The following is a 55,808-nucleotide window of genomic DNA, read 5'->3' on the forward strand; positions in this document are numbered from 1 at the left end:
TTTACCCCTTCATACACTACTAAGACTGTACCTCATTTACCTGCAATCTGCTGTATTACTTTGCCCTCATGCTTCACCTGCGTACATTTTAGCTGTGATTCTAAAGCATCAATCTTTCTTAAAAGTGATACTCCCCACAATATAGAAATCACCAACTTAATTGTCATACCCGCTAGCAAAAGTGTCACGATTGTAGCAGCTCTCTTTTGTTGAGCCAGTCTTTTTTGTTGTTCTGCAAGTCGCGCTTCGACTTCTTGGGCACGTTCAGCTTCCAATGCCTGCTGCACTTCTCGCCGATCTAATTCTTCACTAGCAGCTAAAAATAGATAATCTAAATTGCTCAAGCTTTTACCATTTGCCCAAGTTTGGGCATCAATCAAGGCTTGTCCGCGCAACAGGCGAGATTTATCCTTTTCCTTTGAGGCTACCCAGGCATTGAAGGCTTCATAGTAGGGACGCAAATAAGCTAATTTTTTTCCAACCCATTCTAAATTGAAAACTTCTTGATAAATGCGGTTTTTGATTTGGAGAAAACCTTGTTTTTTAACCACCAAACCAGAGAGCAACAATTCTACCTGTTCTCGACTGTCGTCGGCTGCTACTTTTGCTCCTTGGAGAATTTGCTGATAAATTCCTAGCAATCTGGCGGCAATTTGTTCGTTTCTGAGGATGCGATCGCGAATTGTCCGCAAATGCTCCGGTTCGTCTTGTGATTCCCATTTCTCGATCATGTATGATCGCACCACATTTTCTATCCAAAATTCTTCTGTGCCAGGGGGAATTTTCAGCTTTCTACCAACATCATCTTGAGATAAATTTACCAGTAACCGACACAGCTTTTGAGTAAGAAATGGTTGCCCTTCTGTCCATGCTAATACTTCTTTCAAAACTTTCTGGGGATGATTGTCTTTTATATCCAGCCCTAAAGATAGTGGTTGAGCTTCTTCAAAAGTGAAACCATTTACTTGGATAGTTTTACCAAGATTAAATGGAGTAGTATGATTTCTATTTAGAATTAAGTCTGAAGGTGTCGCAACCCCAAAAATTGCAAATGTAATCCGATGATATTCTGGATCAATTGCTCTTTGGTTATAACAGAACCGAATCAAGTTAAAAAAGTCATCGACAGAAAAATCAAGGCTTAGAATACTATCAATTTCATCAATAAAAATAAATAATCTTTCGTTAGGAAACTGAGCTAAGAGATTTTCTGCAATAAACCGACTAAGTTTCTGAACCAAAGAAATATCATTTTTTTCTTGCCACCAGGTTTTTAAATTGACTTTTCCTAATAGTTTAAAACTTAACCAGATATCACCAACAACTCCCTTATACCACTGTTCTGGAGTTATATTTTCACAACCAATATTAGTCATATCAACGGTGGCACATCTAAAGCCCTCTTGTTGCAAGCGGTGCTTTGTTTTTACCATCAGCGAAGATTTACCCATTTGCCTACAGCTGAGAATGTAGCAAAATTCACCCTGTTTCAATGCTTCATAAAGCTCTACATCTGCTCTGCGCTCGACATAGCTAGGAGCATCACTGGTGAGCGTACCACCAACTTGATATCGATAATTATTCATTTAATTAATTTTAAATTTGTTTTATATCTATTGGGACATCCGAGAAAATTTATATAATTATTGATGGGTAAGCTAGTCTTTACTAACAACTCTCAAAACTAGCTTAAGAACTTCCTAAAAGCATGAGCATCATTTTGCTTTCCCAACTGTTGGCTAAAATAAAGTCGGTATAACTCACACATGGCGCTAGCTTGATTGCCGTTTAATTGAACCAAACCCATACTTTCTAGTTTATAAGCTGCGATCGCGTCTAACTCCACTTTTTCATCTGTTGCAATTACTTGTTGCATAGCTGACATTAATTCTGGTTCTCTTTGCAGTAGTGTTAACAGTTCTCGTAAATGCTGACCGTAAATTCCTACTTGTGTAGATGCATTTTCTAATAACACCTCCAGCGTCATTTCTCCCTGAGAGAGATGATAAAACGCAAGGCTCACCAGATAGGGATGTCCTCCTACCATTGTTTGTAGGGATGCAAGACTTTTTGCCCCTTCTGACTCTCCTGCATAATCTAGTCCGTAACGTAATGCTAAATTCTGTACCTGCTTGAGAGTAAATGGTGGCAGTGTAATTGTTAGCCCTACATTGAAAGGCGATTGGTTGAGCTTCAGCGGAATATAAATTTCTGTAGTGTGAACCACTACCATCCGCAGTTTTTGCCAAGTATCATCTTGCTTTGCTTGTTCATGCCAAAATCGCAGCATTGGCAGAAAGTCTTGGGCAATATTGGGATGTTCAAAAACCCGATGGACTTCATTTAAAGCCAAAACTACAGGATGATCGTGAATGTACTGTAACAGATATGCTTCAAAATAGATTTTGCAGCTTACCTTGCTACCCATTTCTATATCCCAAAAATCATCAAGACAGGGAAGAAGATTTAACTGCCTGCTGACATTTACACAAAACCAACGCAAAAATTTATCCAGGGAAGCAAAAACGTCTTGGTCAGCTTCTTGGAAGTCTAAATAGACAATTTGATAATCTCGCTCTCTAGCGTAAGCAATCATCCGATTCAGTAGAGAACTTTTTCCCATCTTTCTAGATGCTTTGATGCGGATTAAGCAACCAGGATGCAAAATCTCATTACAGACAAGTTCTTCCAGAGAAGGGCGATTGATGTAAAGAGGAGAACCCAGGGCAACAGGGCCGCTAGGAAATTCTATTTTGCTTGCTGAAAAAAAGTCTGAAGAAACCATTTCTAAGCTAGATTCTTCGCCGAACTTTGGTTGGATCTGATTTTCTTGATTAATGATGTCGTCTTGTAGGTGATTCTTCAAGGCTAAATGCAGATTTTTTTTCGTTACTCTTTTTCCAAGTGCGATGGAAAGGTCTTGCCATAACTCAGAGCCAACCTCTTTGATGTAATTATTGCCGTAGCCTGATACCTCTGCCATTTCACTGTAAGTTTTGCCCAACCATGATTGATATAGCACAAACCACTGAATTGAATCGAGAGGCTTGTCTTGCAGAATTTTTTTTACAGATTGTAGAAACTTATCCACAGCGTATAAATTGTTAAGCAGCTAGGAAATTTACTTATACTTTTTAGAGGATGTTTGAAAAGCATTAGGCAATAGAATTCGCTACTACACAAAACTTAGTCCACCTTTCCTGCGGAACGCTACGCGAACGTGGACTAAGAGGATGTCTGAGAAGTATCAAATATTTCTTGATACCCCCTTAAAGAAAGGGGGGAATAAGAGTCTTAAAGTCCCCCTTTTTAAGGGGGATTTAGGGGGATCTCCAAGGGTTTATATGTATACAAAAAAACTTTTCAGACATCCTCTAAGAGAAAATCAAGACTTTTTAACCCACAGAGGTAGGTTTAGTTTATGTAGCTGCGACTTCCAGTCGCCCGATGAATAATAAATTAGACTTTTCAAACAACCTCTTAGACTATTTAATAATATACATCTGAATACGTCTGAAAAAATACTTAAACACGCAAAAATCCCAGATTGCATTGATAGAGTTGAAAACTGTGTAAATACATCACAATGATTATTTTATTTATATATTTTTGAATATTCTTTGTATAAATATATATTTTTATCTTAAAGATTAGTCCCTGTTACTTGGAGTAAGAGGTGAGTTCAGCCGAATACAACTTTGAAAAGCTGGTGATAACGATGGTTCACTGGTGTGAGATCCTAGAAAGAGTCAATGGAGTGCGAACAAAATGGAACAACATCAGAAGCCAACGGTTGTAATTACGGGTGCCTCTTCGGGGGTGGGTTTATATGCTGCAAAAGCTCTTGCTGACAAGGGATGGTATGTAGTACTCGCATGTCGGGATTTAGCGAAGGCACAAAAAGCAGCCCAAGCTGTGGATATCCCCTACAACAGTTATACCAGCATACATATTGACCTTGGCTCCTTGGAAAGTGTTCGACAATTTGTGAAGAACTTCCGAGCTAGTGGAAAGTCTCTAGACGCTTTGGTGTGTAACGCTGCAATTTATATGCCCTTAATCAAAGAGCCGTTACGCAGTCCAGAAGGCTACGAGTTAACTGTCACCACCAATCATCTAGGTCATTTCCTATTGTGCAACCTGATGCTAGAGGATCTGAAGAAGTCATCTTTAGAGCCAAGGCTCGTAATTTTAGGAACCGTCACTCATAATCCAGACGAACTGGGTGGGAAAATTCCACCGCGTCCTGATTTGGGCGATTTGCAGGGCTTTGCAGAAGGGTTTAAAGAGCCGATCGCAATGATTGATGGCAAGAAATTTGAGCCAGTCAAAGCTTACAAAGATAGCAAGGTTTGTAATGTACTAACTATGCGAGAACTGCATGAACGCTATCACGAGTCAACTGGTATCGTCTTCAATTCTCTCTATCCGGGATGTGTTGCTGAAACACCGCTATTTAGAAACCACTATCCCCTGTTTCAGAAAATCTTCCCATTATTCCAGAAGTACATCACTGGGGGATATGTGTCTCAGGAGTTGGCGGGGGAAAGGGTTGCTGCCGTGGTTGCCGATCCTGAGTATAGTCAATCCGGTGTCTATTGGAGTTGGGGAAATCGCCAGAAGAAAGATGGTAAGTCCTTTGTACAAAAGGTTTCTCCTCAAGCCCGTGATGACGACAAAGGCGATCGCGTATGGGAACTCAGTGCCAAATTAGTTGGACTTGCCTGATGATACAAGACTTGGCATTACCCTTGTGTATAATTCATCTTTTTGGAATTGGCATCATGCAGAGGTAAAGAATGCTTGAGGTGATTATTTAAGTCACCTCTGACTTTATTGATAGATTTATTTAACTGGTTGCCAGAAAATATAAAATATTTGGGATTTCCTAGAAAGTAGAAAATATTATTTTATTTATTGAATTTGTAATTAATTTATATTTAACAACAACTAATGAGAGCGAGAAAATACATTTTTTGCTATAGAAAATAATTCATATATTAGGTAATCACGAATGATGCTCATGCTAGCCTGCCCCTTTTAAACGTAGTATTTTATGGTGCTAACACTGATGTTTAATATTTAAAAATTCTGCTACTTTCTAATTGTTCATCATAAATACAGCCAGTTGATGGTAGCGATCGCCTGATTGGTGGTTCTGGCAATGACACCTTGTTTGGCGGTTCCGGTGATGACACCTTGGATGGAGGTGTAGGAATTGCCAATCTCGATGGTGGAGTCGGCAATGATACTTACACCGTAGACAACCTCTGAATAGTACACTAGATTCTGGCTTGTTCCGACTTGGTACTAGTGCCACAACAGGCGATCGCTTTATCTACAATCAAACTACTGGTAATTTGTCCTTTGATAAAGATGGGGTTGGTGGTACAGCACAAGTTAAAATCGCCCAGTTATTGAATCAGGCAATGCTTACTAATGCAAATATTACTGTCATTGCCTAACGAAAGCTAACTATAGCAAGCATTGGTTGATGACCCAGCAATAGACAGATAATACAAATCGTATGTGAGCTTAAAACACTTTAAAATTCAGATGCTCTCTATTCCCTACTCTCTTGACTTATACATGGAAAAGTATGTAAAATGTTAGACGCATAGAAGGGGAGTAGCTGCTGGCAAAAAAACTTGAAAGCCAGTACATCTGAATCAACATACTGGCGATGAGCCTGGTTCAGGTGGCAAATAATAAATATTTGATAGCGAGACCTTCACTAAGTTCACACCGAAAAGTGTAAACTTGGTGAGGTCTTTTGGCTCTCATCAAGCTTCACATCGGTAAACGATTCTTGAGGAGCTTGAGAGAGTGTTAACAGCTTTTACCGCAGCTTTATTACTAATTACAGTTTCCGAATTAGGCGATAAAACATTTTTTATTGCTGTAATTTTGGCAATGCACCACCCGCGGCGGCTGGTATTTATAGGTGTGACATTTGCTTTGGCAGCGATGACAATCCTTTCGGTGATATTTGGGCAAGCGGTATCTCTGTTACCAAAAGTTTATATTCATTATGCCGAAATAGCATTATTTATTGCCTTTGGGATCAAGCTGCTATACGACGCTAGTAAGATGTCCTCAGCTGCTTGTGATACCGAAGTTGTAGAAGAAGCCGAAGCAGCGGTGAAACAAGCAGATTTGCAGCTACCAAAGCATAAGACATCGTTAGCAATTATCACAGAAGCCTTTGTGTTGACATTTATGGCAGAGTGGGGCGATCGCACCCAAATTGCCACCATTGCCCTAGCCGCAGGCAATAATCCTGTTGGAGTGACAATAGGTGCAATTTTAGGACATGCCATTTGTGCTGCGATCGCTGTTATCGGTGGCAAAATGATTGCCGGACGCATTTCTGAACGTCAACTCACCCTGATTGGCGGATTCCTGTTTTTAGTCTTTGGCGTTGTTGCCGCCATTGAGGGAGCGTAAGGGTAAGAATGGGGAGCAGAGGGGCAGGGAGCAGGGGGAAAATTCTTCTCCTCTGCACCCTTCCCCCTGCACCTTTGCCTCTTGTGCCCAATCCCCATCATTTAGGCTTACTTTCCAATGAAGGCGCGGAAGATGGAGCAGATTTAGGAATAGAAGGAAGCGTTGCTGCCTTTTTAATTTCGTCTCTGTACTGAGCAGGTGCTAAAGCTGCGGCACTATCAAACAAAGGTTTTGCCTCTGCGTCTTTGCCTTGTTGTTTCAGAAGCATCGCTTTTGCCACAACGGGGCGAAAATCCTTGGGATCTTTCTTAATTGCCTGGTCATAAGCAGAGCTAGCTTGAGCATAGCGTTTCTGAGAAGCATGAACAGAACCTAATAGCACCTGCACGGCTACCGTATCTACACTTCCAGGCAGAATTGTATTTGCCTGGGCTGCATTAGAAAGGGTTTCTTGTAACAAACCAATGGCCGCTTCAGGGCGTTGTTGACTTATCAACAGAGCCACCATTCCTTGTAAAGCCTTCAAATCACCTGGTTTTGTAGACAAAATCGAGCGATAAGCTTGAGCGGCTCCTTCGCGATCGCCAATTTGCTGTTTGGCTTGAGCTAGTAGCACTGAATACTCAGACTGTTCGGGATTTAGCTTGGCCAGCTTTTCTAGTGGTTCAATGACTACTTGGATATCAGCAGGTTTTACCTCACTTTTTTCTTTTTGACTTAATAGTTGCAGCCGCGCCTGTAATAGGCCCTTAAGCGCAGTCTGATTTTCTGGTTCCCTTTGCAAAACCTGTTCATAACCCCGTGCTTCGTCTTCCAGTTTTGATTTTTGGTCAGCGGAGGACAAACTGCCTTTGGTGCTAGCAGTATTTTGACTTGAGGGTGGCGTATTATTAAATGCTCCAATTATGGGAATCACCGAAACACCCACAAAAGCAAGAATTGCCAGCGCCAAGATGACTTGAACTATCCAGCGATTGCGTGTTTGAGACACAGTTTTGTCTTTCTCCTAAATTTTAATGACATGAGCATTTACACAAATCGTAAAGTTAAAAATTTCCAAAACTTTGCGGAATACTGCCAATTGCCTGTGAATTTTATAACAATTAACTATCTACACTGCTAAAGTAAGTGATGACTTTAGGAGGAGCCGTCAGAATTGTAGCTATGATATGCTTCCGAAACTAGTGTAAAGCCGCTAAATTAGACATTTAGTGTATAAACACTAAATTTAGCGCCTTTAGGATTGTCTAGAGTACCTAGTGTGACTTTGTGAAAAGTCAATATGCTTTCAATCAGTCGCACAAATGCTCTTTCCAGCTGCCTTTGTAAAATCCCACAATGGGATGTGTCTCCGCCGCAAGGAGTTTTTATGAATTCCGACCTGATGCCGTTGCCTGAATCTTCCAATTCTTCTGCCTCTAACCAGGGCCCAATTAAAATAGAGGCTGCCGCTAATGTTCACATAGCAGCCCACTCCTCTAAACCTGAAAATTCGCCTGTCAAACCCAGCGAGACTGACTCAAACGGGAACTCGATCAATCGACAGCAACCGATTCCGCCTCCCAGTGAACCGATGCAGTATCGAGCGATCGGATTAGTCCGGGGTCGCTATCATGCTAGCAGCGAACAATTTACTCAAGGTACTCTGCTGACCGCAGATGGTGTAGAACTCAATGCCGTCCTCCTAGGCCGGATTATGAGCTTGGTCAAGAATCACCTAGACTTAGAAAAAGAACACCTGTGGGTAGTATATCCACGTACAAGACAAGAAAATGATACCTTGCACATCCAAATCGTCGGAGTCTGGGAGCCAGAAAATCTGGCTAAAAACTCAACAGATGAGGACGAGTTAGATTTGGAATTGCAAGAGTTACAGACACCCGATGATGGCTTATCGGAAAATTCTGAACTAAACACAACCGTAATACCCTCATCAGAAGTTGCAGATGGTGGTTTTTCTGTTCGTGGTGAAGTAGTATACCAGTCTTTTGATGCTAAAAGTTTGGTAGTCAAAATTAGGCAAGCTCCACGCAAATCAACTGATAAACCCAAATATTTTAAGTTGAAATTGAGGGGTGTGCTGACCACTAAAGCAGTAGGAAAATTCTGGGACTTCCAAGCCAAGCGAGAAGCTGACGTTTTGATCGTAGAAAAAGCTGAGGCGATCGCTGATTTGCCCAAAAAACGCAAACCACCATTCAAAGGTGCGCCTCGTGCTGGTAGTGGTGGTGGTGGTTTTGGTGGAAGAAAACCATTCCCCCCTAGACGCAGTGGCGAAACCCCTCGTCCTATCAAGAAAACAGGCGTAAGCAGCGACCCCTCTGTGGTGTCAAAGCCTATACCAAAAACACCCACTCCAAAACCGATCAAGCGACCGAAACCGACTCAAGAGTAGGGAACGGGGCAATTCAATTTTGGATTTTGGATTTTAGATTTTGGATTAAATTCCAATCCAAAATCCAAAATCTAAAATTCTTACTCCCCACTCCCCACTCTCAAAAATCCGTCCGCCGGTCTTGGGGTAGAAAAGATCGCTCCATCGGAATTGGAGAAACTGGTTCTGTAAGGGTAAACGTACCTGCTTCGATCCACTTTTTCAACTCTAGGGCGACTTGCCTAGAAAAAAATAAACTCGCTAAGGGGGCAGAGCGTATAGCTTTGCCCTCTATGGTGATTCGCCCAGATTTGAGTTGAGCGTAACTCACCAAACCAAAGGTGGGACGGACGCGCCGGGGAATGGAAAAATCCACTATTGGCGCGACTAAATCTTGATCTTGCACAGCACAGTGTTCAACTACTTGTTCATTTAATACAGGCAGGGGTACACCAACACCTAACATTAATGAGGGGCCGTAACTTTTGAAGTAACACCCCCGCACCCAATGAGCATCCATTTGCTTGGCATCACCAATTAAAGCTAAAGTCGCAGAAGGCCCAATCGGTGTACGATTAGGTAAACGCTTTTGTAATGGGAAATGCTGAGTGCCTTCCCAGGCTACATAGCCAATACCACCGCCTAAAAAAATTCGAGTACCTATACCAACGAGTTGCAAATCGGGATCGTTGAGTAAAGGAGAAATAGCACCAGGGTTAGAATAAACAGCATTCCCAAGACGTGGTTGTAATGGGCCGAGATACGTGAAGAGAGGGCGATCGCCACCATTTACACCAACAATAAAATTTTGATAAAGATTGCGCGGATTAAATAAATAAAACTGATTAATTGTTTCACTGGTAATTGTAGTTTCAAAATTTGCTCTGGGGTAACAATCTGTGACTTGTCCTTGCGCTTTTACGTGTATAGATTTACCAGCGATCAAATCTTCGATTACATGACCGCCACCACGTTCTCGGACTTCTTCACCGTCCATCGCTTCCATAGCACAACTCGCACCCAAATATAAATCTACTGCCCCAAAACCAGAGTATGCTGGCACGCCATCCAACCAGCAGCGACGAATTTTGATTGGGGGATCAGTGTGTCCCAAATTAATAATTGCACCACTTGACTCCATCGGCTCAAAAGTGCCAGTGGTAATTACATCAACTTCTTTAGCAGCTTTAGTAACACCGATTTCGACAACTCGTGCTTTTAACTCTTCAGTTGTCAACACTACTGCACGTTGGCGGCTGATTTTCTCGTTAATTTCTGCAATTGTTCGCATCTTATCAGTGCTAGCGCTTCCTGGTGAATGGGGAAAAGAAATTCTCATTGCTCATTGTGAGCGCAGATTATGGAGACCCTTGTATTGTTTCATCTTGAAATAGTTGTCGCCAATCTCTGCGCGAAAGATTAACACTCTAGATGAGGTTAAAATCCCTAAAAAATAATTCAACTATTGCAAAGTCCAAATCATATATTTTTTTGGGGGAAGCACACTAATTATGTTAAAAAATATTTTTGCCTAAGTAAAATTACTATACAAAAGCCTTGCATTATCAATCAAATATATGTATAATTAAGATTAATTAAATTTTCTATACTTAAATAATTTTACGTAAACAGAAAGAGATATTCTGGCTTTGGTAAAGCACCTAGTAATCTTAGTCAAAAGCAGGCGGGCAGGGCGGCGAGTGATAATGCACAAATCTCAATTATTCTGAATAAGCCTTCGACTAATAATTGATTTTTAGCAGCCTTGTTTGGGTGAACATACCTGCCCGCTCCAAAGTCTTCTTTGACAGATGGTTGTAATACCAGCACCCAGCAATTGGGTGTAGTTTCCGTCGCCGACATTCCTCTATTAATAGCGTGATTGTGGCAGTTGCGATACCAGTGCGCCGAAAGTGTTCGATCGTGTACATGCCGATACTGGCGACATTACCATAAAGGCTACTCAATTCGATCAACCCAAATCCGACATACTCATCGCTAGATCGTACTAGAAACAATGCCTGTGCTGCGATATGCTTCTCAACAGGCGTGAAAAACTCACCCGCGTGCTGTTGAATGAAGGGAATATCTTCGGGGTTAGCCAAGCGCAACGAAAATGATTGAGTTGCTGTATGGTCTTGTGCATGTGGAACGACATTGAAAAAGTATGCTTGTTTTGTAAGTTGGCGGTAATCATCAAGCGCATGAGCGAGAAAAAACTCGTCGCACGTTGGAACGAACGCCGATTCGACGTGTTCTAGCTTGCGTAGTTGCTGAAACACGGCTTGTCCATAGCGCTTATGTTGGTCAGTCAGGCTAAATTGGGTAAGCAAACTTTCACCATGAATTGACGCAAAGCCGGCAGATTGGCGAGCAATGAAGATGTGATAATGGTGCGACGCAAGGATATGTGCCTCCAGGAACGAATCAATGCGTGCGGGGAGTGCCGCAAGGTGGCTTTGCACCGCTCCACGAATGTCAGAAAATGAGACAGGGCTAAATTGTATGTCCATATTTACCCCTATCAAGTTGTTGCAATAGGTACAAGTAAGTCGTGGAGAAAATTTATAAGCATGTAATAAACAATTAAGCAAAAGAACTAGAGTTAAATTTTACACGTTGCGTACTATAATTTCCCTTTTCTCCTCTTATTTGAACGTATTTGAACCCCATCAATGACAGCATGAGGCTTGCGTCTAACTCGTCATCAAAGGTTTTCGAGGCTAATTCATCTTTTTTGAGGTGTTGCCACTCTAATTCAATCGGGTTCATAGTTTGGTTTTTTACCTCGTTCTACTTAAGGGCAATTCATGTAGACGCAAAACGGCTTCCCGCAGGATATTGCCCCTACGGATGTAGCGTGAACGAGAACCGCTGTAAAGCTTTAAATAAAGTAAGAATGTTGGAATTTATTTTCGCCCACGTTCGCGTAGTGTCTCGTAGCTATAGCGGGATGTTGGCGATCGCGTCTCTAAGAGTTGTACGGTTTTAACCTATACTTAGAGGCCTGTGGACTCGCTGGCAGAGACTCTCCTAGAGAAGAGACTGCGAAGCACCACCACTTGTACAGAATACCTAACTGAATTCTGACTTCTTCTTGAAAAAATTGATATCATGTGGTATTTACCTATCTTCCAGCGCTTTCGGCAACTGCTACAACCACGGCGTCGTTTAGCAATTTTTGAAGCTTGTCTGATTGGTTTGGTTTCTGCTCTTGGAGCAGTCTTACTGAAATCGGGGGTAGGATTGCTAGGTGCTTGGCGAGTGCAGACATCGCTGCTGCTACCAGCTTGGTTAGTGCTACCAGGTATCGGACTAGCTTGTGGATTCCTTGCAGGATGGCTAGTTGAGCGCGTAGCACCAGAAACTTCTGGGAGCGGCATTCCTCAAGTGAAAGCAGTGTTAGCGCGTATACCAATTGCTCTAGATTTGCGGGTTGCTGTGGTCAAGCTAGTGGGTGGTATTCTGGCACTAGGTTCGGGGCTAGCTTTAGGGCGGGAAGGGCCAACAGTTCAACTTAGCGCAGCTTTAGCAGCTCAACTTAGTCGGTGGTTTCCGACTTCACCAGACCACCGCCGCCAGTTGATTGCTGCTGGTGCAGGAGCCGGGTTAGCGGCTGCCTTCAATACACCGATCGCAGGTGTATTATTTGTAGTAGAAGAACTGTTACAGGATTTTTCTGAATTTACCTTGGGTACTGCGATTCTGGCTTCTTTTATTGGTGCCGTCGTCTCGCGTGTATTGGGTGGTCGCAGCCTTGATCTCAATCTAGCATTAACTGCTTCCAAGACAGATTTTTTTGTTCAAGATATTCCCTTCTATTTGGTATTGGGGGTTGTGGCTGGGTTAATGGGAGCGTTATTCAATCGCGGGATTATTGCTAGCTTAACTGTTTACCGCCGTTCTCTACGCTTTGGATTACCTGCTCGTGTGGCTTTAGCTGGGTTAGTGTCTGGGGTAATTGTGGCATTACTACCGCTAGCGTTTCGAGATAACACAGGACTGCGGGAAATTTTAATTACAGGTGAGGCTAGCTGGTCAATAGCTGCGATCGCCTTTGTCTCCCAGTTTATCTTAACTCTCGTAGCTTATGGCTCTGGTGTCCCAGGTGGATTATTTGCTCCGGCTTTGACCCTTGGGGCTGCTCTTGGCTACTTGGTAGGTATGGGAGAACACGCTCTACTGCTTCCTTTCGGGATAGCGACTGGATTACCAATTACATACGCCTTGGCAGGAATGGGCGCTTTTTTTACTGCGGTGGCCAGAGTGCCAATGACGGGAATAGTCATTGTGTTTGAAATGACTACAGATTTCAACTTAGTACTGCCCTTAATGATTGGCTCTGTAACGTCGTATCTAGTTGCTGAAAAGTTAGCGCCAGGCTCGCTATACGACAAACTTTTGGCGTGGAATGGCATCATTATCCAAAAAGCAGCACCTGCGGGGGGGATAATGACAAGTTTGACAGCCAAAGATGTCATGCAGCAACAGGTAGAAACTCTGGATACAGAGATGCCTTTAGATGAAGTAATCCAAGCATTCGCCCGTTCTCATCATCGTGGCTTTCCAGTGGTAGAGGAGAGCAAGCTTGTAGGGATTGTGACGCAATCAGATTTACTCAATATTCGCGATCGCAACTTAGCAAATGATACTCCCTTAGGGGAAATTATGACCACCACTCCGGTGACAGTAACACCGATCCACACCCTAAGCAATGTACTGTATTTACTCGATCGCTATCAAATCAGTCGCTTGCCAGTGGTAAACGGACGAAAACTGATTGGTATTATTACCCGTGGAGATATTATTAGAGCAGAAGCAGATCATCTTAATGGTGCAGATGCGACCCCCAGACTGCGACCAGTTCCTTCATACGTAGTTTACCAAACGCGATCGCCCAGCACTGGTAGAGGTAGATTATTAGTGCCTGTAGCTAACCCCGAAACTGCGGGTATTTTATTACAAATGGCAGCAGCTATTGCTCGCGATCGCCATTATGAAATAGATTGCGTGCAAGTGATCCTAATACCTCGCCACAGTTCCCCATCGGAAACACAGGTAAGAACGGCAAAAAGTCGCCGCTTGCTACGACAAGCAGAAGTGTTAGCAAAAAAGTGGAAAATTCCCCTACATACGCAGATTCGAGTTACCCATGATGTGGCGCAGGCAATTTTAGAGACAATTAACGAACAACACATCGACCTAATTTTAATGGGATGGAAAGGAAACACATCTACCCCTGGTCGGATTTTTGGCAACGTTGTTGACACCATAATTCGCCAAGCCACCTGCGAAGTAGTGTTAGTAAAATTAGGCGAAACCCCCCAATCCCTAGTCCCCAATCCCCATTACCCCTTATCCACAGACGGGGCCCCACCTTCCCCAATCTCCAGTCCCCTCTTCAACAGCTGGCTAGTTCCAATGGCTGGAGGCCCCAATTCCCAACTGGCGATTAAATTGCTACCGGCTTTAATTACATTGGGAAATGAACCACAAATTCGTCTGACACAGGTGTTTAAACCATCTGAACTCAAGCCAGATATGTCAATTTCAGAACAAGCCATTCGCCATTTGATGCGTCGCCGCAAATTGTCCAGCAGTGTAGTTGCTCTCCCAGTCCAAGCTAATTCAGTTGCAGAAGGTGTGATTAACCTAGTAAAAACCGAAGGTTACGATGTTGTAGTGTTGGGAGCTTCACGCGAGGGATTGTTGCAGCAGGCGATTCAAGGTAATATTCCAGAAGCGATCGCCTCTGGTGTAGAAAGTACAGTGATTTTGGTTAGGGGTGCAATTAAGACTTAAAAAATCCAAAGCTAATTGAACAGCCAAACCAATGTTTTAGAGGTGAGGGGTCAAATCCACCGTGAATTAACCAACAGTCTCATGTAATTCGCTACTACACAAACCAAGCCCACCTCCGTGGAAAGCATGAAAAATCAAGGTTTTTTAACCCACGGAGGTGGGTTAATTGTCGTGTAGCCGCGATTTCTAATCGCCACGGCTAGTAATAATTTAGACTTTTCAAACACCCTCTAAGAATAGATTCTCATCTTACTATAGCGGTTCCCATTCAGATGAGGTATAATATTACATCGCAAGGTGTAGGGGCACGGCATGCCGTGCCCCTACGGCTGTACCTTACTAGGTCGGGAAACGCTATAACATTTTATTTTTAATAATAAAATATTCCAATAATCAGAGAAACAATTATTGGTATTAGGATTGGGATAGCAACAATCAGTCCCCACTTACCAAACTTAATTTCCTCACCCTCAGATTTTAAAAATGCAATCCAACCGACAACGCCCATTAATATCCAAATAAACCCAAAGGCAAGAAATATAATAAATACTGAATCTTCCATTTTCAAAAAATTTAATTTATATAGAAAACCTGGAAAATGAATTTTGATCCATCCCCCATTTTACTAAGATTTCAGATGTTAACTGCTATTAGTTCACCGTTCCTATGGCTACATTTAATTCATCTCCCAAATCTTGAGAATGTTCTCACCACTCCCACCACCGGCAATAGTTTGTCCATCTGGGCTGATGGCAACAGCATAAATATATCCAGAACCCGTCTCTAAAGTGCGGATTTGTTTTCCTATAACTGGATTCCAAAGTTTGATTGTCTTGTCACTACTACCACTGACAAGGGTAACACCACTTGGATTTTTACTTGGCAAAAAGGCGACAGAATTAACCTTATCCTTATGTCCCTTTAAAGTATGAATTAACTTTCCTGTTTTCAGATTCCACAATTTGATTGTCTTGTCACTACTCCCACTGGCAAGGGTAACACCATCGGGAGCAAAAGCGACTGAAAGAATCGAATCTGCATTTCCCTCCAAAGTGCGGATTAACTTTCCTGTTTTCAGATTCCACAATTTAATTGTCTTGTCCCAGCTGCCGCTAGCAAGGGTTTTGCCATCAGGACTGAAGACTACAGATGAAATACCATTAGTATGTCCCTCTAAGGTGCGAATTAACTTTCCTGTCTCCAGATTCCACAGTTTGATTTTCATATCCTTACTAGCACTACCACTAGCAAGGATTTTGCCATCAGGGCTGAAAGCTACCGAAGTAACTCCGTCGCTATGTCCCTGTAAGGTGCGGATTAACCTTCCTGTCTGCAAATTCCACAGCTTAATTGTTTTGTCCGCACTACCACTGGCAAGAGTCTTGCTATCAGGACTAAAGGCGATAGTCCAAATCCAATTGGCATGTCCTTCTAGAGTACGGATTGCTTCTCCATCTGCTATATTCCATAGCTTGATTGTCTTATCATCACTAGCACTGCCAAGGGTTGTGCCATCAGGACTGAAAGCTACGGAATTCACATCGCTGGAATGCCCCTTGAGAGATTTGGGTAGAAAAGAAGTTTCCGAGACGCTTTTTGGAGACGGAATCGGCGGAGAAAATTCGCTCATTGTATGGGGGCGAGTCTGAAAATACCAAATTCCCCCTAATCCCAACACTAAAATGCTAGAACCTAAGAGCAGTTGACTTTTCAGATTGTTATTTAATTTTGATGAAACTGGCTCCTTGTTGACTGGGGTAGCTGTAAATGTTGGTGTAATGATAGTCGGGGGTATTGATGACGATAGTGGTAGCCGAGTTGTCAATTCAGTGATGACTTCATCAGCCGATTGGTAACGCTTTTGGATATCTTGTTGCAACAGCTTATCCAAAACTTCACCCAACTCTATAGACACAGAAATCCCATCCTTACCTGGACTGGTCAAATATTGTCGCCAAGATGAAACCCAACCATAACCTTGCTGTATCCACAATTGAGATGGGCGAACCCCAGTGAGTAAATGAAAACAAGTCGCCCCCAAACTGAATAAATCACTGGCTGGGTAAGCTTTTCCATCTTGCATCTGTTCCAGTGCAGTGTAACCATGTGAGCCAATAACAGTGCCCATTTTAGTATGCACTGTTGCCGTCAGCTGCTTAGAGGCTCCAAAATCAATTAGCACTAATCGCCCATCACTTCGACGGCGAATAATATTCTGTGGTTTGATATCCCGGTGAATCACTCCCCGCACATGGATAAACTTCAGCACAGGTAATAAATCTAGCAAAAATTCGCGAGTCTCTATTTCGCTATAGTTTCCCCGCATCTGCCATTCCTTAAGCAAATTTTGCCCATCGATAAACTGCTGTACCAAAAACAGATAATGATTTTGCTCAAAATAAGCCAATAAAGTTGGAATTTGCGGATGTTCTGCGAGTTCTTGTAGCCGGCTTGCTTCTTGTTTAAATAGCTGAGTAGCCTTTGTTAGTGGCCCAGTTCCCTGAAGTTTTGGTGCGAACTGCTTCACAACACAGCATTCATTAAGTTTGTGTACATCTTCTGCCAGATAGGTTCTACCAAATCCGCCCTCATCTGACAATACCTCAATGGGACGATAGCGACCTCCCAGTAGGGGTATCAATTCCGCTGTACAACTGTGGCAATAGTTGTTTTTATCAGAATTTCGGGGGTTTTGGCAATCGGGATTCACACAACAGAGCATACTGGGAATCCATTTCAATTGGGGTATATATTCATCTTAAGTCATGCAGTATAATCTCTCTTGTTAGTAAATATCACTGAGATACCATACAAATCCCTAATTTCCTTACCTCATCAGGTATTGAACAATTTAGATAACTTGGAAGAATTTTTGCTTGAGCGATGCCTATTGACGAATTAATCAGCGTAAGCTCTGCCTGGGCATTACATCTACAGTTTGCTATTCAGTCAATCTTACAAAAATATCTGGGCAATAATCCGAAAAGCAGCATTTTAAGTTTGTACTTCAGTATATACTTACAAGATTGGATTTTACTCTAATAATATAAATTGAGAATATAATTTTTCTGATCTAATGATTGCAAATATTTGAGGTATATATAATATATGAATTTAGTTAGATTATAGACAATTCATTTGGCAACCCTCTAAGTGTATACGTTAAATTTACCTTTCCCTTTAAATAATAACTAAAATTTATCTACTATATAAAAAGCAACGAATAATAAATCAAATTTATCCTATCCATGCAAAACAAAATTATCAGCAAAACTAGGAGTGTAATTATGCTACTAAAAACCAAAAACTATCACCGCAAATTAAGTCAGCTTTTAATTTTTTGCGTAAGTAGTAGTTTGTTAATTACAAGTAATGTGCTGCCTATAAATGCTTTGGGAAAACCTCAAAATTTTCAAGGCTTTATAATTGCCAAGTCACCCGATGAGAGACAACCAGAAGCAGTAAAAAAAGGAATTGAGCAAATTCCTGCTTCTCAAGCCTCAGTATCTCCAAGACGGAAGATATCTGTTGATTCACCAATACAGCAGACTCCTCGTGCATCATCTAGCACAGAAGATTCTCAGCCAACTTCTAGCGTTTCAAATGATAGCTCTAATTCTAGATCGTCTGGACGCAGGATTTCTAACTCAAACTCTAATCGTTCCAATGGTGGTACATCTAGATCGTCTGGAGGTAGAACTGCTAACTCAAACGCAAATCGTTCTAATGGTAGCTCTGAAAGAGTTCGCAAGCCAAGTTCTAATGTAACGACAGGGAACCAAAATCTCAATAATTCAGCCCTTTCTTCTGCTACACCTACTTATAAAGAGATTAACTTTGTAGATGTTGCATTGGGCATTCTGAGTAAAGGTGACTTTAAATCTGAAGGTAGATATTTCCATTTCTACGAGTTTGAAGGGAGAGAAAATCAATTAATCCAAATTAGGCTTGTTGGTAGTAATGATACACGCAGATCAAATAACTTGAGTTTAAAACCCTTGTTGTTTCTGCACGATCCTGATAATAATATCATCGTCAAAAAAGGTGCTTTGGATAAAAGCAGTGGTGGCGATGATGCATTTATTTTTGCACGGCTGCCGAAAAATGGCATTTACAAGATTGCAGTTACTAGCCAAGCTCCCGGAGAGATAGGTCGCTATAGTTTGGCTTTGAGGAATGACAGAGCTAGCTATACTTTAGATGAATCAGATCAATTAACTGCCAAAAGCTCAATCCTGAAACAAAATGGCGGCGCTTACAATGTTTCTAATTTTCAAGGCAAAAAAAATCAGCTTGTAAGTATTCGTGTAGATAGTGTTGATGAAGAGTTTTCGCCTTATGTAGCTCTGCTAAATTCTCAAGGACAGGCGATCGCTATCGATAAAGACAAAGATAAAAATGGTGTGTACAGTGCTTTAATTGACCGAGCTAGGCTGCCTGAAGATGACACTTATTATATAGTTGTTACTTCCAAGAATCCACAGGAACGCGGTAGATACAGATTAACTATATTTTAAGCTCGATATCCATTGTTCTCGCAACGCGATCGCTATAGCTGAAAACAATGTGAGACTATAGCAATGCTAAGTTGGGAAAGTCCATCATCAAAAACTCGATATATGGAAATTGAAGGAAAGCAAAATCCATTAGATGGCGAACCTAATGAATACAAAAATCGGCGTGTTTTACCAATTCCTTTAGACGTAATCAGTTTTAACTGATTTTTATAGCTGATGCCACAATATCCTTTGAATTTGAACAAAAAGAGACAAAAAGTAAACTTGTTCAATAATTCTCTGTCATCCACCAGTCAGCACTTACTGAGACAACCGCCAAATCTTAATAGTATTGTCTTCACTAGCACTGACAAGGGTTTTGTCATCAGGACTGAAGGTAACGGATGTCACGGTGTTGGTGTGCCCTGCCAATGTGAGAATTTCCTCACCTGTGGCTGGATTCCACAGTTTGATGGTGCGATCGCGGCTACCACTAGCAAGAATTTTACCGTTGGCGCTGAAGGCTACGGATGTGACAGTGTTGCTATGTCCCGCCAGTGTGCGAATTTCTCTACCAGTATGTAGATCCCAAAGTTTGATGGTGCGATCGCGGCTACCACTAGCTAAAATTTTACCATCTGGGCTAATAGCTACGGTTGTGACTGTTTGAAAATTTCCTTCTAGCGTGCGAATTGGGTATCCCTTTGTTAAATTCCAGATTTTGATCGTCTTGTCAAAACTGCCACTAGCCAGGATCACGCTGTCGGGGCTGATGGCTACTGAACGCACCCAAAATGTATGCCCTGCTAGTGTCCGAATTTGCTCTCCTGTTGCTAAATCCCAAATTTTGATCGTGTTGTCATCACTACCAGTAACCAGAGTCTCGCTATCAGCACTGATGGCTAGGGCATGAACTGAATCAGAATGCCCCATGAGAGTGCGAATTTGTTTTCGTGTTGTCAGATTCCAGATTTTAATGGTGTTGTCATCGCTGGCACTAACCAGAATTTTGCCATCTGGGCTAATTACTACGACATTCACCGGCTGAAAATGCCCGTTGAGTGAAGAGATTTGTTTTCCAGTTGCGAGATTCCAAAGTTTGATTGTGCTATTGTCGCCACTGCTGGCAATGGTTTTGCCATCGGGGCTGATGGCGACAGATAAAACTGAGTTTTCGTGTGCTTTGAGGGTGTTAATTAGGGAAACCCTATCCAAAGTAATCTTTAGTGGTTGACCTAAAAGCGCTTCATCTTTGCCAGAATTATTATGGTGAATCAACCTAGAAACCAAAGTGGTCTGAATCTGGCGAAAATGTTTATACCAAGATTCTCCAAAGCCGAACAACATAATCAAAGCACTTACCAAGATTAGAATTCTCAGTAAGGGATAACTTTTTGGTAAAGATGGTGCCCTAGTTGGTGGTATTTTCCCAGATGATTTACCCGCTGGTGGTAAGGCGAGGAGTTGTTTTGGGGTCAAGTCTCTAAGGACTTCATCGGCTGACTGGTAACGTTCATGAATATCTTTTTTCAAAAGCTTGTCGATGACAAAATCCAACTCAGGATTTAATGGACTCCGTAAATATGCCCGCCAATTACTCACCCAGGCGTACCCAGATTCCATCCACAACTGAAAGGGCGAATTTCCTGTTAGCAGATGAAAGCAGGTAGCCCCCACACCAAACAAGTCGCTGGCGGGGAAAGCTTTACCATCTCGAATCTGTTCTAGGGGAGAATAACCATGTGAACCAATGGATGTGCCAGATTTTTGCTGAACTTTGGCGGTGAATTGCTTTGAGGAACCAAAATCAATCAGGCTTAATCGCCCATCGCTTTTATGGCGGATAATATTTTCTGGCTTGATGTCCCGATGAATGACTTTGCGATCGTGGATAAATTTTAGAATGGGTAATAAATCTAGCAAAATAGATTGAATTTCCCTAGCGTTATAAGACTTGCGCTGTTGCAACTCCTTTAACAAATTCTCCCCATTGATAAACTGCTGCACCAAGTATAGGCAGCCATCTTGCTCAAAGTAAGCTATTAAAGTTGGAATTTGGGGATGTTCCCCAAGGTCTTGTAGACGCTGGGCTTCTTCAGCAAACAACTCCATCGCCTTTTTTTGCGACCAAGTTCCTTGAAATTTTGGAGCTAACTGCTTGATAACACAACGTTCATTGAGTTTATCTACATCTTCTGATAGATAGGTTCTGCCAAATCCCCCCTCATCTGAAAGGACTCGGATCACACGGAAGCGATTTCTTAAAAGTGACACCAGCGGGGTGCTACAACTTTGGCAAAACTTCTTTCCATTAGAATTCAGGGGATTTGAGCAATCGGGATTTAAGCAGCAGATCATGATCTGACAGGCGCGACTGCATGACAACTTAGGCTAAGTTTGCCCCGAACTTTCCCTTAATAAAATTGACTCTCGGTTACTGGTGGTAGAAACCCCTGTTCTGGGGATTGGGGAATTACTTATATAGTTAGCGTTTGTAAATAGTAGTCAGTCTTCCTCTTCTGTGGAAAACTACGAGAGCCATAAGATTAATTATTCTATCGATTATATAATAATTTGAATATAAATAATTTTCTGAAATATTAAACCTAGTAAATTTGCTTGTATATTGACAAGCAATAACAAACTAAGTATTGAAGATAAACCCTGATTAATTAATCATCACTGAATATCAAGTATAGTTAAAATAATTACTAAATTTGTTTTGGCTATTTTAAATCGCAGATGATTAGTTATTCATTTGATACTTAAGATCAAAAATGCTTCTAGCTGTGCTACCTTGTTTCCTTGAGCCTTGCTCTCAATTTCCGAATGGCATTAGCAGTTCTGGCTACAGGTGGCATGTATACATCATAATTTTCGTATTGTATAATTTCGTGTTTTGTAATTTCATATTTGGTAATTTCGTGTTGCGTAATACTTCTATTATTCAATTTTTGGGTAGTTAAACAGTTCGCCAAATTAGGTGAATAGCGATCATTACCTAAAGCTTTGATCACTTCATCAGCAGTCTTAAATCGATCCTCTAAGGTAATTTTCACCATCTTTCCTAAAATCTGGGCGAAACTGTTACTGATATTTACGTGTTTTTGCCAAGATATTTCACCAGTGTTATGGTCGTAATCCAGTTCTAAAGGGCTTTTTGCTGTCAACATATAAATACAAGTTATACCCAGTGCATAAATATCACTGGCATAAACTGGACGCAGAGAAAACTGTTCAGGTGGTGCAAATCCCCTAGTCCCGATAAAGTTGGTATTTGCGTGATTAATTGAGTTTTCACAAGCATCAGCTAATTGCTCTTTCACCGCACCAAAATCAATCAGCACTACCCGCCTATCATACTCACACCGCAATAAATTCTGGGGCTTAATATCCCGATGAATCACATGATGTTTATGAAGATACTGTAATACAGGTAATAATTCCTGTAGAAATTGCTTAACTGAGGCTTCACTTTTGGGCCCAGTTTGCCGCACTTCTCGCGCTAAAGTTAAACCCGGCACGTATTCTTGAATTAAAAAGAACTCTCCATTCGTCTGAAAGTAGTCTAATAGCATGGGAATTTGCGAATGACTACCGAGTTGACCCAAAGTTCTTGCTTCTTTTTCAAAGCGCATACATGCTCTTTGCCAACTTTGGGGGCTAGTTACTTTCGGACAAAGTTGTTTAATGACACACAGCGGATTCCCAGGTAATACGGCATTTTTGGCTAAAAAAGTGACGCCAAAACCACCTCGACCTAAAATTTGTAGTATTTCATAGCGATCGCGAAATAACCGTTTAGAACCACACATCTGACCAAGCTGAGTTTGCTGTGAAATAATCTGTTGAGAATTCGTTATTTTCTGAGAAAAGCGATTCATTAGTATAAAATATCTGCTCTGAAATGTCTCTAATTCTACGACAATTTTTTATTGGCAACAGTAAAATTACTGGGTCTTTGCCAAATCCTTATTAGTCTTCTATTAAAAATTTAAAAAGTAAAAATAAATTTTTGTAGAACTAAGTAAGTCGGCAATGATAAATCAAACTATGTTAACACCATTTTTTTGTGAAGCTGCATACAGCACTTACGGCAGCTATGAGGTACATTCTCAAAGCTGAAAGCTATGCTAAGAGAGGGACAAGGAGAAAATTGTATTGCATAATAGCGGGAAGCGCTGTATAATTCACCCCCGATGCCTTGGGGAGACTACAGGGGGTTATTATTATGTGCATTGTGCATCTTCATACAGAATTGGTATAAGTAATATAAAAATCTTAGAACATACTTGTAGTATATCGCCAAGTGTAATACAAACCTTTAATTCAGGGTACTTCTAGGTATTTTTGTGTGGCTGTCTTTAAATCTATTCTTGGGCAAGGTATATTTACTAATATTTCATACTTATAAAAATACAGCAGATTTCAAGTTAGTGGGGGACATGAGCTAAGTCTTAAAACCAGGTATAAAGCCATTTTGCTTCTGTTAGCGCAGCAGGGCGTAGCTCATTCTGACCGGAGCTTTCGGAGTCTCTGGCTCCGCTCCTAAATTCTGAATTCTGCTGTATATTCATTTAGCTTATATTCTCTAAAAGAAATATAAAATGCCGTTTTTAAGCAATTTTACTGATTTTGCTTCAAACTAAGAATATAGTCAACACCAATTTTCAAACGGAGAAGGTTAATATATGAGTTTGATAGATGGTATATTCCTGACACTGTTAAATACTGTTGCCTGCCTAGCACTGCCTAAGCTGCTATCTCTAATTCTGCATGGCAAAAGTCAATACACTGAACCATTGCCATCTGCTTCACAAGATTAAAACTGTGAAATTACCAGTTTTTCTTAGTGTTCACTGAGCTTATCTATAGCGGTTCCCATTCAGATGAGGTGCAACATTATATTGCAAGGTGTAGTAGCACCGCACATTGGTGTCAACTTAGGTGAAAACAAGTCTAGAACTAGCTTTTAGATTGCCTCGTTCCCAGTCTGAGACTGGGAACGAGGTTTTAAATAAATGATAGAATTGCACTTTATTTCCTTCTAAACACTTGTATTTTTTTATCATTTAAATATTACTAAAAATTAGTATAGTTGGCGCGATCGCTAATCAGTAATATAATATCTTTTTACTTGTTGTATAAGAATAAACTAACTTTAGAAAAATGTCTGCGATCGCACATCTGGAGTTCATATTGTAACCTAGCAGTATCTAACAATTGACGTAGACAATATTTGATGTACAGATTATTAAAAAATCCCATCTGGTTAAAAGCTTTAGTGATTTTTATATTAACATTGGGAATATTTTTTCGCTTTACTAATTTAGATAAAAAGATTTATTGGGGAGATGAAACTTTCACATCACTAAGACTTTCAGGCTACACAATAAAAGAGGTAAATAGCCAACTGTTTGACGGTAGAATAGTTACTATAGAAGACATCCAAAAATATCAACGCACCAATTCTCAAAAAGATTTCACTGATACTATTAAAGGATTAGCATTAGAAGAACCGCAGCTTCCACCGCTATATTTTCTCATAGCTAGGTTTTGGGTAAAACTTTTTGGTAATTCTATTGCAGTAACGCGGAGTATTTCTGCACTCATAAATCTGCTAATCTTCCCTTGCACCTATTGGTTGTGTTTAGAATTATTTGGTTCATCACTGGTAGGGTGGGTAGCAATGGCAATTATGGCTGTTTCACCTTTTAATATGTTGTATGCCCAGGAAGCAAGACCTTATAGTTTATGGGCAGTGACTATTCTTCTATCAAGTGCATCATTTTTGCGAGCATTGCGATTAAAAACAAAGCTGAGTTGGTTACTCTATGGAATAACGATAACTCTTGGCTTATACACATACTTACTCACTATATTAGTAGCAATTGGGAACGGAGTATATGTGTTGATCATTGAACGCTTCCGATTTACTAAAACTGTCATTGCTTATATTCTCGCGTCATTATTGGCGATTCTAGCGTTTTTCCCGTGGATATTGGCTATTATTGTTAATTTTAATAGTTTTCGAGAAACTTCAAAGTGGGCATTTGAAACTATGCCAATATCAAATGTCATTCAGGAATGGATGAGAAATATCAGCTATAGCTTTATGGATTTTTGGTATTTCTTTACATATTTTCCAGATTCTAAATTTAATCTATCTTTCGGTACTTATCTAATTCCTCTACTTTTGATTTTGGTTGGATACTCAGTTTATTTTATTTGCCGTGAAACTCCTACAAATATCTCGATTTTTATTCTGACATTGATGGGTACTAGCTCTCTACCCCTAATACTGTCAGATTTAGTTTCGGGGGGATATCGGTCGATTATGGCAAGATATTTTGTTCCTTCTTACATAGGTATTTATTTATCTGTAGCCTACTTATTTGCTAAAAAAATAAATTCTATAAATAGAGGGCTATTTATCACTAACTTATGGAAATTATCTTTGCTTGCTCTTCTAATGGGAGGAATTATCTCTTTTTCTGTTAGTTGTCAGGCAGAAACTTGGTGGACTAAAAGAACTCTTGACCATGTTATAGTACCCAAGCTAATTAACCAAACTCCTCATCCACTATTAATCCTTGAAAACTCTATGCCAATGGTAGCTTCTCTTAGTTATTTACTTAATTCAGACGTTGAGTTCCAGTTTATAAAAACTAAAAAGCTCCAAATTGTTCCTGACAAATTCAGCAATGTGTTCTTACTGGAGTCTCCCAAATTTCCAGTAAATAAATTTGAGGAAGAGCAAAAATTCAAAGGGAAGCTTGTCTACAAAGGTCGAAAGCAAAATCTATGGAAACTAGAGGATAATTCAGGCGTAAAATAGGGAGCATCTCACTTTTGTAACAACACGCCTACTCTGGCGAATGGAATTCGCCGCTATACAAACAAAACCCACCTCCGTGGGTTTAAAATTCTTTGAGTCCGCGTAGACGGACTTAGTTTGTGTAGCCGCGATTTCTAATCGCCTGGTATATTTGCTCGAACAGAATTCATTCTGACTCCTGAATTCTGTTCGAGAAAATTAGGTAAGAGAGAAAAATACAATTATTTGCGATTTTCACGCCGCCACTTACTACGTACTAAGCGAATTTCATCAAAATTATAGCTTTCACCTAGTTGTTCTCGAATTGGTGTCAAAGAGATATCACCAAGTACTTCTAAAACTTGCCAAATTTTTTGTTGATGTTCAAGAGATACTAACTGATTTAAATCTACGGACTGATTTTTTTCAATTAAATCTGCCAAATGACGAATAATTGTTGTAGGGCGAATGTTGCGTTTTTTGGCAATTTCATCAACACTCAAACCTTGTTTATGCAATTGAAATGTGAATATTTCTGTGTCGGAAGGTAAGCTAATAGAGGGTGTAAAATTAACCTGTGGTGGATCTAGTAAACCTTTTTCTTGGCGATAGGCGCGAATTTCTGTGAGAAATTTATCACCATATTGGGAAAGTTTGTGGCTGCCGACGCCCGAAAGTTTACCAAATTCGGTTATTGTTGTAGGCTGTTGCTGTGCCATTAATTTCAGGGTAGAATCCTGAAAGACAACGTAAGGTGGAACGGCTTGTTCATCGGCAAGTTGTTTACGGAGCGATCGCAACCTCTGCATTAATATTTCCGCTTCAACAGCTTTTTCACTCCCTTCTTCCCAATTAATCTTCTGTGCTACCGGAACAGCAAGGGAAACTGTGTGCTGTCGCCGCATCACTTCCCAGCTGAGAGGGTTTAGTTTCAAAACTGAGTAACCATCGCTAGTCTGTTCTAGCAAACCTTGATGTAAAAGCGATCGCCCCAGCATTCGCCATTCATCTACACTTTTATCTTTGCCAATACCGTAGGTAGAAAGTTGATCGTGTTCATTTTGGACGATTTTCTGGCTTTTTGCCCCCCGTAACACATCAATAATGTACAGCATCCCAAATCTTTCTTTACAACGCGCCACACAAGATAAAAACTTCATGGCTTCAATTGTCCAATCTTGCATTGGTTTGGGATAACGGCAATTATCGCAGTTACCGCAATTTCCCGGAAAACGTTCTCCAAAATAACCTAGCTGGATTGTCCGCCGGCAGACAGTACCTTGAGCATAGTCAATAACTTGACGCAGTTGTTGTTTAGCAATCAACTGTTCTTGAGGATCGGTTTTTTGGTCAATACTCCATTCAATGGTTTTAATATCACTAAAACTGAAAAAAAGTGTACAACGGGATGGTTCGCTATCTCTTCCCGCCCTACCTGATTCTTGATAATAACTTTCTAAATTACGCGGTAAATCAAAGTGAATTACTAACCGCACATCTGGCTTATTAATACCCATCCCAAAGGCAATTGTTGCGACCATGACACGCACATCATCTCGAATAAATCGAGTTTGATTGCTGCTGCGTTCTTCATCAGTTAATCCGGCATGATAAGATAAGGCGGCAATTTTATCATTTTGCAATTTAAAGGTAAGTTCATCAACTTTTTTTCGCGTCAGACAATAAATAATTGCTGAACCATCACTTTCTCGAACTAGTTCTAATAATTCAGCATAAGCAGACTTGCTTTTAGAACGAACTTCATAGTAAAGATTTTGACGGTTAAAGCTAGCAATGTGGATACTGGGTTGCTTTAGCCCTAGTTGTTGAATAATATCAGCACGGACGCGATCGGTTGCTGTGGCGGTGAGGGCAAGGGTAGGAACATCAGGATAACGTTTCCGCAGAGATTTCATCTGGCGGTATTCTGGGCGGAAGTCGTGTCCCCACTCAGAGACGCAGTGAGCCTCGTCAATGGCAAAAGCCGCAATGCCAATTTTTTCCTTGACTAAATCGAGAAATGGGAGAAATCTTTCACTCAACAGACGTTCTGGGGCGACGTAAAGTAATCTAACTTTGCCGCTGAGGATAGCTTCTTCCCGCGATCGCACTTTATAAGGATTCAGACTACTATTTAAAAATGTGGCAGCAATGTTATTATTCCGTAATCCTTCCACTTGGTCTTGCATCAAAGCGATTAATGGCGACACCACCACCGTTAAACCTTTTTTGATCAATGCAGGTAACTGAAAGCACAGAGATTTTCCCCCGCCCGTAGGCATAACAATCAATAAATCTCGATTTTGCAGCGCATCTTCGATAATTTGCCGTTGTCCGGGGCGGAATCTGTCGTAACCGAAGTGATATTTCAGCGCTTGTTCGAGATTGGGGTACTGAAGCATAGCGATCGCTTTTTCGGAGGCGTTCTGCGTGGGTAGTTATTAAAGATATCAGGATTTTAACTCACTTCGTCGTTAGCTTTGGTCAGACTTGCCTTTCTCTACTATGCTTTTTGGTATGTGTGAAGAAGGCTTTTCTGACTTTTCACTCCCACTTCCCTTAAATAACTTGTTTAAATTTAGGTTAATAAAAAGTTATTTATCCTTAACCATTGTTTTATAATGCCCCTTAACTACAGCATCTAGCTCAAGTTATCGCAGATTCAGGGGAAAAATTTGATGAACCAGGGGCAACGTAATCCTAAATCAAGGAAATATTTGACTGAATTAGTTCAGACTTATATTGTGAAAGCTTTACACGCTGCCAGACAATGGCGCGTACAACTAATAGGAAATTGGTTGTATAAGTATTCTTCGTGGGGTGTTGCGTCCCTATTCTTCGTCGGAGTTAGCTTGAGTATTGTGATGGCTGCCTGCTCTCCACCTAATGCCAATAATCCTACTGGTAATGCTGCTGCAACTTCCCAAACTGATGTAACCTTAAACTTTGTTTCTTACTCAGTTACTAATGCAGCATACCAGCAGATAATTCCCAAATTTATCGAACAGTGGAAGAAAGAACATAATCAAAATGTCACTTTCAATCAAAGCTATGATGGGTCAGGTTCCCAGACTCTTGCCGTGATTGATGGTAAAGAAGCTGATGTGGTACACCTATCACTTGCCCTTGATATTAATAAACTTGTTCAAGCAGGTTTTATTCAACCGGGGTGGGAAAAAGAAGCCCCTAATGATGCAATTGTTACCAAATCTTTAGATGCGATCGCTATTCGTGAAGGTAATCCCAAAAATATCAAAACTTGGGCAGATTTGGCCCGCAATGGCGTAAATGTAGTTACACCCGATCCTAGAACTTCTGGCGGCGCTCGCTGGAATTTCCTTAGTCTCTGGGGTTCTGTGACAAAAACTGGCGGAAATGAAAATCAAGCTATAGACTTTACCTCCAAAGTCTATAATAATGCACCTTTATTACCTAAAACGGCTAGAAATGCCACTGAACTATTCTTGAATGATAATAAAGGTGATGTTCTGCTCAACTACGAAAACGAGATGATTTTGTTAGCAAAAAATGGTCAAAAAATCTCGTATGTTGTGCCTGATGTTAATATCTCCATCGATAATCCTGTTGCTGTTGTAGATAAAAATGTCGATAAACATCGCACTAGAGCAATTGCAGAAGCATTTATCAAATTTCTTTACACCCCAGAGTCGCAACGAGAATTTACCAAATTAGGATTTCGTCCCGTTGACTTGACTGTTAGCAAAGAAGTTGAAAGCAAATTTCCCAAAATTAAAACTCTTTTCAAAGCTCAAGATTTAGGAGGATGGGACGAGATTCAGAAAAAATTCTTTGATGAAGGTGCAATCTTTGACAAAATTCGAGCGAAAAAATCTTAGAATTTTCGTTATATAATCATCTTCTCTAAAGCGATTTGCAAATCTTTTGTCAAATCGCTCACAGCTTGTTTAGCCGCCAGGCGATCGCCCTGACAATTCCGAGAGCGTTCTGTAACTGAAATTGGCTCTCCTACAGTGATTTGTGCCTGTCGCAGACCTAACCGAGGTCGCCCCGGAAGTGTTGTATCTTGAATTCTAGAAAGCATATCAAATACAAGCAAAGCTGTTTCTGTAAACCGTTCCGCCGTTGGTTTTTCCTGAATATAAGTAGCTGTGACTGCAACAAAACTTTCCACTATCCGCATGTGTCGCATCCGCAAGTCTGCTTCCTCGGCAATCCAGTCTGCTAAACCGCGTTTGAAGGGTGATAAAGCATTAATATCTGGCAAATCTTCTCGGTAAATGTAACTCCAGCCAGCCTCTTCTAAGCGGCGACAACGGTCAATAAAATTACCCTGTCCTTGAACTTCAAAATATTCCTCAGTAACTTGTAAAGCCTTATCTAATAAATGATGGAGTCGGGCAATTAATACCTGATTAGTATTAGGATCATCAGTTGAAATGGTTTTGGGTATGTCTTGATGATAAAAGCGACGATAAAACTCTTCCATCTCGCTAATCAGATATTCAGCCAACCTACAGAGGCGTTGATAGTAAATATCTTCACGATTACCCGAATGAATTTCCAAAACTTTCAAGCCGCTATCAGCTTCCAATTTACTCAATAGCCAATCTAGTTTAGACCAGGGTGGCTCAACGTAACTATATTGGATAGCGATCGGCACAACGATTACAATCTCAGTCCGGTTAGCTTTTTGTAAGTCTTCTACACACCAGAACCCCATTTGAGCAACACCAGGTTCCAAGGGGCTAACAATACCACTGTGACCATTAGTACCGCCTTCCGGCGCTACTGCGATCGGTAGTTCGCCATTAGCAAACAACTCCCGTGCATTTTGGATCGCTTGCCGATCTAGTCGTCTACCACGACGAACAGGTACACCTCCCAACCGAGAGAACAGCCAACCTAGCCATTTTCCCGCCCAAACTGTCATACCCCGATCGTAAAGAAAATAGCTGTGGACTAGGGATGGTAGTGTAATCCCTTTTTGACGAGCAACTTTTGGCACAATCCGAGAAAGCAAATACAGCATACAGAGGGGATCTTCCACCTCTGGGTGGCGAAATGCCAACAAAAGGCGAATTTTTCCAGCCTGGAATTGTTGATAAAGTTCAGCCAATACCTCAACATTCTTGGCTTCAATTTTGACAATCCCAGCTGGTAGCCAAGGGCGAGTACGAAACCGTAGTGCGATCGGCAATAACCACCTAACAATCTGGAGTACCAGCGGGTTCAACCGTTGGGGAATAAATTTTAGTGGTGGTTGAGTAGACTGAATCGATCTAGGCAAGCCGCTCTCCCGATTGTATTTTTAGCGATTGTACAACGTGGGGTCTTGGTTTTGCGTAAACCCGTAGCCTCTTGTCGTTAAACATTGCAATCCCCATAAGGTTGTTGGGATAAGGCACGAGGTAGGGGGCAGGAGTTATTTTTCCTTCATCTCCATCACTCAGAACTCAGCACCCAAAACTTAGCACTCAGCACTTTCAAGTCAAGAGGGTTTCAGCCTTGTTCATTTTTGTTAACATAAAAAATTAGTTTTAATGTTTAGGAAAATTTCGGAGTAAATAGCCAAATACAGCTAAATTCAACACAAAAACGACTACTTTTATCAGAGATATTCCCCCAATCAATTCATAAATCTCTGGTGGAATACTGATACCGACAAGCACCAATACCAAGACGTGTGCCCAACGCTTTTCGTACCATAAACCAACGGCTTCAATAGCCGTAACAATAGCATAGATTCCTGTTCCAATACCACTAAATGCCAGAGTTCTAGGATTTAAGTTAATAACTTTCCTTAAAAGCCAATCAATAATTATCGATTTACTTTCTAAAACATAGTCGTCTGAAAATGCTTCTAGAGTTTGATAATTTTTTAATGTCAATAATAAAGCGATCGAAGTAACCATAAGCAGCAAGGCGGCAAATGATTTGTAAAGAACAATTGCCACTAACCCCAATGGACGCTTTTCCAAACAACCCCCTAAATATATTAAGTCAAAAATTAATTAGCTGGCTTGGGATGATGCCAACTCAGACGCTTATTGTAGCAGGAGTTGATGGAAGCATCTCACCTTTGCATATTCGTTAGATCGCTGACGATATGTCATTGCGTTGGCGTAAGACTTCTAGCCGGGTATGCAACGAAGTGGAATGTACCTCTACGGGGATCTTGCTACGCATATAGCGGTTCCCATTCAGATGAGGTACAACATTATATCGCAAGTAGGGGCACGGCATGCCGTGCCCCTACGGCTGTACCTTACTAAGTTGAGAAACGTTATAACGTCTCCAAGAGTTGCGATCGCAAAGGCTTGGGATTGCTGCGCTCCGCTCGCAATGACAAAGCTCGTTTCCAGCTATAGGCTAGAAACGAGATATATGTCTAAAAGCTTGTTCTAGATTGGCTCGCCCCTCTCTACGAGACGCTGCGCGAACGTAGGCGGTTTTAACTCTAAGCCGAGGAACTCAGCACTCTTCATTTTCAGTTGACACCTATCCTACTAGCTACCAATAGAGTGTAGTAATGCTGTTTAGCGTCCAACTTGGTTAGAGATATTTTTGCCTGTCTGCGCTGCACTTTCCCCTACATCACTAGCAGTTTTTTGAGCGCCTTCTACATACCCAGATCCAAATTCTTTGAAAGCTTCTCCTGACTGTTGTCCAATCTTCTGAAGTCGTTCGCCAGGAGAAGCTTCTGTTTCACGAGCATCTTTAAACCACTGCCCTACTGTTTTCGGTCTTTGAGCATCATTCTGCTCTACCTGTTCGCGAACTCTCTCCTTTAAGCCTTTGTCATTTTGCCCATCACTAACATTCGTTGTCAGCACAAGAAAACCAACTAGGACAACAGAGAAAAAGGATTTTACGTGAAGTCCTTTAAGCAGGGAACTGATGTGACTAATCGTCCAATAAATCAAATTTGTCATGCCAATTAGCTTGTTTTTTTAAGTACAAATAAACATTAACTATAAAAAAGTGATTATCCTTCTAACAAAAGACATATCTCTGCTTAATTTTGACATCTCCCAAGCGAGATAAATTGGTGTAATTACTTTTGCTACTATACAAAACTACAGCCAATCACTCAAAATCGGTTGTGGTTGACTAGATTGCTCTATCCCATCCTGGCTAACAAATCAAAGCGATTTTCATCAACCTAGTGAAAGGGCGATAACTGAGATTACCATAAATTTCCAAAATTCATCCGAAAAAAGCATTTATCTGCTTAATAATAGCTTTTTCAGAAGTCTTACTCTTTGTTTATAAATCAGGCTTGAGATTCCTTCATCTGCCAAATGTAGCACCAAATACATTTTTAATGCTACATTTGGTTTTTAATACAGGTAGAAGTAAAAAAAACATATATCTTTAGATGTAAAAATTTTCTATTTTAAGACATAGATGCTTAATGGACAATTTCTAAAGAGTTACTAATAACAATCAATAGTCACATGACTTTTAGCTAGTACGCTGTGACGGAATTTTGCTTACCTTTAACAAGTTGCTCGATCAACTTGTCTGTTAATTGAGATGGTAGCTGTATTTCTGCTGTACTAGAGGCATTGTTTATCTGACTGAGTAGGTTTATATCGTAATCCCCAGATATTAGAAAGGCTTACAGACGAAAAACTACTTAACATTTTTCCTTAATATGAAAACTGCTTCAGGTGGAAAGCCAAAGGATGAAATACTGGATAACGAAATTAGCAATCTGTATAGTATTACTGTATGGCTTGTTGCTATCAATTGATTACGCAGAAGCAAACGAACTTCCAAATATTTCTCATCCTGATGTACAGCAGCTAAATGTACACCCAGAAGTTGAAAACTTAGCGAGTCCTGACAATAATCTTACTGAGATTAAAAAGGAAGATTTTTGCCGATTTAATGGCATTGTGAATAGGATTGATAAACTAGAGGGACTCTTCACACTTTATTGTAGTGAAGATTCAGGCAAAATCTACTTAGAACTTAAACCAGAGCAGCTAAATAAAGACTACCTAGCAATAGTGACATTGGAATCTGGCGTTGGGGAAAGTGGGATTTATAGTGGATTACCTCTTTCAGATTTTATCTTCTACTTCCAACGCATAAACAATAGATTACATTTTGTTGTGCGAAATGTTAAATTCCGTACAGAAAGTAGAGCAGAACAGCGATCGCTTGCTCGTTCATTTAGCGATTCCGTTCTTTATTCACTCCAAATAGCTACTATCGATCCAAAGAATCAAAATATTCTGATCGAGCTGAATGAACTGCTAATGCAGGATTTTCCGGGATTAACTTCCCTATTGAAATATTCTTTACAGGCTGATTATCGATTAGATGCACGCAAGTCATATTTCGGTGATGTTAACAGCTTCCCGGAAAACGTAGAGATTGATTCTATTTATGGTTTTTCATCACTAGAAGGATCGAATTTAGTTAGCCTACCCGACAGCAGGGCGCTGACTCTGAAGGTACATTACAGTTTTTCTCAACTGAGAGAAAACAATGGTTATATTCCTAGACTTGCCGATGACAGAGTGGGATATTTTATTACTGCTTTCCAAGATTTCTCTAATAAGAATCCTCACGAATCATTTGTACGTTACATCAATCGCTGGTATTTAGAACCATCCGATCCTAAAGCCCCTTTGTCTCCACCCAAAAAGCCAATTGTATATTGGATTGAAAATGCTGTACCCCTAGAGTACCGCGATGCGATTCGTGAAGGCGTTTTGATGTGGAACAAAGCATTTGAAAAAGCCGGATTTCAAAATGCCATTGAAGTGCAGCAAATGCCAGATGATGCTGATTGGAAAGCAGCTGATGTACATTACAACACTATTCGCTGGTTGAATTCTTTAGATGCAGGTTTTGCTAGAGGGCCGATGCGCGTCAACCCATTCACTGGGGAAATATTGGATGCAGATATCATCGTGGATGCCAATATGGTGCGTTTAGTTCAGCAAGAATATCACGCGCTGATGGAAGTCAATTCATCATTAGGAACAAACCCATGTCAAGAAAAGGCAGGAGAACATGAGAACGCGAGGAAATTCGTGGATACATTCTTTGCGTCATCTCCCACTGCTCTTTTTTCCTCTGAGTTCTGCTATGGTGTGGAGTCTTCAAATCAAGCAGCTATAGGGGCGCTGGCGTTATCAGTTTTGCAAAATGCTACACCCAGTAGTGAAACAATGAAGGAGTATGTGCATCAATATTTGCGTTCTCTCATTGCTCACGAAGTCGGGCATACTCTGGGTTTGCGCCACAACTTTCATGGCAGCACCATGTTAGTGCCTGAAGAATTAAATAATACTGAAATCACTCACACCAAAGGTTTAGTGGGTTCGGTGATGGACTATCTACCTGTGAATATAGCACCGCAGGGAGTACAGCAAGGTGACTATTTCCCCAGAGTTATTGGCCCTTATGACGAGTGGGCTATTGAGTATGGTTATAAAAGAAACCCATCGGCAGCGCTTGAGGCGATTATTCCAGAATCAGAAAAAAGTTTTTTAGATCAAATTGCACTAGCGTCACCTCAACCAGAATTATCTTACGCAACTGATGAGGATATCTGGGACATCAATCCTTTGGCAAATGTCTGGGATATGAGTAGTGATGTGCTGGTTTATTCGCAGTGGCAAATGGATAATGCTCGTTTTATGTGGCAGCGCCTTGACAAGGGTTATCTATCGAAAGGAGAAAGCTATAGTAATCTACGTCTGAAATTCAATCGAGTACTTAAATATTATTTTCGGAACGCCACCTTACTTTCTAAATACATTGGTGGACAATCGTTTCAGTGTCTCCATACTAATGATGATGCTGCTTGGACATTTGTACCAGTTTCACTTTTAAAACAACGTCAAGCATTGACAAAATTGCAAGAGTATGTATTTGCTGAGAATGCTTTCAGTTTTTCACCCCAATTGCTGAATCAACTGGCACCGTCGCGCTGGGAACATTGGGGTAGTCCTGTACCTAACAACCGCCTTGATTATCCAATTCACGCTCGCATTTTGAGTTTCCAAAGTGCGATATTGCGATCGCTATTAGACAGCGATCGCCTAAATCGCTTACAAGATATAGAATTAAAAACTCTGCCTGGGCAAGCTCTTTCCATTCCAGAACTATTAGACACTCTGCAAACAGGCATCTGGACAGAAGTTTTAACCCCTGGAGAACCAAAGCCAATTTCTAGCATCCGCCGTTCATTGCAACGAGAATATCTAAATATTTTGCTCCAGATGATGTTGGGTGTTACCAATACACCTGAAGATGGGCGGACATTGGCTTGGCATGAATTGCGCCAACTGCAAAAAGCCATTGATGTCAGACTCAAACAAATTGGTGAAAGTCTTGATATTTACACCTTAGCCCACTTAGAAGCTTCTGGCGATCGCATCACTAAAGCATTAAACTCGCAGTTACTCTCTAGGTAGCAACAGGAGGCAGGGGGCAGGGAGCAGGGGGCAGGAGTTGTTTGTCCTTCATCTCCATCACTCATTACTCATTACTCATTACTCAGCACTCACTAAATATACATAGCAAAGTAGTCCTCATAAATTTCAGTATTGGTTGATAGCGTTTGCTCTACTTTTTCACGATCTACATCGATCGCCAAAGTTGTGCCATTGCTTAGACTTCCTTCCGGTATGAAATCGCCACAGTATTCATTGGCGGGTACGGCTTCGTTCATCTTTTTGGGATAGCTCAAACCCAGATGGCTCATAATAGCGATAAATTGATCGCGGGTGCGATTAGTAAATCGGGGATTGAGGCGTTTTTCTTCGCCAATAGTGGAAACAGTTCGCCCTTTGTAGTCATGGGCGGGATAAACCTGGGTTTCCTCTGGGAGAGTAAATAACTGCTGCGTAACTGTATCGTACAGAGTACCCGCATCGCCCGATTGAAAGTCTGTGCGTCCACAACCGCGAATCAATAAGGCATCTCCAGTTAACAGATGGATATTGTTGACTAAATAAGCTAGATGGCTGTCAGTGTGCCCTGGTGTGGCGATCGCCTCAATTCGCACCGCCCCCACAATTAAGGTTTCGCGATCGCCAAGGGAGTTATCCGCAGACTTAGCAGTGGCATTTTGGGGCACTATTACCTGACAACCTGTTTGCTGTCTCAGTTTACCAGCACCAGTGATATGGTCAGCATGGATGTGAGTTTCCAAACAGTAGCGAAGACTCAACCCCAAGTCATCCAGCACTTGTAAATCACGGTCAACCTGCTCTAATACTGTATCTACCAGCACCGCATCTTTAGTCTTACTGTCCGCAATTAAATAGGTGTAAGTGCTGGATTCTGGGTCAATGAATTGGCGAAACAATAGCGTTGACTGGGGTATAGCGGCTCGAAGGTCGCCGGAATCTTGTTCAGGGGCGCGAGAAATGGGCGAAAGGGGACGTACCCGCACTGGTAGCGACTGCAACACTGTTGCCGCCAATACCTGAGCTTGTTCGCGCAGTTCGGGGACAGCGATCGTTTCCCACAAATTGCCTTTGCGTGGCGTGCCCAAGGTATAAAATAGGCTGGAACGCTTGCCCTGAGCATCTAATACAGCACCATCAGGGGCAGTATCCAAACCCAAACCGATATCGTTGGGGTGGATCAATCCTTGGGTGCGTAAATTAGCAATTAGGGATTGGGGCGATCGCTGATAATTTGCCTGTACTCCGGTGCAATTTACTACGCGGCTAACTTGCAAGACCTGATTCGCTTGCGTTTGGCGTTGGCGAATGGTTACAGCCACCGCGTTAGGTGTTGTTTGATAATCCTGAATCCGCCCGGCGGTAATAGTTAGTTGCCCAGAATCCAGCATTGCCTGGACAACCTTACCAATATTGGGGGCAATTCGATGCCGATGCACATCCCAATAGGGGGTAGCATGGCGCAAAAGCCGTTTTTGCTCCACGCGGGGCAGTTGTTGCCAGAGTTGTTGAGTGATGGGACGCAGGGAGTCAATCACCGATCGCCAGTTGTAGCCTTGCACTGTCGCCGTCTGCACCTCGCGGCGAACGCGCCGCAGCAAGCCTCGAAGCGTTTTCGGCGCGGTGTCTGGGGTCAAAAATGCGGGGTAAGGTTTAGTCGATTGATGCGGTAGCGGAAACAAGCCCCGGCGAGACACGGCATAAATTTTGCCCCGATGGTTGCGACTGTGGAGTGACACCACCATATCCACCATCGTCAGTCCAGTACCAATTAGCAATACAGATGCATCCGACTCAAGCTCTGCCAAGGCCTCGGCTGACCAAGCATGACGCAGGTAGGGAGTGTCATTATCCTCAGAGGATTGCGATCCAGGAGGGGCGGAAGGTGCATTTCCCAGTGCCAATACAATTTTGTCTGCCACGAAAGTGCGGCTGCTACTTAAGGAGACGATCGCACCTTTGGCTTGTGGCTCCACCGCCACCACTTCATCAATAATGCGCTCCAGTCGGACGTTACTTGATGCTGTGGCTTCAGCTTCTTCCAAAATCGACTGGATATAAAGCCCGAATATCTGACGGGGAATAAAGCTGCTGGCATTCAAATCGCTGGGCAGAAATGCCGCCAACTCACTGCGGTTATAGTTTAACCAGCGCAGCAGATGACTGGGATCGTCAGGAAAGGCACTCATCTTACCTGCGGATACATTCAGCAAGTGGCTGATGGTGTCCGTGCTGTAGGCAACTCCCTTGCCAATGTCGTGACTGCGTTCAATCAGTTTAATCAACAAGGGGCGATTGGCAGTTTTTAATAGGTGAGCCGCTACTAGAGAACCACTAAAGCCAGCGCCAACGAGGGCGATCGTGGTGGTTGAAGGATGTGCTATCAGGACATTAGAATACATCAGAGTGCTAGATATAGTGTATGGTAACTATTTTCTCAATTAATTTAAATACTATATACTTATCGGTTTTTAGTATATTCTCCCATGTTTTCTATTCTAACTTGACTATGAAAATGTTTCCTAACTCTTAAAGATATCGCTGCAATAAACCAATAAAAACTTCTGGGATTTCCAGATGAGGTAATATCCCGGCATCTGCGATCGCAGAAAAATCTCGAATTGCCCTGGGATTTAGATTTGCCAAGCGTTGCCCTAATTTGATGTTAGTAAATTGTGCTTTCTCTCCCCAAAAAATGACGGTGGGAATTGTCAATTGTTGAATATATAAACTCAAGTCAAAGTAAAGATCGCCCCGCAAAAATGCCAAGGCGGCAAATTTGGCATTAGGCTGTTGTGCAGAAGTTAAATAAGCCTGTACAATCTCTGGGGATAGTCGTTGTGACTTAGCAAAGAGAAAACTTTCTAAAAAATTGCGGACTGCAATTTCATTTTCAGCCCCAAGCATATAAATAAAATTGTCCAACAAAGGCGTATTGATTACCGAAAGCGGAAGTCTGCGTCCAGCACCCTCTCCAAAATCATCAAATCCAGAGGGGGAAACTAAAAACAGTGCTTTAAATAAATTGGGTTGAACAATAGCGAGGCGAATAGCAAAAGCGGCTGTGAGAGATGAGGCTACCACTGTCACAGGCTGGCGACAAGTTTGGATGATAAACTCTGCGATCGTGCTGAGATAATCCCTAATTTTATAATCCCGAACTGGATGGGCCGATTCTCCCCAGCCGATGAGATCGGGGGCTAAAATGCGGTAAGTAGAGGCAAAAGCTGGGTAAACTTTAGACCATTCATAAGCAGACGCGCCACCACCAAAGTTATGGAGAAACAGTAGTGGGGGTAAATCTTCAGTGTCAGCGAACGCCCAAGGTGCATTTGTTTGGGTATAGTAAACCATTGCCCCCAACGATGTATGGATGATTTTATGTCCAAAGCCAGGAGGTTGAAACTGAAGCATAAAATTAAAAAGTTTAGTTTAGTAAAAATATCCCTAGACTTGGCGAATTAATAGGGGGTCTAACCCATCATTCCTCATTACTCTGATTTCAGTCCGTTTCAACGGACTTGAACTATTAGCCCGAAATTTATTTCAGGGCGGGAAAGGAACGCCAAACGAAGGTTTAGGGGTGAGGGGTCGAAACCCATCAAGAATTGACCAACAGTCTCATTGAATTCGCCGCTATAGGAGACTTTACCCACTTCCGTGGGTTTCAAATTCTTAGAGTCCGCCTGCGCGGACTACCCTGCGGGAAGCTGCAAAGCGTCTATGTTTTTGTAGATGCGATTTCTAATCGCCAGGTATATTTGCTAATTGATAATTCATAATTTATTCTTGCTTTTTGTCAGCATCTCCTGTGATTTGCACAAGTTGATGAAGGTTCTCACCACTAATATGATATGCTCCCCCAAAACCAACTACAAAACGACCTTCACTTGGAGTTAGCCGAAAAATCCGAAAGTCAGACAAGCCGCGTAAAACGTCGATAATTTCACCAAATCGCCCTTGAAATTGCTCAACAATTTGATTCCAATTGTCAGTTTCACGCTCTATCAAAGTTGCTGTACAATCAAAACTCAAACGACGACGGGCAAAAATTAGATTACTCTTAGCTTCATCCTCGATAAACAAGACACTAACATGAGGATTGGCATAGAGATTTTTGGTATGAGTCGAAAGACCACTGACGTAAATGTAGATATTTTTGGAATCATCCATTACAAAAGGAGCATAACTAGCATTGGGTATTGCTTGGGCGCTCACGGTGCTAATGATTACACTCTCAAAAGCTTCAGAAAACTTTTCGTACTCAGCTTGAATGTTTTCAAGTTGACTCATAAGTAAATTACCGCTAGGAACACCTAATTAAGTATCCTAACGTGATTTGAGCGATGTCTACGCTCCAGAGAATGTCCAAAAAATAAAAGCGATCGCTCCCTTTAACTAAAGAGCGATCGCTAATTTTTCGATTCGAGAATACAGCTTAAGCTGCAACAGGTTCCAACAATTTGATGTCAGAAAAGATAAATTCCTGAGTAGAAAATTCTCCTGCTGTCTCGGTGCGAATCTCCCGACGATTTAGAATGAAATAGTCACCAACTTTTTCATACTCATCAATAAATTCGCTTCTACCACCTTTTTGTTCCCCAGTTTTGGGGTCATGGTACACAGAGTCATAGCGGTGGGACAGATAGCCTTCACCAGTATCGTGACTGCTAAAGGTGTCAATGGTCACAAAAGTACCGTGGATTAAGCGGTGAACATGGCAGACTTCATTATTGCGGACTTTGTATTTATCGCCTTCAGCCTTACCACCCATTAAAAGCTCAACCGCACCAGTTTCGTCAGTTTTACCATAGCTAAAGGTATTGGCGCTGTGAGTGTCTTCAAAACTGCGGCGGACGCGGTGAATTGCAATCTCCCAGGCTTGACCATGAATTGCTTTCTGGGCTGACTCATCATCTACATCCAAAACTTCGGCTTTGAGATTGGCAGTGATGATAACTTTGCCTGTAAACACTTTATCATCATGCTTAAAGGTAATATTTGCGGTATAACCGGGAAAATTCTTGTCCCAAGTATAGCGGTTTTCATAAGCAGCCCGGAAAAGTTCCTGAGCAGAGAGTTGTGTAACTGTCATGTGCTTCTCCTAGTCGCTACTGTAATTAGCGTTTTAGTTTCCTTGGTATTAGCATAGAAGTAATTGTTGAGGCTTGGATAGTCCCCAACTGGGTACACTTATGGCTAATTCTCTACACGCTGTATTTCATGCGATCGCCAATGTCCAGAATGAGCAAGAGTTAAGACTCGCTCTCACGGATCGAATTAGCGAGCATTTTGGCGTGCAAAATTGGGGTATTTATCTCCTTGATGAGCAGCCAACCACTGAGATTAATCTTTCAGGCATTCCGGCAGTATGCTTAGAGAGCAATCCAGTGGGGCGTTACGTGGTTGAACGTCATGCTCCCGCCCATGAGCAGCTATTATTATCACCAGGAGACTGGAAGCATTTTTGCTCTCGTTCCGATCACGAACACGTAATGACTGGGCCAATTGTTTCCGATGGTCGTCTTGTCGGCACTCTTAACTTGGCTCGTGACAAGGGAAATCCTGCCTTTAATGGCAACGATTTAGCTGACTTGAGCGCTTTATGCATTCATTTGTCAGCAAAAATGGCAACCCTACGGACAAAACCCAAAATATCCAATTCCCTTTTAGTGAGTCCTCTAACAGCGCGTGAGTTAGAAATTGCCGATTTGGTGGCGCAGGGGTTAACGAATGCCGAAATAGGGGAAAAACTTTGGATTACGCAAAATTCCGTCAAACAAGCTTTGAAAAGGATGTTTCGGAAGTTGAAGGTTTCAGCACGTGCAGAAATGGTGGCAAAGCTACAAGATATACAAGTTTCTTGAAGGAGGCATCTGCAAGCAGGATGACAGAATGATGCATGAAAACTTTAATTCTGGGTATAAAATCCAGTTTTAAAAGAAGAATTGTATTGAGTAGAATGCAGCAAGATGCAATTCTTCTTACCTGAATTTCACACTTTTAAACGTGGGTTAATCCTGCCTCCTGCCTTGCCTACGACACGCTGCGCTATCTGCCTTCTGTTGTAAAGACTCTAACTGATGGTAATCTAAGATTGTTGAACCCAATTAAATAAAAACTTTTGTTTTTGACAGTTTTATTTTTTGGACAATAGTAATATAAATCGTGAATAAAGTCTTTAACAATTAAGACTTAGTTATGATTGTAAGTAAGTTCTAGAGAAGTTAGTTAGTTTTTTAACAGGAGAAGTAGGGTGCTTAACAACCTTCATCAGTTACTATCTCCCCGTCAGTGGGGAATTTCCCTCGCGGGTTTAGGCTTACTTCTCGGTTTGGGCTTTATAGCCAAGCAGACTCAAGTAATATCATTTACAGATTCTCGATTATCATCGGCTCAGATTAACAAAACCTCTGAAAACTCTCTTCTGTCGCAGTTGAGAAAAGTTCGAGAGCAGAGAAGTCAACTTAATGCGGCTTCTGGAGGCGGAAAAACAATACCTACAATCACAGCGCTGGTTCCAGGTAATCAGGGAGCTACAAAAAGCGCAAGAGTTTTACCAAAAGCAGATTTTCCTGTAAAAGATGGAATTTACCTCTATGGTCAATCCCCAAACCCAAACCAACTTGGTCAAGGTTATATCATATTTCAAAAGCAGCAAGCCAAGGTAACGGGTGCTTTGTATATGCCCCAATCAGAGTTTAATTGTTTTCAGGGTACAATCAACCCATCAGGAGAATTGGCAATGACGGTTAATACTTCGTCAAATGAAGCCAACTCTAATCAATCGAATCAGGTAGCTACAAATAGTAGACTGCCCAAAATTAATGATGATGAGTCAAATTCTTATGCTTACTCACTGGCTCTGCAAGACTTTTATCGGTTAAATTCTATCACTGCTAGCGATCGCCGCACGTTGCAAATGTGCAAATGAATAATGAGTTTTTGACGGAAACCTGAAATGGTACAGATCCCTGCTAAAGCCCTGACTCTAAATGAATTCCTGGATCTGCCAGAGACAGAACCGACCAGTGAATACATTGATGGGCAGATCATCCAAAAACCGATGCCGCAAGGAGAACACAGCGCCATTCAGACCGAGTTAGCACCTACAATTAACTTGGTCGTTAAACCCAAACAAATTGCACGAGCATTCTGTGAGCTTCGCTGTACTTTTGGCGAACGTTCAATTGTGCCTGACATTTCTGTGTTTACGTGGGATAGAATTCTGCGTAAAGAAAATGGTGGGATTGCTAACGTCTTCTCAATTGCCCCAGATTGGACAATTGAAATTCTGTCTCCCGATCAAAGTCAAACTAAAGTTACCAAGAATATTTTGCATTGCCTGAAGTATGGAACTCAGATGGGATGGCTGATTGATCCTAAAGAACAATCTGTGTTTGTCTACTTGCCAGATCAACCAACTACTTTTTACGAAGAACTAGGAAGACAGTTACCAGTACCAGAATTTGCTAAAGATTTCAGCCTGACAGTAGAAGGTTTATTTAGCTGGTTACTGGATTAATTGTTTTTGCGATCGCTAGCCCGCGCCCCGATGCCACTGTTTTTAATACTCACAAATAATGTATACATTATGTACAACCTAAATTGTGTCGAGCAAAATTCGTAAGCAGATTTATATTGAACCACGTCAAGAGCATCTACTAAAGGCGATCGCTCAACAAGCGGGTGTAAGTGAAGCAGAGATTAGATTATTCGCCAAGCTATTGATCTTCATCTTGGTGAAATAACTCTACCCCAAAGCAATCTTGCAATGTGGGAAGCCATTGACCCGATGAAAAAATTTTAGGGCTTTCAGGTTACTGTTTATGGCTGGATCATAATAGGCACCGCGCTTTTTTCAGAACCAATAATTACAAGCTTAGAATTATTAGATTGAGCTAGCTTTTCTGTGGCTTCAATCGCTCGTAATTGTAGCACTTGGTTACTAAGTCCACCTGAGAGAATTTTTTGGGAATCAGCTATACCTCGCGCTTCAATAAGTTTTCGTTCTGCCTCTTGACGCTCTTTCTCTAAAACAAATTTCATCTGCTGATTTTCTTGCTCTGTCTTGAGTTTGTTTTGAATTGCAACTTGTAGAGTATCAGGCATTTTGATGTTTCTTAAAAGAGCTTCCTCAACGATGAAACCCAAAGCTGGTATCTCTTGGGTAAGTTGTTGGTCAATTTTTTGGGCGATTTCTTGGCGTTTGGTAGAGTAAATAGCATTAGCTGGGTAATTTGCCGTGATGGCGCGGACAGTAGAGCGGAATCTGGAAATCACCAGTTGTGTTTCATCAGTTCCAATTGTTTTATATACTGTAGCTGCCTTTTGCGGATCTAGCTTGTACTGAAGACTCACATCAAGATTTAGGCTCAAACCTTCTTGGGATGTTGCATCTATATTTTCTTTTATATCCTTAAGGCGAGTAGAAAAATTCAGCACCTTGCTAAAGGGATTAAGCAAGTGGACACCAGGATTAAGAGTAGTTTCGGAAACCTCTCCAAAGAAATTGACGACACCGACATTACCAGGTGGGACAATCACCAAAAGCCTAAAAAAAGAATTCAGTACTGCAATACTGCCAATCAATATCATAATTCCACGTATTGCTAAACGTGACCTTTCATCAGATATCCTACCTGTATTCAGATAGATGAGAATTGCAATTAGGCTAGTTATAAGAGAGACTAGAAAACCCATGAGTTTTTTGTGTAATTAAGACGAATGTACTTAATCACATAATTCCCAAATGCTTTTATGAAACTCATATCATTTCAGACAAGTTAGAGGTTTACGAATCTTTTTACAGATTAAAAAAGATTCCCGACTCTTCTCAGAAATCGGGAATCTCAGCCTTGGAGCAATGCCTACGCTACCCTACAATTTATTCAAAATTCAAAATCACTTGCCGTTGCCGTTACCACCATTGCCATTACTGTGAATGACACGTTCTGCAAGCTTTTCCGGTACTTCCTGGAGATGGTCATATTCCCAGTGGAAAGAACCAACGCCCAAGGTGAGCGATCGCAGTTCTACAATGAAATTCTGCATCTCTGCTTGCGGCAAGTATGCAGAGATATTATCCCAGCCTTGCCAATCGTTTCTCCCCTCATAGCCTAAAATTTGCCCCCGTCTACCACTCAACAGTTGCAGCACTTTGGAAGTAAATTCGCTCGGTGTAGTAACATCCACTCGCAGAATTGGTTCTAAAAGGGTAGGTTCCGCTTGGGCTATCCCCGTTTGCATTGCCAATCGGGCAGCTTGCTTAAAGGCTTGTTCGGAACTGTCAACGTTGTGATACGAACCATTAGTCAGAGTTACCGCCAAATCTACTATTGGGAAGCCCAAAGGCCCATGTGTGAGAAATTCCCGCACGCCTATTTCCACGCCAGGAATGTACTGTTTAGGAACTACGCCACCAACAATAGTTTCATTAAAGTTGAAACCTGTACCGCGTGGTAGGGGCTTGATTTCAAGAAAAACATCACCAAACTGTCCGTGACCACCGCTTTGGTGTTTGTAGCGCCCATGAACTGAAGCCACTGTTTTGCGGATGGTTTCTTTGTAAGGCACTTGCGGTAAGTGGGTTGTCATCGGCAAATTATATTTGCGGCGTAGTCTATCTAGGGTAACTTGCAAATGAATCTCGCCTTGACCCCAAAGAATTACTTCGTGAGTATCGCCGTGCTGTTCCCAAGCAAGTGAACAGTCTTCTTCTAATAACTTGGTGATGGCACCGCTAAGTTTTACTTCATCGTTGCGCTTTTCTGGGGTAATGGCGAGAGCATACACTGGTTCCAACTGTACAGCTTTGGGTAATTCCATCACCGATTGCTGTTCTGTGGAGATTGTATCCCCTGTCTTAATTCCTTCTAAACGACTCAATGCGACAATTTCACCAGCAGAAACTTCATTAACGAACTGCTGTTGTTGTCCCATGAGGCGGTAAATTCCACCAGTGCGAATGCTATTGAGGACAATACCATCAGTTAATTTTCCGCGCCAAACACGCACTAGAGAGAGTTTGCCACCTTGAGGAGTGTAGAAAGTTTTTAATACCTGCACTAGAGGTGTATCGCCTTTTGAGTTTTTTAAACGACGTTCTGCTGTGGTTTCTGGTTCGGGGGCTTCCCGTAATAAGGCTTCTAATAAAGGTCTAACACCATAATCTTGTTCCGCCACACCAAAGAAAACGGGCACTACTAAATCTGCCCCTAATTCCATTTTTAAATCTTTGAGGATTTCCTCTTGGGATGGTTCGATGTCTTCTAAAAGTTCTTCGAGTAAATGGTCGTCAAAATTTGCTAAAGCTTCGAGCATTTCTGCCCGTGCTGCATGTTCTTCTTCTTTTAAATTTTCGGGGAAAGGAATAGGGTCAGCAGGTGCGCCTGGATGATATTGATACGCCTGTTCGCTGACCATATCAATAAAGCCGGTGAGTTGTTCCCCATTCATGATGGGATATTGATGCGCTACCAGGGGACGGCTAGATACTGCTTTCAGGGCGTGTAACGTTTCCAGAACGTGAATATTTGCCCGATCCATTTTGTTGACGAAGACGAGGTGGGGAATTTCCCAATCGTCCAGGAATTTAAATAGAGGGGCGAGGGTGAGGACTCGTTCGCGGATGGGTTCGCAAACTACAATTGCTGCATCGACTCCGATTAAAGCATTGTATGTTTCTTGGGCAAATTCTATACTTCCGGGACAGTCAATAAAAGTGAAGCGAATGCCATTATACTCAGTGCTAGCGGCGCTGACTTCTACACTCATCTGGCGATCGCGCGATTCGGCAGCACTATCTCCTACTGTATTGCTGTCCTTAATACTCCCTTTGCGAGAAATTGCCCCTGTAACAAATAACAAGCTTTCTAGTAAAGTGGTTTTTCCACTTAAATAAGGCCCGACAATTGCAACGTTCCGCGAACCCGATTTTACTTTTTCGTTCATAAAACCTCCCTTGCGGTAAGTCTTTTATAACCGCATTATTCCGTAGATATCAAGGGATAAAAAATGGTTCTCTGGAGTCAAAATTACCCCTTCTTTAATTTGTCATTATGCTCCTTTTAATCGAAAGTTAAAAAAATTGTAGCCTGTCGTAAGATTTAGCTTAAGAAAGTTTAACTATCACAAACTTTTATAGAGAATCAAAAACTTTTGTAAAAAACTTTTTATGAAGTAAATTTAACTGGAAGTGTTGTGAGTCAGAAAATCAATGAGATTATCATTCTCTAAATATGGCATAGCAGGGTTAGCAAGTTTAACGTTGCTGGTTGTGAGTATTTCCTCCCCTTCTCTTTCTCTATCTCCTCCTGTCGCCTCAAAGCTGGCACAATCGAACGCTAAACCTGCCATAGACTGGTTAAATCAAGGCTTACAAGCAATTCAGGCGGGAAGGGTACAAGATGCGATCGCCGCCTTTAAACAAGCAGCTAAATTAGATCCGGCATTAGCACCAGCATACTATAACTTAGGGCTAGCATACCGACAAACGGGACAATTGCAACCCGCTGCGGATGCATTTTATCGAGCGACGCAAGCCGATCCGAAATTTGCTCCAGCTTTTGCTAATTTAGGTGGAGCGTTGTTAGAAGGTAATAATTTAAAGTTAGCTAACGATTATTTGCAACGAGCGTTAGAACTCGATCCCAAACTCGGATTTGCCCATTACAACCTGGGATTGGTACGAGAACAGCAACGAGATTGTGAGCGAGCGAGCGCATCTTTTAAAAAAGCCATAGAATATAGCAAAAATGCACCAGAACCTCATTACCATATAGGGATATGTTATCTCCAACAAGGTAAACTCGATCAAGCAAGAAGTGCCTTTAATCAAGCAGTAAAAATTAATCCGAAGTATCCCGAAGCTTACTACAATCTCGGATCAATTTTGTTTCAGCAAAGTAAATTAAAAGAAGCATTAGAGGCTTTTAGAAAATCAGCCGAAGCTAACTCTAATTATCCCAATGCTTATTATGGTGCTGGGTTAGTTTTTATGCAGTTAAAGCAATATAGCGATGCAGTACAAGTATTGCAATTTGCTAGAGATTTATACAATGCTCAGAAGAATCCTCAGTGGACGAAAAATGCCGAGCAACTGTTGCAACAAGTACAAAATTTAAATTACCAACCTCGCTGAGGCGCAAAAACTTAATATTGCATAACATAAAACTATTGGGTTGACTCGCTGGTGTTGTCTGAACTAGTCCAGATTGGAAAGAAACGTACATGCAAAAGCGCCAGAAAAGTCGATTTTTATTTAGCGATCGCTGGCTTGATCGGCAATCAATTGTTCGCAACATGGAAGCCTTTCAAGACTTAATTGTGATTGTTTTGTGTTTGGGTTTGTTCGCCGTCATGCTAATCCAATTGTGGGGGATAGCGATCGCCCTCACGCAGCCACTAGACTATAAACATGTGACTGCAAAAATACTATTTGTGTTGATTTTAGTCGAGTTATTCCGGCTATTAATGGTCTATTTGCAAGAACATAGTATCTCTGTAGGAGTGGCAGTTGAGGTAACAATTGTATCTCTACTGCGAGAGGTAGTAGTTCACGGAGCGCTGGAAATTTATTGGGTTAATACGCTTGCAATTTGTGGTTTGTTGTTTGTTTTAGGTGGACTACTCGTGGTGTGTGCTAAAACGCCACACATGGATTGCATGAGCGCGAATACTAAGTTTTGTCCGGTTGTCTATAGAGGAGGTAGAGAACGGCAAAATGAATTGGAATTACAGTATTCACGTCAATGCGATGAGAACCAACCGCTTGGATAAATTGTTATGAGAATGGGGAGTGGGGGGAGATGCGACTAATCGCGTCTCCCCCATTACTTTGCTTGACGTTGTATCAGGAACTTGAATAAATCTAAAATCTAAAATGGTATAACTTATCTTTTGCAAGGTACTTCCGACGTATTGAAATATACTCTTTTTGGAAGATGAATTGCTCTCTAAGGGTGAGTATAAGGTTAATTATAAATTCTAAAAAAGGTTCAAACAATGGTTACAAATACAGGTAACGGACAGTCCCAAGCAGCGATTAGCGACTTGGAGTATGATTTTATCACCGTTTTGCATAACAAGGCAGAAGCCGTTAAAGCTTACGATACCTACATCAAAGATGCAGAACAAGTGGGTTCTCAGCCTTGTGTAGAGTTGTTCCAAAAATTACGGCAATCTGATATTGAACACGCACAAGAGATTCGCCAACATCTACAACAAGTGCTACAACACGGTAAGATGTAACCTCGGTTTTGAAGTGCGTTGGTTACACATACTTACGCACTTGCTAATTACATTACACGCAAGCAGCACTCACTATCAGCGAGACTGATTCTAGACTGCTTGCTGTACTTGTGCCACTGTCAAATCGAGAGCCACCGCCACTTGTTCCACACTCAATCCTAATGCCAACAACCGAGGAACAGCCTCTAACTTAGCTTCCTGGCGACCTTCCTCTAAGCCATCTTCTTTAATTGATTGATACATCCTTGTGTTTTTGAATTCGTCATCTATACCCAACATTTCTGCTAACTCCTCTCGGCTTAACCGGGTAAATTTGTACAACAGAATAGTCTCTATTAATTCTACAATTTGCTTGGTGGTTGTTTCATCTGTCAGTTGTTGCCTTGCTTGTAAAATTAATTCTCTACCTTTGTCAATGGCTGTTTCTTCCCTTTCGATAATTAATTTAACGATCGCAACTTGCAGTGAGTCCTCTCTCGTATCCAATTCATCTAGATAAATGCGTTGCACTTGTGAACTGTCTAGAAGCAACTCATACGGTAGGCGATCGCTTGGATCTAAACTCCCTTGGGGATAGATAACCACAGCACGCCAAAAATTGACTGATTCGTTTTGACGCAAGTAAGTGAAGATTTCAGCAAATAAGAGTCTATAAAAAGTTGAGTCTGATTGAAACCGGACTTCAACAAAGTAAAGTGGCTGGTTTGTAGTTTCACTTGTGGGGATAAATACGCCATCAATCCTAAAAGCATTTTCTTTTACTTCAACTTAAACAAATTTGTAGGCGTTGACATTAACAGTACTATCGCCAACTATTGTAAAAAATATGCTAGGAAAAGCTTGAAATAAGCTATAAAATATTTTGTCAGTTTTCACCTGGATTTAGTAAAGCAAAAATTGTGTATACGCGTCTGATTCAGGATTAAAAAAAGCAGATGTAACCATCTGCTTTCATAAAAGATTTATTATCTTATTTACTTGGATACCAACTGATTAACTGGAGCAACCCCAGCTAAATCTAAAATTGGCGCGATCGCATCTTCTCGTTTCACCGCCATCATGTGAACCCCTTGACACAATTGCCGCGCTATTTGCACTTGCTCGGCGGCAATTTTTATCCCTTCCTCAAAAGGGTCTTTGGCTTTTGCCAATCTATCAATAATATGTTGGGGAATATTTACACCCGGAACACATCTATTAATAAACTGGGCATTTTTTGCCGATTTCAACAGAAAGATTCCTGCCAAAATCGGTTTTTTATAGCCAGCGGCAATCGTATCCATAAACTTTTCTAGCAGATCAAAATCGGTAATCAACTGACTTTGAAAAAACTGCGCTCCGGCTTCGATTTTGCGTTCAAATCGACTTTGCAAACCCGACCAACTTTTACATTGCGGATCTACTGCTGCACCAACAAATAAATCTAATGCTCCATCAGTTAAAGGTTTCTCATTAAAATCAACACCTTGATTCATCTTCCGAATCAATTGCAGCAGTCGCACAGCTTCTAAGTCAAACACTGCTTTAGCATCTGGATGATCGCCTGCTTTTACTGTGTCGCCAGTCAAAGCTAAAATATTACGAATACCTAAAGCATGAGCGCCCATTAAATCAGCTTGTAAACTAATGCGGTTGCGATCGCGGCAAGCAATTTGACAAATCGGCTCTATGCCGTTTTGTGATAGAATCACCGACGCGATTAACGAAGACATCCGTAACACGGCGCGGCTACCATCAGTAACATTGACGGCATGAACCCTCCCCTTAAGAGTCGCCGCCATTTGAATCATGTGCGTTGGATCTCCCCCTTTCGGCGGTGCTACCTCAGCAGTAACTAGAAACTCACCTGCTTGTACAGCTCTGCAAAAAGCCGTGGGCCTATGGGTGTGATGCATAAAATTAAGAATCTCAATTTCTTAAATGGTATAGCAAATCACACCTCAAGGTGAAAACTTATAGAGGTAGAGAATAGCCTAAAGCAGCTTTGACTTGTGATAAAGTTTGATTTGCGATCGCTCTCGCTTTTTCCCCTCCATCCCGTAACACAGACTCCAAATAACTTTTATCGCCCGTTATCGCCTCATATTTTTCTTGAATTGGTTTCAGAGATTCAATAATTGTATCTGTTAACAATGGCTTGAATTGTCCCCAGCCCATATCCTGACACTCAACTGCTACATCTTCCTTTCTCTGCCCAGAAAGCAATGTATACAGCGTTAACAAATTATTACACTCTGGACGCTCTGGATCGTCAAAAGTCAGCCCACGAATCGGATCGGTTTTACAACGCTTAATCTTGTATTGAATCTGTTCCGGTGAATCTAGCAAACTAATCCGGCTTAAGTCTGAAGGATCGGACTTCGACATTTTGCGTGTACCGTCTGCTAAACTCATCACCCTTGCACCTTCCTTACGAATCAAAGGATCTGGTAACTTTAAAACTGGTTGATCTGGTTTACCAAATTGGTGATTTAACCTAGCTGCAATATCCCGTGTCAATTCCAAGTGTTGCTTTTGGTCTTCACCCACTGGCACTTTATCCGCTTGGTAAAGCAAAATATCAGCTGCCATCAGCACAGGGTAATCTAATAAACCCGCACTCACATTTTCTCCCTGCTTAACGGCCTTTTCCTTAAACTGAATCATGTCTTGCAACCAGTTTAAAGGTGTAATGCAGTTAAGCAACCAGGTGAGTTCACTGTGAGCCGAAACGTGGGATTGTACAAAAATAGTGGAGTGATTTAAATCAAGACCACAAGCTAGATAAAGAGCAGCAAGAGTGTAGGTATCAGCTGCCAACTGTTTTGGGTCATGTGGCACTGTAATCGCGTGCAAATCAGCTACAAAAAGATAATTTTCGTATTCGCTCTGACCTTCTACCCAGTTGCGAATGGCTCCCAAATAGTTACCTAGATGGTAATTGCCGGTTGGTTGAACTCCAGAAAGAACACGTTGCTTGCCCATAAATTTCAAGTTATTTATCTCAAATCCGCGCTATGGCAAGTGGCGATGTCTGGCGACAAGTCCCTTGCGCCTACGCAAAACTCATTTAATTTTGACATTTTCCAGGTCAACTCGCCGTTATAGAATCAGAGATATTAACTCAACTCGGATTCCTATAAAAACTCTTCACGAAGGAAGACGACAACTTAGTATGTTAACGACAGCTTGTAGGGTGGGCATTATAATCTCTTACTATAGTCTGCTGTAAATAAAAAATTGTTGTGCCAAGATATCCTTGTGTTGTTAACGCTGCCAACACTGGGCATTCTGCTGTCCGCGAGCTTGACTGCCGCGAGGATGTGGTGCATTTTTATTTTGAAGCTTAAGGACGTTAAAACACCAATGAAGCAATACTCTAATCTCACGATTATTTCTTACATAATAGGCCCTATTTTGATCGTGGTGAGTCATTTAGGATCGCTACTGATTATTGTCACTGGCTTCTCATGGGGTGCTGCCTTGTGGGCCGTGTTGTTGTATGTAATACGAATGCTTGCAACTACTGGCATCTACCATAGACTACTCACTCACAAGAGCTACCAGGCTCCAACCTCAGTTCTATGGGTTGGAAGCATAGTGGCTGCTTCCGCCGGGCAGATGGGGCCAAGTTGGTGGAAAGCTCACCACATGGCCCATCATCAATCTTCAGACCAGGAAAAAGATCCTCATTCCCCATATATGCCTTTCAAGGGGATCAAAGGATTCTGGTGGTCTCAAGCTGGATGGCTATTCTCCCCACAGTTTTTTCCCTCGAAACTTCCCAGCGATATTGAGAACAATCTGGTTTTGAAGATTGTTGATCGTTTGCACTTCATTCCCACTGTTGCTCTAGGTGCTATCTCATACTACATCGGTGGAGCTGAATATCTCGGCGCTTTTTTCCTCAGCACGACTATCCTCTTTCATGGTGTCGCCACTGTCAACTCACTCAGCCACATAATTGGCGACCAACCGTTCACAACTAACGACTACAGTCGGAACCACTGGTTCGTTGCGTTTCTGACCCTGGGTGAAGGCTGGCATAATCTTCACCATGCATTCCAGTCCTCAGCCCGACATGGCATCACCGTGCGAGAGGGACAGGTTGCCTATCTTCCAGACCCAACATTTTGGTTCATCAAAATGCTTAAGTTCCTGAAGCTAGCGTCAAAGATTAGAGTGCCTTCTAAAACAGAACTTCTCGCTTGTGCCAGAAACCAAAACTGTCAAAACTCAGTGTTCAAGGTTAAAGCAGAGATATCCGTCTGATATTCTGGTTCACAGATTGGTTATGAAAAAAGTCTGTTCCTTGCCGTCTTAGTCAGGAATCCAAAGACTTAGTAGAATAAAAGATGTTTTTCTGAAGAAGGTATCTTCACCCAGTTAATAGGGACGGACAAGATTTCCATTCCTCAACACAAATGCGATTTTTGAAGCGTGAGCATTGCGCCGGAGCGCTTCGCAGCATTTGAGCTATTAGCCCAGTACCCCACACTCACCTTGATGCTATCTGGTGCAACAAATGATCGTAAAGCACCAACATCACCGCTCTGGGCAAGATATAGACGGTCTTTTAACTCAGCGCTTTCATATCTATGCCATTCAACCCTTAGCAGAGAAACTCTAGCTTTGTCCGGTTAAGCATGAACCATTAAAAATTGACCATTGCCATTATATTCTCCATCACAACAAGCAAAATTGCGAATAAACCATATCAGATAAAACCTCCATATCCGGCGAAACTTGGCATAGTCCATGCCATAGTTTAATGTTTTTATTGTTGCCTGATTTTCGTCAAAATTTCGTAACCAATGAGTGAGTGTTTGAGAGTAATTAAAGCCATTCAGATACCATTGTTTAATTGTTTTGAGGTCTTGTTTATGGCTAGGAACTGCATCGTAATTCCAGTAACGACCGTGTGGAAAAATATATTTGTGGGTGTAAACGCTGGACATATTGTTAGGGATGCGAACTGTGATGATGTGAATAAAAACTTTGCCATCATCCTTAAGAAACGAAGCTAATTTTTTAAAGGCTTCCGTTAAGTTACCAATATGACAAAAAACACCAATCGAGAGGATTTTATCAAACTTTGTCTCGAAATTTGCATTATTCAAATCACCTTCATATAGGGTAAACCGATCTGAACTGAGATAACTCTCAGGATCTTGCATTTTGTGGCGAATATATTCACATTGCTCGTGGCTCAAATTAAGACCCGTAAACTTGACATTGGGGAACTTAGAAAGAATGTAATTAGGAACACATCCCCACCCGCACCCAAAGTCTAAGATATTGTCTCCGTCTTTGATGTCTAACTTTTCAATCACATCATCAATCATCTGCATCTGGGATTGCTCAAGGTTTAATGCTCCTTTTTCCCACAATCCCATACTGTACTTAGGATAAATGAGTTTCCCGTCCCCCAACATAGTATTCAACATGGCTTGAGGCAAGTCATACTGAATTTTCATTAGTTCCCGCGATCCTTCGGCGAGATGATCAGTTTCTTTTAATACCCATTCATACGGTGCTAGGAGAGATGGGAAATACTGAAAGAAAATTGGCATACATGTATCGAAAAGCGATTCTAAGACTAAATCAGGAACTTCTAATCCGTTGATATAAGCCTCTGCCACCGCCATTTGAACTGTGTTGACTACCTCAACCGCCCCACGAGTTGCTTGGTATGCTAATGGACTCTTGATATTTATATCTCCCACAATTGGGATATACTTTTCTATTTCTTGCAGCAGGGTACTAGTAGTCATAGTCTATACTCCTAACAAGCATTGAAATAACGATACATTTAGTATAAAGGATTAAATTTTTTTAGTTTTTTAACATTAAAATGTAAGGAATATTAACATAAATTTATGAATATTGTTGAAGATACAACACGGGATTGAACCGAGATATGATACCTTTGGCGAAATATTTCTTAATGGTGGCAGATACACCCTAGCCGAGCAGTTGGCAGCGATCGCCCTCCAAAAACCGTATTTCTTGTATGATTACCTCGTAGCATTGAGTTTTGGTGAACACTTCTTCAGCTTTTGTCATGAAGTGAAGGTGCAACTAGAAGCATTGAAACAACAGCAGCAATCACAAAAAACAGAAAAAGCAAATTAAGTAGGTGGGTGAGAAAATTTATAACTATTAGGACCAGCCCTTTCAAGGTCTTGTAATTTTCCCCAAATTATAGTTAGTTGAAAAAATAA

43 protein-coding genes and 1 pseudogene are annotated in these 55,808 nt (G+C 41.5%); 21 read left to right on the top strand and 23 right to left on the bottom strand.

Annotated elements, in window-relative coordinates; genetic code table 11:
• Nucleotides 1–32 precede the first annotated feature (32 nt).
• Together HWQ39_RS05595 and HWQ39_RS05600 are read right to left on the bottom strand one after the other, a co-directional pair.
• Complete coding sequence (locus HWQ39_RS05595) at nt 33–1,586, bottom strand: AAA-like domain-containing protein (RefSeq protein ID WP_292842449.1); 1,554 nt, start codon at nt 1,584–1,586, stop codon at nt 33–35.
• Nucleotides 1,587–1,684: 98 nt separating this feature from the next.
• A complete protein-coding gene (locus HWQ39_RS05600; RefSeq protein ID WP_292842451.1) occupies nt 1,685–3,091 on the bottom strand; it encodes an AAA-like domain-containing protein in 1,407 nt (468 codons plus the stop codon).
• A gap of 677 nt (nt 3,092–3,768) precedes the next feature.
• On the opposite strand from HWQ39_RS05600, the gene HWQ39_RS05605 reads away from it, so the two are divergent.
• The 4 genes from HWQ39_RS05605 (at nt 3,769) to HWQ39_RS05620 (ending at nt 6,447) form a co-directional block, all read left to right on the top strand.
• Nucleotides 3,769–4,728 carry a protochlorophyllide reductase gene (locus tag HWQ39_RS05605; RefSeq protein ID WP_292842453.1) on the top strand — a complete coding sequence of 320 codons (960 nt, stop codon included), beginning with the start codon at nt 3,769–3,771 and terminating at the stop codon, nt 4,726–4,728.
• A gap of 420 nt (nt 4,729–5,148) precedes the next feature.
• Complete coding sequence (locus HWQ39_RS34360) at nt 5,149–5,274, top strand: hypothetical protein (protein WP_366932228.1); 126 nt, start codon at nt 5,149–5,151, stop codon at nt 5,272–5,274.
• 20 nt (nt 5,275–5,294) lie between these two features.
• A complete protein-coding gene (locus HWQ39_RS05615; RefSeq protein WP_292842457.1) occupies nt 5,295–5,465 on the top strand; it encodes a hypothetical protein in 171 nt (56 codons plus the stop codon).
• A 361-nt stretch (nt 5,466–5,826) separates the two neighbouring features.
• A complete protein-coding gene (locus tag HWQ39_RS05620) occupies nt 5,827–6,447 on the top strand; it encodes a TMEM165/GDT1 family protein (protein WP_292842459.1) in 621 nt (206 codons plus the stop codon).
• A 97-nt stretch (nt 6,448–6,544) separates the two neighbouring features.
• On the opposite strand, the gene HWQ39_RS05625 is transcribed toward HWQ39_RS05620, so the two are convergent.
• Entirely contained in the window at nt 6,545–7,438 is an 894-nt protein-coding gene (locus HWQ39_RS05625; RefSeq protein WP_292842461.1) for a tetratricopeptide repeat protein, read from the bottom strand.
• Nucleotides 7,439–7,816: 378 nt separating this feature from the next.
• On the opposite strand from HWQ39_RS05625, the gene HWQ39_RS05630 reads away from it, so the two are divergent.
• Nucleotides 7,817–8,842, top strand: coding sequence for a hypothetical protein (locus HWQ39_RS05630; protein WP_292842463.1), 1,026 nt, complete (start codon nt 7,817–7,819; stop codon nt 8,840–8,842).
• 100 nt (nt 8,843–8,942) lie between these two features.
• Here the strand turns inward: HWQ39_RS05630 and HWQ39_RS05635 are convergent, their stop codons facing one another.
• Together HWQ39_RS05635 and HWQ39_RS05640 are read right to left on the bottom strand one after the other, a co-directional pair.
• Nucleotides 8,943–10,112: a homocysteine biosynthesis protein gene (locus HWQ39_RS05635; protein WP_292842529.1), complete on the bottom strand. Its 1,170-nt coding sequence runs from the start codon at nt 10,110–10,112 to the stop codon at nt 8,943–8,945.
• A gap of 451 nt (nt 10,113–10,563) precedes the next feature.
• Nucleotides 10,564–11,334 (bottom strand): GNAT family N-acetyltransferase, encoded by a 771-nt coding sequence (locus tag HWQ39_RS05640; RefSeq protein ID WP_292842464.1) that lies wholly within the window; start codon nt 11,332–11,334, stop codon nt 10,564–10,566.
• Between the two features lie 601 nt (nt 11,335–11,935).
• Here HWQ39_RS05640 and HWQ39_RS05645 point away from each other — a divergent pair.
• On the top strand, nt 11,936–14,623 hold the full coding sequence (locus HWQ39_RS05645) for a chloride channel protein (protein WP_292842466.1): 2,688 nt from the start codon (nt 11,936–11,938) through the stop codon (nt 14,621–14,623).
• Nucleotides 14,624–14,993: 370 nt separating this feature from the next.
• Here the strand turns inward: HWQ39_RS05645 and HWQ39_RS05650 are convergent, their stop codons facing one another.
• Nucleotides 14,994–15,185, bottom strand: coding sequence for a hypothetical protein (locus HWQ39_RS05650; RefSeq protein ID WP_292842468.1), 192 nt, complete (start codon nt 15,183–15,185; stop codon nt 14,994–14,996).
• A gap of 114 nt (nt 15,186–15,299) precedes the next feature.
• Nucleotides 15,300–17,345, bottom strand: a complete 2,046-nt coding sequence (locus tag HWQ39_RS05655) for a serine/threonine-protein kinase (RefSeq protein WP_292842470.1) — start codon at nt 17,343–17,345, stop codon at nt 15,300–15,302.
• 565 nt (nt 17,346–17,910) lie between these two features.
• On the opposite strand from HWQ39_RS05655, the gene HWQ39_RS05660 reads away from it, so the two are divergent.
• Nucleotides 17,911–19,140 (top strand): peptidase, encoded by a 1,230-nt coding sequence (locus HWQ39_RS05660; RefSeq protein ID WP_292842472.1) that lies wholly within the window; start codon nt 17,911–17,913, stop codon nt 19,138–19,140.
• Between the two features lie 63 nt (nt 19,141–19,203).
• A complete protein-coding gene (locus HWQ39_RS05665; protein WP_292842474.1) occupies nt 19,204–19,344 on the top strand; it encodes a hypothetical protein in 141 nt (46 codons plus the stop codon).
• Between the two features lie 96 nt (nt 19,345–19,440).
• On the opposite strand, the gene HWQ39_RS05670 is transcribed toward HWQ39_RS05665, so the two are convergent.
• Nucleotides 19,441–21,477, bottom strand: coding sequence for a serine/threonine-protein kinase (locus HWQ39_RS05670; protein ID WP_292842476.1), 2,037 nt, complete (start codon nt 21,475–21,477; stop codon nt 19,441–19,443).
• A 434-nt stretch (nt 21,478–21,911) separates the two neighbouring features.
• A complete protein-coding gene (locus tag HWQ39_RS05675) occupies nt 21,912–23,003 on the bottom strand; it encodes a serine/threonine-protein kinase (RefSeq protein ID WP_292842478.1) in 1,092 nt (363 codons plus the stop codon).
• Between the two features lie 807 nt (nt 23,004–23,810).
• Between HWQ39_RS05675 and HWQ39_RS05680 the strand changes: the two genes are divergently transcribed.
• The gene (locus HWQ39_RS05680) at nt 23,811–23,945 is read left to right on the top strand and encodes a hypothetical protein (RefSeq protein ID WP_292842480.1); all 135 of its coding nucleotides are present in this window, start codon (nt 23,811–23,813) and stop codon (nt 23,943–23,945) included.
• Nucleotides 23,946–24,403: 458 nt separating this feature from the next.
• On the top strand, nt 24,404–25,957 hold the full coding sequence (locus HWQ39_RS05685) for a glycosyltransferase family 39 protein (protein ID WP_292842482.1): 1,554 nt from the start codon (nt 24,404–24,406) through the stop codon (nt 25,955–25,957).
• A 221-nt stretch (nt 25,958–26,178) separates the two neighbouring features.
• On the opposite strand, the gene recQ is transcribed toward HWQ39_RS05685, so the two are convergent.
• Nucleotides 26,179–28,338, bottom strand: coding sequence for a DNA helicase RecQ (gene recQ / locus HWQ39_RS05690; protein WP_292842484.1), 2,160 nt, complete (start codon nt 28,336–28,338; stop codon nt 26,179–26,181).
• A 276-nt stretch (nt 28,339–28,614) separates the two neighbouring features.
• On the opposite strand from recQ, the gene HWQ39_RS05695 reads away from it, so the two are divergent.
• On the top strand, nt 28,615–29,793 hold the full coding sequence (locus HWQ39_RS05695; protein WP_292842486.1) for a sulfate ABC transporter substrate-binding protein: 1,179 nt from the start codon (nt 28,615–28,617) through the stop codon (nt 29,791–29,793).
• Between the two features lie 8 nt (nt 29,794–29,801).
• Here the strand turns inward: HWQ39_RS05695 and HWQ39_RS05700 are convergent, their stop codons facing one another.
• From HWQ39_RS05700 to HWQ39_RS05710, 3 genes are all read right to left on the bottom strand, one after another.
• The gene (locus HWQ39_RS05700; RefSeq protein ID WP_292842488.1) at nt 29,802–31,205 is read right to left on the bottom strand and encodes a 1-acyl-sn-glycerol-3-phosphate acyltransferase; all 1,404 of its coding nucleotides are present in this window, start codon (nt 31,203–31,205) and stop codon (nt 29,802–29,804) included.
• Between the two features lie 250 nt (nt 31,206–31,455).
• On the bottom strand, nt 31,456–31,896 hold the full coding sequence (locus HWQ39_RS05705; protein WP_292842490.1) for a DUF2127 domain-containing protein: 441 nt from the start codon (nt 31,894–31,896) through the stop codon (nt 31,456–31,458).
• 558 nt (nt 31,897–32,454) lie between these two features.
• Complete coding sequence (locus HWQ39_RS05710; protein WP_292842492.1) at nt 32,455–32,850, bottom strand: hypothetical protein; 396 nt, start codon at nt 32,848–32,850, stop codon at nt 32,455–32,457.
• 756 nt (nt 32,851–33,606) lie between these two features.
• Between HWQ39_RS05710 and HWQ39_RS05715 the strand changes: the two genes are divergently transcribed.
• Nucleotides 33,607–36,357: a zinc-dependent metalloprotease gene (locus tag HWQ39_RS05715; protein WP_292842494.1), complete on the top strand. Its 2,751-nt coding sequence runs from the start codon at nt 33,607–33,609 to the stop codon at nt 36,355–36,357.
• A gap of 92 nt (nt 36,358–36,449) precedes the next feature.
• On the opposite strand, the gene HWQ39_RS05720 is transcribed toward HWQ39_RS05715, so the two are convergent.
• The 4 genes from HWQ39_RS05720 to HWQ39_RS05735 form a co-directional block, all read right to left on the bottom strand.
• Nucleotides 36,450–38,756, bottom strand: a complete 2,307-nt coding sequence (locus HWQ39_RS05720) for an FAD/NAD(P)-binding protein (RefSeq protein ID WP_292842496.1) — start codon at nt 38,754–38,756, stop codon at nt 36,450–36,452.
• Between the two features lie 127 nt (nt 38,757–38,883).
• A complete protein-coding gene (locus tag HWQ39_RS05725; RefSeq protein WP_292842498.1) occupies nt 38,884–39,768 on the bottom strand; it encodes an alpha/beta hydrolase in 885 nt (294 codons plus the stop codon).
• Between the two features lie 369 nt (nt 39,769–40,137).
• Nucleotides 40,138–40,647: a HugZ family protein gene (locus tag HWQ39_RS05730; RefSeq protein ID WP_292842500.1), complete on the bottom strand. Its 510-nt coding sequence runs from the start codon at nt 40,645–40,647 to the stop codon at nt 40,138–40,140.
• 145 nt (nt 40,648–40,792) lie between these two features.
• The gene (locus HWQ39_RS05735) at nt 40,793–41,449 is read right to left on the bottom strand and encodes a DUF3386 domain-containing protein (protein ID WP_292842502.1); all 657 of its coding nucleotides are present in this window, start codon (nt 41,447–41,449) and stop codon (nt 40,793–40,795) included.
• 100 nt (nt 41,450–41,549) lie between these two features.
• Between HWQ39_RS05735 and HWQ39_RS05740 the strand changes: the two genes are divergently transcribed.
• From HWQ39_RS05740 to HWQ39_RS05755, 4 genes are all read left to right on the top strand, one after another.
• On the top strand, nt 41,550–42,221 hold the full coding sequence (locus tag HWQ39_RS05740; RefSeq protein ID WP_292842504.1) for a LuxR C-terminal-related transcriptional regulator: 672 nt from the start codon (nt 41,550–41,552) through the stop codon (nt 42,219–42,221).
• 389 nt (nt 42,222–42,610) lie between these two features.
• Nucleotides 42,611–43,288, top strand: a complete 678-nt coding sequence (locus HWQ39_RS05745; RefSeq protein ID WP_292842506.1) for a hypothetical protein — start codon at nt 42,611–42,613, stop codon at nt 43,286–43,288.
• Nucleotides 43,289–43,315: 27 nt separating this feature from the next.
• Nucleotides 43,316–43,879 (top strand): Uma2 family endonuclease, encoded by a 564-nt coding sequence (locus HWQ39_RS05750; protein ID WP_292842508.1) that lies wholly within the window; start codon nt 43,316–43,318, stop codon nt 43,877–43,879.
• An 85-nt stretch (nt 43,880–43,964) separates the two neighbouring features.
• Nucleotides 43,965–44,105 carry a hypothetical protein gene (locus HWQ39_RS05755; protein WP_292842510.1) on the top strand — a complete coding sequence of 47 codons (141 nt, stop codon included), beginning with the start codon at nt 43,965–43,967 and terminating at the stop codon, nt 44,103–44,105.
• Nucleotides 44,106–44,181: 76 nt separating this feature from the next.
• On the opposite strand, the gene HWQ39_RS05760 is transcribed toward HWQ39_RS05755, so the two are convergent.
• Nucleotides 44,182–45,057: a prohibitin family protein gene (locus tag HWQ39_RS05760; RefSeq protein ID WP_292842512.1), complete on the bottom strand. Its 876-nt coding sequence runs from the start codon at nt 45,055–45,057 to the stop codon at nt 44,182–44,184.
• A 201-nt stretch (nt 45,058–45,258) separates the two neighbouring features.
• Entirely contained in the window at nt 45,259–47,307 is a 2,049-nt protein-coding gene (locus tag HWQ39_RS05765) for an elongation factor G (RefSeq protein ID WP_292842514.1), read from the bottom strand.
• Nucleotides 47,308–47,572: 265 nt separating this feature from the next.
• Between HWQ39_RS05765 and HWQ39_RS05770 the strand changes: the two genes are divergently transcribed.
• The 3 genes from HWQ39_RS05770 (at nt 47,573) to HWQ39_RS05780 (ending at nt 49,605) form a co-directional block, all read left to right on the top strand.
• A complete protein-coding gene (locus tag HWQ39_RS05770) occupies nt 47,573–48,496 on the top strand; it encodes a tetratricopeptide repeat protein (RefSeq protein WP_292842516.1) in 924 nt (307 codons plus the stop codon).
• Nucleotides 48,497–48,585: 89 nt separating this feature from the next.
• On the top strand, nt 48,586–49,134 hold the full coding sequence (locus HWQ39_RS05775; RefSeq protein ID WP_179066074.1) for a phosphate-starvation-inducible PsiE family protein: 549 nt from the start codon (nt 48,586–48,588) through the stop codon (nt 49,132–49,134).
• Nucleotides 49,135–49,359: 225 nt separating this feature from the next.
• On the top strand, nt 49,360–49,605 hold the full coding sequence (locus HWQ39_RS05780) for a hypothetical protein (protein WP_292842519.1): 246 nt from the start codon (nt 49,360–49,362) through the stop codon (nt 49,603–49,605).
• A gap of 90 nt (nt 49,606–49,695) precedes the next feature.
• Here HWQ39_RS05780 and HWQ39_RS05785 read toward each other — a convergent pair.
• From HWQ39_RS05785 to trpS, 3 genes and pseudogenes are all read right to left on the bottom strand, one after another.
• Nucleotides 49,696–50,481, bottom strand: a pseudogene (locus tag HWQ39_RS05785) (Rpn family recombination-promoting nuclease/putative transposase).
• Between the two features lie 98 nt (nt 50,482–50,579).
• Nucleotides 50,580–51,500, bottom strand: coding sequence for a methylenetetrahydrofolate reductase (locus HWQ39_RS05790; RefSeq protein WP_292842520.1), 921 nt, complete (start codon nt 51,498–51,500; stop codon nt 50,580–50,582).
• 58 nt (nt 51,501–51,558) lie between these two features.
• Entirely contained in the window at nt 51,559–52,569 is a 1,011-nt protein-coding gene (gene trpS / locus HWQ39_RS05795) for a tryptophan--tRNA ligase (protein WP_292842523.1), read from the bottom strand.
• A 276-nt stretch (nt 52,570–52,845) separates the two neighbouring features.
• On the opposite strand from trpS, the gene HWQ39_RS05800 reads away from it, so the two are divergent.
• A complete protein-coding gene (locus tag HWQ39_RS05800) occupies nt 52,846–53,856 on the top strand; it encodes an acyl-CoA desaturase (protein WP_292842525.1) in 1,011 nt (336 codons plus the stop codon).
• A 368-nt stretch (nt 53,857–54,224) separates the two neighbouring features.
• Here the strand turns inward: HWQ39_RS05800 and HWQ39_RS05805 are convergent, their stop codons facing one another.
• Complete coding sequence (locus tag HWQ39_RS05805) at nt 54,225–55,358, bottom strand: class I SAM-dependent methyltransferase (RefSeq protein WP_292842527.1); 1,134 nt, start codon at nt 55,356–55,358, stop codon at nt 54,225–54,227.
• 115 nt (nt 55,359–55,473) lie between these two features.
• Here HWQ39_RS05805 and HWQ39_RS05810 point away from each other — a divergent pair, with 115 nt between their 5' ends.
• On the top strand, nt 55,474–55,719 hold the full coding sequence (locus tag HWQ39_RS05810; protein ID WP_366932227.1) for a hypothetical protein: 246 nt from the start codon (nt 55,474–55,476) through the stop codon (nt 55,717–55,719).
• The last annotated feature ends 89 nt before the right edge of the window (nt 55,720–55,808 follow it).

The sequence above is a fragment of the Nostoc sp. NMS8 genome (assembly GCF_017115045.1).
In the GTDB taxonomy this organism is placed as follows: Bacteria; Cyanobacteriota; Cyanobacteriia; order Cyanobacteriales; family Nostocaceae; genus Nostoc.

Excerpts from the sequence above, each read along its gene's own strand:
- HWQ39_RS05740 (WP_292842504.1), top strand. The coding sequence starts at position 41,550 with ATGGCTAATTCTCTACACGCTGTATTTCATGCGATCGCCAATGTCCAG.
- HWQ39_RS05680 (WP_292842480.1), top strand. The coding sequence starts at position 23,811 with ATGAGTTTGATAGATGGTATATTCCTGACACTGTTAAATACTGTTGCC.
- HWQ39_RS05750 (WP_292842508.1), top strand. The coding sequence starts at position 43,316 with ATGGTACAGATCCCTGCTAAAGCCCTGACTCTAAATGAATTCCTGGAT.
- HWQ39_RS05595 (WP_292842449.1), bottom strand. The coding sequence starts at position 1,586 with ATGAATAATTATCGATATCAAGTTGGTGGTACGCTCACCAGTGATGCT.
- HWQ39_RS05720 (WP_292842496.1), bottom strand. The coding sequence starts at position 38,756 with ATGTATTCTAATGTCCTGATAGCACATCCTTCAACCACCACGATCGCC.
- HWQ39_RS05775 (WP_179066074.1), top strand. The coding sequence starts at position 48,586 with ATGCAAAAGCGCCAGAAAAGTCGATTTTTATTTAGCGATCGCTGGCTT.
- HWQ39_RS05760 (WP_292842512.1), bottom strand. The coding sequence starts at position 45,057 with ATGGGTTTTCTAGTCTCTCTTATAACTAGCCTAATTGCAATTCTCATC.
- HWQ39_RS05650 (WP_292842468.1), bottom strand. The coding sequence starts at position 15,185 with ATGGAAGATTCAGTATTTATTATATTTCTTGCCTTTGGGTTTATTTGG.
- HWQ39_RS05675 (WP_292842478.1), bottom strand. The coding sequence starts at position 23,003 with ATGAATCGCTTTTCTCAGAAAATAACGAATTCTCAACAGATTATTTCA.
- HWQ39_RS05605 (WP_292842453.1), top strand. The coding sequence starts at position 3,769 with ATGGAACAACATCAGAAGCCAACGGTTGTAATTACGGGTGCCTCTTCG.
- HWQ39_RS05660 (WP_292842472.1), top strand. The coding sequence starts at position 17,911 with ATGCTACTAAAAACCAAAAACTATCACCGCAAATTAAGTCAGCTTTTA.
- HWQ39_RS05635 (WP_292842529.1), bottom strand. The coding sequence starts at position 10,112 with ATGCGAACAATTGCAGAAATTAACGAGAAAATCAGCCGCCAACGTGCA.
- HWQ39_RS05710 (WP_292842492.1), bottom strand. The coding sequence starts at position 32,850 with ATGACAAATTTGATTTATTGGACGATTAGTCACATCAGTTCCCTGCTT.
- HWQ39_RS05640 (WP_292842464.1), bottom strand. The coding sequence starts at position 11,334 with ATGGACATACAATTTAGCCCTGTCTCATTTTCTGACATTCGTGGAGCG.
- HWQ39_RS05645 (WP_292842466.1), top strand. The coding sequence starts at position 11,936 with ATGTGGTATTTACCTATCTTCCAGCGCTTTCGGCAACTGCTACAACCA.
- HWQ39_RS05805 (WP_292842527.1), bottom strand. The coding sequence starts at position 55,358 with ATGACTACTAGTACCCTGCTGCAAGAAATAGAAAAGTATATCCCAATT.
- HWQ39_RS05790 (WP_292842520.1), bottom strand. The coding sequence starts at position 51,500 with ATGCATCACACCCATAGGCCCACGGCTTTTTGCAGAGCTGTACAAGCA.
- recQ (WP_292842484.1), bottom strand. The coding sequence starts at position 28,338 with ATGCTTCAGTACCCCAATCTCGAACAAGCGCTGAAATATCACTTCGGT.
- HWQ39_RS05715 (WP_292842494.1), top strand. The coding sequence starts at position 33,607 with ATGAAATACTGGATAACGAAATTAGCAATCTGTATAGTATTACTGTAT.
- HWQ39_RS05730 (WP_292842500.1), bottom strand. The coding sequence starts at position 40,647 with ATGAGTCAACTTGAAAACATTCAAGCTGAGTACGAAAAGTTTTCTGAA.
- trpS (WP_292842523.1), bottom strand. The coding sequence starts at position 52,569 with ATGGGCAAGCAACGTGTTCTTTCTGGAGTTCAACCAACCGGCAATTAC.
- HWQ39_RS05695 (WP_292842486.1), top strand. The coding sequence starts at position 28,615 with ATGAACCAGGGGCAACGTAATCCTAAATCAAGGAAATATTTGACTGAA.
- HWQ39_RS05765 (WP_292842514.1), bottom strand. The coding sequence starts at position 47,307 with ATGAACGAAAAAGTAAAATCGGGTTCGCGGAACGTTGCAATTGTCGGG.
- HWQ39_RS05630 (WP_292842463.1), top strand. The coding sequence starts at position 7,817 with ATGAATTCCGACCTGATGCCGTTGCCTGAATCTTCCAATTCTTCTGCC.
- HWQ39_RS05770 (WP_292842516.1), top strand. The coding sequence starts at position 47,573 with ATGAGATTATCATTCTCTAAATATGGCATAGCAGGGTTAGCAAGTTTA.
- HWQ39_RS05725 (WP_292842498.1), bottom strand. The coding sequence starts at position 39,768 with ATGCTTCAGTTTCAACCTCCTGGCTTTGGACATAAAATCATCCATACA.
- HWQ39_RS05665 (WP_292842474.1), top strand. The coding sequence starts at position 19,204 with ATGCTAAGTTGGGAAAGTCCATCATCAAAAACTCGATATATGGAAATT.
- HWQ39_RS05780 (WP_292842519.1), top strand. The coding sequence starts at position 49,360 with ATGGTTACAAATACAGGTAACGGACAGTCCCAAGCAGCGATTAGCGAC.
- HWQ39_RS05670 (WP_292842476.1), bottom strand. The coding sequence starts at position 21,477 with ATGATCTGCTGCTTAAATCCCGATTGCTCAAATCCCCTGAATTCTAAT.
- HWQ39_RS05735 (WP_292842502.1), bottom strand. The coding sequence starts at position 41,449 with ATGACAGTTACACAACTCTCTGCTCAGGAACTTTTCCGGGCTGCTTAT.
- HWQ39_RS05655 (WP_292842470.1), bottom strand. The coding sequence starts at position 17,345 with ATGCTCTGTTGTGTGAATCCCGATTGCCAAAACCCCCGAAATTCTGAT.